Origin of the sequence: Pseudomonas sp. UBA3149, assembly GCF_002364655.1 — a bacterium.
In the GTDB taxonomy this organism is placed as follows: domain Bacteria; phylum Pseudomonadota; class Gammaproteobacteria; order Pseudomonadales; family Pseudomonadaceae; genus Chryseomonas; species Chryseomonas luteola.
In genome coordinates this window covers 1-53,463 of sequence record NZ_DEYV01000004.1, presented here as the reverse complement: position 1 = coordinate 53,463, position 53,463 = coordinate 1, and the positions used below count along the sequence as shown (strand labels likewise).

Genomic DNA, 53,463 nt, shown 5'->3' with positions numbered 1-53,463 from the left:
GCTGGACTGCGAGAACGGCCGCCTGCATCTGGATATCAGCGATGAAGAGCTGCAGGCCCGCTTGGCGGACTGGCAGGACCCGAACGCCAACCTGCTCGGTGGTGGTTACCGCAAGCTGTACGTGGACCACGTGCTGCAGGCCGATGAGGGCTGTGATTTTGACTTCCTCGTCGGCTGCCGTGGCTCCGAGGTGCCGAGGCACTCGCACTGATCTTCTTTAAGGTAGCCCGGCCATTTCAGGCTGGGTTATCTTCTGAATGCCTTGATTTCTCTGGCCTAGACCCCATCTCTTGAGTCTGGCTAAAGGGTGTCCCGTACATGACTCGATATAGGAATATGAGGCAAGTCATAGGCTTTTGGATGCAATTTACCCCTTGCTTCGCTAGCATTAGCCGACTTCTTTTTCTTCGCCGTGTCAGGTATCGATGAGTTATCAGGTTCTCGCTCGCAAATGGCGTCCGCGCTCTTTCCGTGAAATGGTCGGACAGACCCATGTGCTTAAAGCCCTGATCAATGCCCTGGATAACCAGCGCCTTCATCACGCTTATCTCTTTACCGGCACGCGTGGGGTGGGTAAAACCACCATTGCGCGTATTCTGGCGAAGTGCCTGAATTGCGAGACCGGCATCAGCTCGACCCCCTGCGGGGAGTGTTCGGTCTGCCGGGAAATCGATGAAGGTCGTTTCGTCGATCTGATCGAAGTGGATGCTGCCAGCCGCACTAAGGTAGAGGATACCCGGGAGCTACTGGATAACGTGCAGTACGCCCCTACGCGTGGTCGTTACAAGGTTTACCTCATCGACGAAGTCCACATGCTCTCGACCCATAGTTTCAACGCACTGTTGAAAACATTGGAAGAGCCGCCGCCTCACGTTAAATTCCTGCTGGCAACGACCGATCCGCAAAAGCTCCCCGTTACCATTCTGTCGCGCTGCCTGCAGTTTTCGCTGAAGAACATGCCGCCTGAGCGTGTGGTTGAGCACCTGACCCACGTGTTGACCGCTGAGCAGATTCCTTTCGAACAGGATGCTCTATGGTTGCTGGGGCGTGCTGCCGATGGCTCGATGCGCGATGCGATGAGCCTGACCGATCAGGCGATTGCCTTTGGCGAAGGGCATGTTCTGGCTGCCGATGTACGCGCCATGCTGGGTACGTTGGATCAAGGGCAGGTATATGGTGTATTGCAAGCCCTGCTGGAAGGCGATGCTCGCGCACTGCTCGAGGCCGTACGTCATCTTGCCGAGCAAGGTCCTGATTGGGCAGGTGTGCTGGGCGAGATGCTGAATGTTTTGCACCGTGTAGCGATTGCCCAGGCGTTGCCTGAGGCTGTGGATAACGGTCAGGGTGATCGTGAGCAGGTTTTGGCCTTGGCTCAGGCGCTACCCGCCGAAGATGTGCAATATTATTACCAGATGGGGTTGATTGGGCGTCGAGATCTGCCGTTGGCGCCTGATCCTCGTGGCGGCTTTGAAATGGTGTTGCTGAGGATGCTGGCCTTCCGACCGGCTGAGGGCGGCGGCAGTACACCCAAGGCTGCGTTAAAGACGTTGGGAGCCAGTCAGGCCACGACTGACTCCAAGCCAGAACCGGTGGCCGCTCCGTCTGCATCATCCACGCCGGCTCAGTTGCCTGTTGCGCCAGTCGCTCGCCCAGCGCCCGTGGCGAAACCCAGTCCCGCTCCGGTTAAGTCCGAGCCTCGGCCGGAACCGGTAACGGCTTCTGCATCGCCTGTTGCGAAAGAGCCAGAGGCCTCTCAGACAAGCGAGCCTGTCGATCTACCCTGGGATGAACCTACAACGGCCATCAAAACGCCGGTAGAGCCAACCCATGTGGTTCCGATGGCAACCGAAACGTCGGAGGCCACTGTCATTGAGCGGATCGTTGATGAGCAGGACAATGAAGGCTTGGCAGACGACGAGCCACCGCCTGCCGATGATTATTACAATGCCGAGTCCGATTACGGCTATCTGGACGAGCTGACCGAAGGCGTACTGGCCGAGGCGCCGTCGACGGCCCCAGAGCCCGTACCGGCAGCCAAACCTGCAACCGGACTTGCCGCCGAGTGGATCGAATTGCTACCTAAGCTAGGCTTAGGAGGCATGACTGCAAGCATTGCGGCAAACTGTACGCTGGTGTCGGTTGAAAATGATGCATGGCACCTTCATCTGGATCCAAATCAGAGCGCATTATTCAACACGAACCAGCATCGCCGTTTGAATGATGCCTTGAATCAATACCAGGGGCGTACGATCAAGCTGGATATAACACTCCAGACGCCCGAGCAGGAGACGCCAGCACAGGCTGCCGCTCGCAAACGTGCGGAGCGTCAGCGGGAAGCTGAGGCGTCCATACAGAATGATCCGCTGATCCAGCAAATGATGGAACAGTTCGCGGCTGTAGTCCGTGCGGACACTATCGAGCCGGTTAATTCCAAGGACTGACCGGGTTCTCAAACCAGACGAGGTAAACAGACATGTTAAAAGGTGGCATGGCCGGCCTGATGAAGCAGGCTCAGCAAATGCAGGAAAAAATGCAGAAGATGCAGGAAGAGCTGGCAAATGCCGAAGTGACCGGTCAGTCCGGCGCCGGGCTGGTCAGCGTCGTCATGACAGGTCGCCACGATGTCAAGCGTGTATCGCTGGATGACAGCCTGATGCAGGAAGACAAGGAAATTCTGGAAGACCTCATCGCGGCTGCGGTGAATGATGCCGTTCGCAAGATCGAGCAGAACAGCCAGGAAAAGATGTCTGGTATGACTGCGGGCATGCAGCTGCCGCCTGGATTCAAGATGCCTTTCTAAGCATTTAAAGGCTTATGGTCACGCCGCTGGCCGTTCTGGCTGGCGGCGATCCAGGCACGTTAACAGACGATAGCCTGTCTATACTTTTATCTATCTCCACTCGAGATTTCTTCATGAGTTTTAGTCCTCTCATTCGACAGTTGATCGACGCGCTACGCATTTTGCCTGGGGTGGGCCAGAAATCAGCCCAGCGTATGGCCATGCAGATGCTTGAGCGTGACCGGAGCGGGGGCCTGCGCTTGTCGAGTGCCTTGCAGGCAGCCATGGAGGGAGTAGGGCATTGCAAGCATTGTCGTACCCTGACGGAAAACGAACTGTGCCCTCAGTGCGCTGATCCGGATCGGGATGACCAGCTGCTTTGCGTGGTTGAGTCGCCGATGGACGTCTTTGCCGTTGACCAGACGGGCTTTCGTGGGCGTTATTTCGTGCTGAAAGGGCACCTGTCTCCTCTGGATGGTCTCGGCCCGGAGGCGATCGGCATTCCAGAGCTGATGGAGCGTATCGAGCAAGGTGCCTTCCAGGAAGTCATTATTGCAACCAACCCGACAGTGGAAGGCGAGGCAACGTCCCATTACATTGCGCAGCTATTGAAACCGCGCGGTTTAACTATTTCCCGGATTGCCCATGGTGTCCCCCTGGGTGGTGAACTTGATCTGGTAGACAACGGCACCCTTACGCATGCCTTTGCAGGCCGTAAGCCGATCACGCTTTGATCGGCGGTACGCAAATTGGCGTAAAAAAGCATAGACCTATTCTTGAGAAGCATTATCATTAGCGATATCTCAATGCCATCTCGATAGGTTCTGACATGTGCGCGGCTGAAGTGTCATCACCCAACGCCTTGCATGACTGGTATAGCGAACATCATGGCTGGCTGCACGGTTGGCTGAGCAAACGGTTGGGATGCTCGTTCAATGCAGCCGATCTGGCCCAGGATACATTCCTTCGCCTGTTAGCCAAAGGACGCGATCTTCCGTCCGTTCGAGAGCCGCGCGCTTACTTATCGACCATCGCCCATTCATTACTCGTCAATCACTGGCGGCGTCAGGATATCGAACGGACCTATCTCGAGGCGCTGGCTGATCGTTCCGAGTATTACGCGCCATCTCCAGAAGCGCGTGAAATCATTATTGAAAGTCTCGTTCAAATCGACGCCATGCTGGACCGTCTACCTGAAAAGGTGCGCTCAGCCTTCCTGATGTCTCAACTGGAAGGGCAGACGTATGCAGCCATTGGTGAGGTGCTAGGGGTGTCCGAGCGAATGGTCAAAAAGTACATGGCCCAAGCCATGCTGCACTGCCTGACCCTTGAGGTGGAATAGACCATGCAGGCCGCCCAGCAGATGTCCGAGACAGAGTGCGACTTTGCGGTGCTTGAGCAGGCGGCCGAATGGTTTGCCGTGCTCAGTGCTGATGATGTCAGCGATCAGGTGCGTGTGCAGTGGCAGCTCTGGCTGGCAGAAAATCCGCAACATGCCCAGGCGTGGCAGCGTGTCGAGCTAATCAGTCGTCATTTTCAGCGCATACCCTCCGAGCAACGCCATGGCGCTACACAAGCGCTACAGAAAAAAGGGCAAACGCGGCGTCAGACATTAAAACTGATGACCGTACTTTGCAGTACCGGTGTTCTGGCCTGGACTACCTCTTCACAGTTGTCCTGGAGACAATGGTATGCCAGCTACCGAACACGTGTGGGAGAGATCAAGGATTTTCAGCTTGCTGATGGCTCGCATCTCTGGCTGAACACCGATACGGCAATGGATGTCTCGAACGAACCGGACCGCTTGCATCTGGCACTCTACAAGGGTGAGGCCATGCTGTCTCGAGGCAAGGATGCTCACTATCCGCTGACGCTTGATACAACATTCGGTGCGTTACTGGCCAAAGAAGCCCAGTTCAGTGTTTTTGATCGAGGAGGCTTTGGCGAGTTGGCAGTTTTCAACGGCAGTGTGCAGGTTGCTCCTGTGGCGTCGGCGTCCGTCACAGTAAAGGCAGGACAACAGGTGCGCTTTAGCACTGACGAGGTTTCTACTGCTCGGGTGAGTGAGCAACGCCGTCAGGCTTGGATCAAAGGGATGATTCTGGCCGATGATATGCGGTTGAGCGATTTTGTTGATGAGTTATCGCGTTATCGCTCCGGGTATCTGGCCTGTGATCCGGATGTAGCGAATCTGTGTCTGGTCGGTGCATACCCGCTGAAAGATACGGAGCGGGTGCTGACAGCCTTGGAGCAAAGCCTGCCCATTCGCATCAATCGCCCGCTGCCTTGGTGGACGTCTATTTCAGCGCGTCTCTCCTGAATCTTAATAAAAAATATTATCATTAGCGGTTCCCTTTTCTTGATTTCGACTGGCTTTAGTCTCAAACAGGCTGAAAGCCATCACTGTTGAACACAAAAAAGGGATGAGTAATGGATTCGCGTCGTTCGTATCAGGCTTTTTTCAAGCGGAGCCCTCTGCGTCAGGCTGTGCATGCTGCTGCACTTGCTATACCGATGAGCCTCGCCCTTGTGCCGCTTGCAGGTAATGCCGCTGAAACGGCTGCCACGGCCCAGGCAGTACGCAGTTACGATATACCAGCTGGCCCGCTGTCGACGGCATTGAGTCGTTTTGCTGGCGAAGCGAATGTCATGCTATCTGCCGATGGCGCATTGACGGAGGGTAAGCAGAGCTCAGGCCTCAAGGGGCAGTACAGTGTTGAAGAAGGTTTTGCAGCGCTGCTAAAAGGAAGCGGCTTGCAGATCGTCAACACCGGTAGCGGCAGCTATTCGCTGGCGGCTGGAGCGGCAAGCGTTGGCAGTGATGTTTCCGAGCTTTCTGCGACTACCGTTACCGATTTTGCACTAGGTAATGCGCTTGGAACCATGGAAGGCTATAACGCCACCCATAGCCAGATTGCGACCAAGACAAGTAAGTCGATCCTGGAGACCTCTCAGTCGGTATCCGTGGTAACGCGCGACCAGATTGATGATCAGGGCTCGCAAACAGTTTCCCAGGCGTTGCGTTATACCCCAGGTGTCATGACCAACCCATATGGTGCAACTCACCGGTATGACTATGTTGCCATGCGTGGTTTCAATGACGGCTCGGTAGATAACATCTATCTTGATGGTCTCAAGACCATGGGAGATAGCGGTACCTATAGCAGCATGCAGGTAGATCCGTATTTCCTTGAGCGCATTGATATCCTGAAAGGCCCGTCTTCGGTGCTCTACGGACGGAGTAATCCTGGCGGCCTAGTAGCGCTTACCAGCAAGAAGCCACTATATGAGCCCTATCATGAAATCCAGGCCACGGTGGGTACCCAGGGCCAGCGGGGTATGGGGTTCGATTTTAGTGGGCCGGTCAACGAAGACCAGACGATTGCCTATCGGCTGGTAGGTCTGGCGGACAAGTCCGATACGCAGTTTGATCACAACGAGGAGAAGCGCTACGCGATTGCGCCCACTGTAGCCATCGACTTTGATGAAAATACAACGCTAACCCTGCAGGCGTATATGCAGCATGACCCCGAAGGCGGTTACCACGGCGGTCTCCCGGCAGACGGCACACTCTATCGCCACAATGGACAATACATCTCAAAGCATTTCTTTGAGGGCGACTCCGATTTCGACAAGTTCGAACGTACCCAGCAGATGGTGGGTTATCAGTTTGAGCATCGTTTCAATGATGTCTGGTCGGCACGGCAGAATTTTAGGTATCTAGATTCTAAGGTCGATATGCGACAAGCCTATTCTAGTACTACAGGCGTTCAAGGAGATTTAGGTTGGCTTCCGGGAACCGATCAGCTTAAGCGTGCAACTACAGAAGGACACGAGCGCCTACATGCCTTAATCATTGACAATATGCTACAGGCCGAATTTGATACTGGCGCTGCACGTCATACAGTCTTAACTGGGCTGGACTATCAGCGTCGAAAGGCAAAAGTAGACTATTCAGGCGGCTCCGCATCCTCAATTAATGCATTTGATCCGGTTTATGGTAATCCAGATGTAGTCGAACAGTGGCAAACTAGCCAGCTTCGACGCATGGAGCAGACCGGTTTATATATTCAGGATTTGATTGATCTGAATAAATGGCGTTTTTCTCTGGGCCTGCGTAAGGATTGGGTAGAAACATCGGTTCAAGATGAGTTGAATAACGGGGGAAAGAACAAGGCTAACGACAGTAAAGTTACGCCTCGTGTTGGTGCGCTATATCTATTTGATAATGGCGTTGCCCCTTATATAAGCTACTCTGAGTCTTTTAATCCGAACTCCTTCAGTGATCAGGCTGGTAATCCTCTTAAGCCTACCGAGGGCAAGCAGTGGGAGGCTGGCATAAAATATCAGCCGCCAGGTACGGATAATATCTTTACAGCATCCCTGTTCCATATCACACAAGAAAATTTGGCCACAAAGCAGGCGCAAGAGAATTTTTACCGACCCGTAGGAAAAATTCGTTCGCAAGGCTTGGAGCTAGAAGCTCATGTCCAGATTACCGATAACTTTCGGGTGCTAGGCAGCTATACATTTGCAGACGTCGAATATATAAAGTCCACGCCGACAACTTTGACAGATGCAAACTATAATCAACTTCCCATCGATAACAAAGGAAATACCCCTACGGGCGCCCCTCGCCATATGGCTTCGCTCTGGGGTGACTACACCTTTAGCGAAGGTATCGTTTCTGGACTCAGTTTTGGCGGTGGCGCACGTTTTGTAGGGAAAAGTTGGGCGGATGCTGAGAATACACAACGCGTACCTTCCTACGCCCTTTTTGATGCTTCGCTAAATTATGATCTTAGCAACATAGGGCTCAAGGGCGTCGATGTTCGTGTCAATGCCAACAATTTAACTGACAAGAAGTATGTCTCTGCATGCGGGAGCCTGTCGTATTGCTATTACGGCGAAGAGCGTAACGTCACCGCCACGGTCAGTTACAAGTTCTAACGATCAAAAGCGATAAAGCTTTTCAAGCAAAACGGGCGGCTTCAGGGCCGCCCGTTTTGTTTCAACCTTCCAGCTGGCCGCCCGCCAGGGCGCAGAGCTGAATCGAGTCGAGGATATGCACTTCCTTGCCTTCGGCTTCGATGATGCCGCTCTGCTGGAAGCGCGTGAACACACGAGAAACTGTCTCCACTGCAAGGCCCAGATAGTTACCGATCTCATTACGGGACATGGACAGGCGGAACTGCTGGGCGGAGAAGCCACGGGCGCGGAAACGTGCAGACAGATTCACAAGAAACGTCGCGATACGCTCGTCTGCGCTTTTTTTGGACAAGAGCAGCATCATCTGCTGATCATCCCGAATTTCGCGGCTCATCACACGCATCAGCTGGCGACGCAGCTGGGGAAGCTGATCGGCCAGCTCATCAAGATGCTCGAAGGGGATCTCGCATACCGATGTGGTTTCCAGCGCCTGTGCAGAAACCGGATGCAGCTCCGTATCCATACCGGACAAGCCAACCAGCTCGCTGGGTAGGTGAAAGCCGGTAATCTGCTCTTCACCGTTATCGGTCACGCTAAAGGTTTTAAGCGCGCCTGAGCGGACGGCAAAGACGGAGCCAAAACTGTCACCCTGTCGGAACAGATAGTCGCCTTTCTTGAGTGGACGGCCGCGCTTGACGATCCGATCAAGCTCATCCAGATCCTCAAGGTTCAACGACAATGGCAAGCATAAGGGTGCCAGGCTGCAATCTTTACAGTGGGCTTGCGGCGAGGTGACACGCATTTTCAAAGTCTCGGACATGGCTTTCGATTTATTCCATTAGTAAGCCAAGGGTATTACTGCACGCATGATGATGAAAGCTGTTAGTGAATTTATTAGATGACCCGTGAAAACCGTTGTGTGTTCTGTTGGGGCAAATAACGATCAAACAACATACAAACTGATCGCACGAGTAACCTCCCGGCCGGCAAGATATCAATGCCTTTTTCATCCAGGCGAATAAGCTCATCAGTCGCCATACGCTCAAGGTCAGGCATGACATCGGCAAAATAATCCCTGAAATCAATTCCCAGTGCTCGGCCTGTTTCAGCAAAGTCGAGCTGGAAGTGACAAATTAGCTGCTGGATTACCGCGCGACGAATCAAGTCGTCCCGTTCACAGTGCAAACCCCGGCGTACAGCAAGTTGACCGTTATCCAGACTAGTCTGGTATTCGGAAATATCCACTGTGTTTTGAGAGTAAAGCTCATTTATCTGGCTAATGGCCGATACCCCCAGCCCAATCAGGTCACAATGGCCATGGGTCGTATAGCCCTGAAAGTTACGCTGCAGCGAACCATCTTCCTGAGCAATGGCCAATTCGTCGTCGGGCAGGGCGAAGTGATCCATCCCGATGTAACGATAACCGGCAGCCATTAGCTGCTCAGTTGTCCTTTGGAGCATCTCCAGCTTTTGTGCGGGGCTTGGCAGCTCAGCGGCCTCAATCCGCCGCTGTGGTGGAAAACGGGTGGGGAGGTGTGCGTAATTGAATACAGACAAGCGATGCGGTTGCAGATCAATTACTGCCTCGACGGTTTTGGCAAAGCTTTCCGGCGTTTGCCGGGGAAGACCATAAATCAGGTCGATATTGATTGAGCGATAACTGAGCGTACGAGCCGCATCGATGATGGCCCGCGTTTCGTTGAGGCTTTGCAGGCGATTCACAGCCAACTGCACATTCGTATCGATGTCTTGGACACCGAGGCTAACCCGATTGAAACCCAGCTCACGCAACAGGCCCATCGTGGCCCAGTCCGCTTCGCGTGGATCGATCTCGATCGAATAATCCCCAGAGTCATCATCCAGCAGGCTGAAGCGCTGACGCAGCTCGGACATCAGCTGCCGTAGCTGTTCAGGGTTGAGAAAGGTCGGCGTGCCGCCGCCAAAATGCAATTGCTCTACCTTCTGGTCTGCGCCTACATGACGACTGATCAGCTGAATTTCCCTTGTCAGGCTGGCCAGATAAGGCACGCTGCGGCTGCGGTCCTTGGTAATGACTTTATTACAGGCGCAGTAGTAGCAAATATGTGCGCAGAAGGGCACATGGACATACAGCGACAGCGGCCGCTTGGCAGTGCGGCTATCCCTTAGTGCATGCATCAGATCGAACGCGCCTATCTGATCATGAAACTGCACTGCAGTTGGATAAGAGGTATAGCGAGGCCCTGCCATGTCGTAGCGCTGGATTAAATCTGGTTTCCAATCGATGGCGTCGAGCATGACCATACTCCCGTAAAACTATGAAGCAGAGTCTAGAAGCAAGTAGGTAGTGGCATCTTGACCTGCATCAATAGCGACAACGTGAAGGCTAGAGAGGCGATAAAAGGTACGATGGATTCTGTTGAGCTAATTTTGCATGTAATACCAGCCCATAAAGAGTGTTATCAGATTCGTTAGGAGGATTCGTGCAAGACAACCACGTCAATCAGAAGGAAGTTTCGCTTCTTTGGAGCAGGTGTGATCAAAAAATTGCCACGCTTGTTCTGGCGCATGGAGCAGGGGCTCCCATGGACAGTCCGTTCATGGATCAAATGACCGAGGCGCTGGTAGCCCAGCGTATCGAAGTAGTACGATTTGAATTTCCTTATATGGCTGAGCGACGAATCTCAGGAAAGAAAAGGCCTCCTTCTCCTAAGGCGCAGTTGCTTGCTACCTGGAGGCAGGTCATTGATCTGGTCAGGCAAACAACCCCAGGACCGCTTGCCATTGGCGGCAAATCAATGGGAGGCCGAATGGCCAGCCTGGTCGCTGATGAGGAGCGGGTCAGCGCATTGGTGTGCCTGGGGTATCCATTCTATGCGGCAGGCCGCCCGGAAAAGCCGCGGGTCGACCATCTCGTTGATTTGCAAACGCCTACGTTGATCATCCAGGGCGAGCGTGATGCTCTGGGAGATCGGGAGACGGTTGAGCATTACACACTGTCTGACCAGGTCCGAATCGAGTGGGTACCGACAGCCAACCATGACCTTAAGCCACTCAAACGCTCAGGCTTGAGTCATTCACAAAGCATTGAGAAGAGTGCGTTATCGATAGTGCGCTTTTTGGCCGCCCATCGGGCATAAAAAAGCCCGCACTGCGGCAGGCTTTTTTATGGGAGCGCTTACATTAGGCTGCGCAATACATAGTGCAGAATGCCACCCGCCTTGAAGTATTCCACTTCGTTGAGGGTATCGATTCGGCTGAGAAGCTCTACCATTTCCATGCTGCCATCTTCACGAGTGATTTCCATGGTCAGTGGCATGCGTGGCCGCAGTTCGACGCCATCCAGTCCGAAAATGCTGATTTTCTCCTTACCGGTTAGACCTAGCGACTTGCGATCCACTCCGTTCTGGAACTGAAGCGGAAGGACGCCCATGCCTACTAGGTTGGAGCGGTGGATACGCTCGAAGCTTTCGGTAATCACTGCCTTGACACCGAGCAGGTTGGTTCCCTTGGCTGCCCAGTCACGGGATGAGCCTGTGCCATATTCCTTGCCTGCAATAATGACCAGTGGAGTGCTATCTATCTGATACCGCATGGCAGCGTCATAGATGGCCATTTTCTCGCCGGTTGGAACATGCAGCGTATTGCCACCTTCCTCACCACCCAGCATTTCGTTACGGATACGAATGTTGGCAAAAGTGCCGCGCATCATGACTTCATGGTTGCCACGGCGGGAGCCGTACGAGTTGAAGTCCTCATAGGCAACACCATGTTCGGTAAGGTAGCGGCCCGCCGGGCTATCCTTTTTGATGTTACCGGCCGGTGAGATATGGTCTGTTGTGACTGAATCGCCCAGTAAGGCGAGAATTCGCGCATCATGAATGTCTGATACACGAGGCGGGTTGCCGCCAATGTTCTCGAAGAAGGGGGGATTCTGGATATAGGTCGAATCGTTTCTCCAGGTATAAGTTTTGGAAGCTGGAACCTGAATAGCCTTCCAGTTCTCATCGCCCTCGAAGACCGCTGCGTATTCCTTGCGGAACATCGCCGAGTTGACTTTCTCGATGGCGTCAGCCACTTCCTGTTGGGTGGGCCAGATATCCTTCAGATATACCGGCTGGCCGTTCTTGTCTGTACCCAAAGGATCTTTAGACAGATCAACCTTGACGCTGCCTGCTAAGGCATAAGCGACTACCAGTGGTGGTGAAGCCAGCCAGTTCGTTTTGACAAAGGGATGTACGCGGCCTTCGAAGTTGCGGTTGCCCGAGAGCACTGATGCCACGGTCAGATCGCCTTCCTGAATCGCTTTTTCAATCGGTTCGAGCAGCGGCCCGGAATTGCCGATGCATGTGGTGCAACCGTATCCCACAAGGTTAAAGCCCAACTTGTCTAGCGAGGTCATAAGGCCAGCAGCCTTATAGTATTCGGTTACGACCTTGGAGCCAGGCGCCAATGAACTCTTGACCCAGGGTTTGCGCTCCAGCCCTTTTTCAACGGCTTTTTTCGCCAGTAGACCGGCAGCCATCATGACGCTGGGGTTGGAGGTGTTGGTACAGGAGGTAATGGCGGCAATTACAACTGCGCCGTTTTGTAAGCGGTATTTCTGGCCATCAAGCTCATACTCAATGCCGTCCGCCTTGGGTTCGCCTTTAACCGAGTCGTCCAGCCCACCGGGTGTAACGGGATGTCCATTACCCTTAGGCGCAGTAGGCTTGAGTTGCAGATTCATGAATTGATCGAATGCTTCGCTGACCTTGGATAGCGAAACACGATCCTGCGGACGCTTGGGGCCTGCCAAGCTGGATTCGACATCGCCCAAGTCCAGATGCAGGGTGTCGGTGAAGCTTGGTTCGTCACCGGCCTCACGCCACATCCCCTGAGCTTTGGCGTAGGCCTCAACCAGCTTGACTGTTTCTTCGGGGCGGCCCGAGAAGCGCAGGAAGTCCACAGTGACCTGGTCAACCGGGAAGAAGCCGCAAGTGGCGCCGTATTCCGGAGCCATGTTGCCGATGGTAGCGCGGTCCGCCAGTGGCAAATCAGCCAATCCGTCTCCATAGAACTCAACGAACTTACCCACTACGCCTTTCTTGCGCAGCATCTGGGTTACGGTCAACACCAGGTCAGTAGCGGTAATGCCTTCGCGCAGCTTGCCTGTCAGCTTGAAGCCGATGACCTCAGGTATGAGCATGGATACCGGCTGGCCCAGCATGGCGGCCTCAGCTTCGATGCCGCCTACGCCCCAGCCTAGTACACCCAGGCCGTTGATCATGGTCGTATGCGAGTCGGTACCTACCAGAGTATCCGGGAAAGCGTAAGTCTCACCGTTTTCTTCGCGAGTCCAAACTGTACGGCCCAGGTATTCAAGATTTACCTGGTGACAGATGCCGGTGCCCGGTGGCACTACGCTGAAGTTGTCGAAAGCTTGTTGACCCCAGCGCAAGAATTCGTAACGTTCACCGTTGCGCTGCATTTCAATGGCTACGTTTTCCTCATAGGCATGTTCGGAGGCGTAACGGTCGACCATCACCGAGTGGTCAATCACCAGATCGACAGGGGAGAGGGGATTGATTTTTTCAGGATCGCCTCCTGCCTTGGCCATGGCATCACGCATGGCTGCCAAGTCCACAACTGCGGGTACCCCGGTAAAGTCCTGCATCAGAACGCGCGCCGGACGGTATTGAATCTCGCGATCGGAGGTGCGTTCCTTGAGCCAGTCAACCAGTGCCTGCAGGTCTTCACGGTAAACGGTTTTATTGTCTTCCCAGCGCAGCAGATTCTCGAGCAGGACCTTTAGCGATACAGGCAAGCGCGAAATATCACCCAGGCTCTTGGCGGCTTCGGGAAGGCTATAGTAGTGATACGTACGGCCATCGACCTCTAGGGTACGACGACATTTCAGACTATCCAGTGCAGGCATGACGATGAATCTCCTCTCGGCTTGGGACGGCACGACGGTTCGGCCTTGTGCAAGACGACGTGACCTTCGCTAATCCCGGCTCAGGCCCACTCCGAGGAAATACCGAAAAGCCTGCCAACACTGCCTCTCGGTACGAAGATTTTGAGCCGAGCATCAATGGGGCCTGATCGGTATCAACAGCGGCGGACATCCGGCGCCAGCCTGTCGACCAAGCGTCGTCTTGCGCTTGTTCTCCAATACTGGACCGATTGACGGCTTTTACGTTCCCTGTTCCGCTCAATCCGCCTGGCTCGGGTATAGTGCGCGGCTTATTGCAAGGCGCATTACAGGGCTGGAGTTTTGATGAATACGTTGTTGTTACATTGCCGACCTGGTTTTGAAGGCGAGGTGTGTGCCGAGCTTAGCGATCTGGCTGCACAGCTGGAAATTTCAGGCTACGCGCGGGGCAAGCCAGCCAGCGCCTTTGCCGAGTTCATTTGCAGTGAGGCAGAGGGTGCGGATCGCCTCATGAAGCGCCTGCGCTTTGCCGACCTGATCTTTCCACGCCAATGGGCGCGAGGCACAGGCTTTGTCACGTTACCTGAGCAGGACCGTGTAGGGGCCATCCTGCAGGAGCTACAGAGCTATCCGGTCTGCGGGAGCCTGTGGTTCGAGGTGTTGGATACCAACGACGGCAAAGCGCTGTCGACATTCTGCAAGAAATTCGAAAAGCCCCTGAGGGCCGCACTGACCAAGGCGGGCCGTCTGAAGGAAGACCCTGCCTTGCCACGGTTGCAATTGACCTTTCGAACAGGAACGGATGTGTTCATTGGCGTGGCCGAGCCGCGTAACGCTGCGTTCTGGCCGATGGGTATACCCCGACTCAAGTTTCCCCGTGAAGCGCCCAGCCGCTCTACGCTTAAACTGGAAGAGGCCTGGCATCAGTTTATTCCTCGTGCGCAGTGGGATGAGCGCCTTGCCTCGGGTATGCACGCTGTAGACCTGGGGGCAGCACCTGGAGGCTGGACATGGCAACTGGTCAACCGGGATATGCTCGTGACCGCCGTGGATAACGGGCCGATGGCAGAGTCCCTGATGGAGTCAGGCCTTATTGAGCACCTGCAGGTCGATGGCTATGCCTTTCGTCCACGTAAGGAAGTCGACTGGATGGTATGCGATATCGTTGAGAAGCCGGCTCGTACGGCCGCGCTCATGGAAAGTTGGATCGGCGAGCGCTGGTGCAGGGAAGCAGTCGTAAATCTGAAGCTGCCAATGAAGCAGCGCTATGCTGAAGTCAGGCGCATTCTGGATCGATTGAGAAGCTATTTCGATAGCAAAGGAATGTCGGTTGCGATCGCCTGCAAACAGCTCTACCACGATCGCGAAGAGGTCACCTGTCACCTCCGTCGCTTGAAATAACCAAAGCAGAACATTTACGGTTCGAAACGTACTGATGCAGCTAGTGCCTATATCAAAGGCGCAGTTGCTACCGAATGGAGAAAAGCATGACTCTTTCCGTTGACGCGACACTTGACGCCAGCGGGCTGAATTGCCCTGAACCTGTCATGATGCTGCACAACAAGGTGCGAGACCTGGCAGGTGGTAGCCTGCTCAAGGTCATTGCAACTGATCCCTCTACGCAGCGGGACATCCCCAAATTCTGCATGTTTCTAGGACATGAGCTGGTGCAGAAGGAGGAAGAGGGCGGCAAGTACCTTTATTGGATACGCAAGAAAGTCGAATAACCTAGTGGGCTGCATTTCTTATCCGGCGGCGTGCGCTACGTGCAAGGCGTATGGCAAGCAATACCGCTGCACAGGTAAGCCCCACTACCAGGCCTTGCCAAAGGCCCGCCGGTCCGCGGGCCTGCCCAATCCAATCGGTCAGGCCTAGTACATAACCTACTGGCAGACCGATACCCCAATAGGCGAGCAGTGTGATCACCATTGTGGCCCGTGTATCCTGATACCCCCTGAGTCCCCCGGCCGCTGTCACCTGTACCGCATCTGAAAATTGGAAGAGAGCGGCAAATACAATCAGCGACGCCGCCAGGCTCACCACAGCCGGGTCCTGTGTATAAAGCGTTGCGATCGGTGCGCGGAAAAGCAGCATGGTACTGGCAGAGATACAGGCCCAGGATAGGCCAACAGCCACTCCCGTGCCTGCCGAGAACCGCGCTTCCCGAGGCTCGCCGCGTCCCAGGGACTGTCCAACCCTTACGGTGATGGCCATGCCGATCGACAAGGGGATCATGAAGGTGAGTGAGGCAAAGTTGAGGGCGATCTGATGGCCTGCTACCACCGTTGCGCCTAGCTCACCGATCAACAGGGCAATGACCGAGAAAATGCTGGACTCTGCAAATACCGCGATTCCAATAGGCGCACCCACAGAGAGCAGGCGACGAATTACTGGCCATTGGGGAGCGTCGAAGCGGCTGAAGATACCGCATGCCTGGTAGATCTTGGCGCGTCGCACCCATGCGAACATGCCCAGGAACATCAGCCACATCGCCACGCCACTGGCAAATCCGCAACCTGGACCGCCCATCGCTGGCAAGCCAAGGCGACCATGGATGAACAGATCATTTAGCGGAACGTTGAGGGTCAGACCAACCAGACCAATGATCATGCTGGGCCGGGTGCGTCCAAGCCCGTCGCTGAAGCAGCGCAGCACGTAATACAGTGCAACCGCGGGGATACCCATGGCGATGCCATGCAGATAGGTCATGGTTGGCTGAATCAGCTCCGGACTGACATGCATGGCAATCAGTAAAGGCTTCGCTGAGCATAAAAGAGCGCTGGCTATCAATCCGATGACCACGGCCAACCAGAGCGCCTGTCGAACAAGCGGACCAATCTTCTCCGGTTGCCTGGCGCCATGATGCTGCGCCACGTTTGGCGTAGTGGCCAGCAGCGTTCCGGTCATCAGAAGAAAGACCGGCACCCAGACGGAATTGCCTAGCGCAACGGCTGCCAGGTCCAACGGACCGACACGCCCAGCCATGACGGCATCGACGAACCCCATGGCAGAGTGCGACAACTGCGCAATGATAATAGGCGCTGCCAGTGCGAGCAGGGCCGTTAGCTCATGACGGATCCGCTGCCGCCGGGTAGGTCTTGTGTCCACGAGATTATCAGGTGAGGGAAAGTTGGTCAGTGTACGACGCTTTTCGGATGCCGAGAAATCCATCACACGTCTTGGGCCTGATAAAATGTATGTCTCGCTGATTGGAGTTCAAGATGCGCATCCTTGCAGATGAAAATATCCCCCTTCTGGATGAATTTTTTGGTGCCTTTGGATCGATCAGGCGAATGCCAGGCCGCGCCATGGATAGGGCTGCCGTGGGCGAGGCTGATGTTCTCATCGTACGGTCCATAACACCTGTAACTCGGGCATTGCTGGAAGGCTCACCGGTCCGTTTCGTGGGGACGTGCACCATCGGTACGGACCATCTGGACATTGATTATCTGGAATCGGCTGGCATTGCCTGGAGCAGTGCGCCGGGGTGCAATGCACGCGGCGTTGTCGATTACGTTCTGGGTGCGCTTCTTGCCTTGAGCGACGCCCGCGGAGTCTCGCTGAGTGAGCGCACCTATGGGGTTGTAGGCGCCGGACAGGTTGGTGGCCGTCTGGTGGAGGTGCTGAAAGGGTTGAACTTGAATGTTCTGGTGTGTGATCCACCACGTGCATTATCCGCACCAGATGATTTTGTCTCGCTTGAAATCGTGATGAATAAATGTGATGTCATTTCTCTGCACGCACCGCTGGTACGTTCCGGGCCTGACGCGACGTATCACCTTTTTGATGCTGAGCGCCTGGCTGAATTGAAAGCTGGAACATGGCTCATCAATGCGTGCCGCGGGGAAGTTATCGACAATCAGGCGCTTCGTAAATGTCTGGTTGAAGGTGCCGATCTGGAAGTTGTTCTGGATGTCTGGGAGAGTGAGCCTGAGGTCGATGTCGAGCTGGCCAAGCGATGCCGCTTGGCGACACCTCATATTGCTGGCCATAGTCTTGAGGGCAAGTGGCGCGGTACTGCAATGATTTACGCTGCCTTTTGCGCCTGGCAGGAACAGCGGCCAGAAAAAGCCTTGGAGGACTTTCTACCTGAACAGTGGCTATCGAAGATCGAGCTTTCGGCCAGCGCTACGCCTGAACAGGCACTGAGACTTTTGTGTCGGGCCGTTTATGATCCGCGCAATGATGACGCCGCCTTTCGATTATCACTCAAAGGTGGTACTCAAGCGCGGCGTAACGGGTTTGATCTACTTAGAAAGCATTATCCCCAGCGTCGGGAAATTACCGGACTTCACGTTTATACCGATGCAAGCCCGGCAACTTCCCGAATCGTAGAGGCATTAGGCGCTACACGTCTGTGATTACTCAGGGCATGTAGGCGTCTTGAGAGAGTCGTCTGGCTCACGACATGCCTTTTGAATCATGGCCTCGGTAATCGGGATCTCGCGACCCTTTTCATCGATGAGGGCGCCACCCAGGCGTTGAGCATGATCGGAGGTTGTGTGCTGAGAAGTGTTCTGAACGGTCATTTCAGTCTCCTTTGCCATATGAGTCCAACCTAGCCAAGACAGGTTAAGAAGATATGACAACCTAGAGCGTCCAAAAGTGCCGCAAGGGTGCATAGCGTTCGCTATGCACCTGGCCTGTCAGTAGTATTCGCAAAGATAAGCCGTTTCCACGCTGACTTTGAGCTGGAATTTGCTGTTGGCCGGAACGGTGAATTTCTGGCCTGCCTCAAAAGTTTCCCAAGCATCACTGCCAGGTAGTTTGACCGTCAGGGCACCTGCTACCACGTTCATGATTTCCAATTGGCTCGTTCCGAATTCGTATTCACCTGGCGCCATGACGCCAATGGTGGCTGGCTTACTGCTCAGATTGAAGGCGATGGATTTAACGGTGCCGTCAAAATATTCGTTAACCTTGAACATGGCTTTCCTTAGGATTGTTTTAAACGTCAAGCCAGTATGCCGAAACCTTTACGCTGCCGCCACTAAGCCATTAGTGCACGGTTATAGGCAGTAGCCTTGCCGTGTTACGCGCGTCCTCCAAGGCCCTGTGCGGCTGACCATGAAAGCAGTACCCGGCAAGGCTCAGGGCCGAGCCCAGGCTGACAGGGCGGGGTAGTTGCCTGGACTTCGCAAAGCGCTGCTTGAGATTCATGTGGGGAGTGCGTGCTAGGAGTGTGCTGATTCTGTGCTCACGCCAATCACGCTGTAGCTGACGGCGATCATAGTCACCCCAGCTGCACCAGCCCGCCAAATGCGCTTCATGGCTACTCAGCCATTGCTCAAAGTGTTGCCAGACCGTATACAAGGGCGCTGCGCTATCTACATCGTCTTGGGTAATGTGCGTAAGCGATTTGCAGAACGCGGTCAGCAGAGGTCGATGCAGGGGCCTTACATAGCTCTGAAAGTGATCAAGCTCTTGTCCGGTGCTATCGATCAACACGGCGCCGATCTCGATGATCTCCATCTCCTCGACAGGCCATCCGCCTTCATCAGTGGTCGCTTCCAGATCGATGACCAGCCAACGCTTCATCGTGCCTCCAAAGAGCTTCTTGTAAGTAAGAGGACAAGGCATCCTGGTAACGGACCGGCGCCCACAGGCAGAGACCTGTATCAAGATAGGCAAGTTTCAGGCTTAAACACAGAGCTACGCACATTTTGAGGCTCTTCTGACGAAGGGTGTGACTGAATCCATGCCAGTGCCGACTATTAAGTTGGACGCCAGGTATCAGCCGCTTGGACAAACGTTTGAGTGGCGCTTGGCGTTGGGGCTAATCCCCCTTATGCTTTTTGTATCTACTACTCAGGTCTATACGTTATGGAATGCCGTGCCGGCTGTGGTGCATGTTGCATTGCGCCTTCTATTTCCACGCCATTGCCTGCGATGCCACAGGGCAAGCCTGCAGGTGTGCGATGTGCACATCTAAGCGAAACCGATTTATGTGAGTTGTTTGGAAAGCCGGAACGACCGCCGGTGTGCAGCGCATTTTCGGCAGAGCCTTTTGTCTGTGGTGAAAGCCGTGACGAGGCACTTATGCTGATAGCGTATCTGGAAGATGTGACTGCCGCCTGATTCAGCCCCGCTCATACACGCTTTATGCTCATAACAAGAAAGGGAAGTTTCAATGCGTACTTTTTTTAAAACAACTGTTTTAACGGCTCTGTTCGCGACGTTGTGTTCTGGCGCCTACGCCGAGGAATGGAAACTGGCAAAGGATGAAGATGGGATAAAGGTCTACACCCGTAGCGTGGAGGGGTCTAAATACAAGGCCTACCGTGGTGTTGTTACGATTAAGGCTACTCCTGAGCGTATCGAGCAACTTCAGGAGGATACCGCCAGCTCCTGCAAGTGGCTCTATCGTTGTCAGCAGCTCAAGGTGCTCAAGCAGCAGGGGCAGGACACCTGGACCTATATGCGCATTGAAATGCCCTGGCCGGTCACGGCGCGTGATGTGGTGCTGCATGTCACAACGGAGCAAGCCGGCAATGGAGGTTTCGTTCGTCATTTAAAAGGGGAGCCCACTTACACACCTCCTGCAGACGGCTATGTGCGAGTCAGCAGTTTCGACGGTAAATGGCAGGTGCTGCCAAAGGCGACAGGATCTGTGGAGGTTACTTACGAGGCCCAAAGCGAACCGGGCGGAAGCATACCGTCCTGGTTAGCTAACAGTTTTGTCGTTGATGCGCCGTTCAACACCTTGCAAGGTCTTCGTAACGCGGCGGAGAGCCGTTAACCCAAATAAAAACGCCCCGGTTTAGCCGGGGCGTTTTTTATCTACCGATCAGATCAAGCGATCTCAACCGCATCGATCTTAGCCTTGGCTGCGCTTTCGCGGAACTCGGCAATTTGATCGAAGCTTAGGTAACGGTAGACATCCGACGCCATGCTGTCGATGTCCTTGGCGTACTGCATGTACTCTTCTGTCGACGGGAGCTTACCCAGGATGGAGGCAACGGCCGCCAGCTCCGCAGAGGCCAGGTACACATTGGCACCATCGCCCAGACGGTTCGGGAAGTTACGAGTCGATGTCGAGACTACAGTCGAGTTGGAGGCCACACGTGCTTGGTTACCCATGCACAGTGAGCAGCCTGGCATCTCCATGCGAGCGCCAGCCTTGCCATAGATGCCGTAATAGCCTTCCTCGGTCAGCTGATGCTGGTCCATCTTGGTTGGCGGGGACAGCCACAGGCGGGTCGGAATGGCGCCCTTGACCTTGTCGAGCAGCTTGCCAGCCGCGCGGAAGTGGCCGATGTTGGTCATGCAGGAGCCGATGAAGACTTCATCGATCTTGTCGCCAGCCACTTGAGACAACAGGCGAGCATCGTCCGGGTCGTTTGGCGCGCACAGAATCGGCTCGGTCACTTCAGCCAGATCGATTTCGATGACTTCGGTGTACTCGGCATCGGCATCAGCTTCCATCAGCTCTGGATTGGCCAGCCAGGCTTCCATCGCCTGAGCACGGCGCTCTAGGGTACGGGCATCGCCGTAGCCTTCGCTGATCATCCAGCGCAGCAGCGTGATGTTGGACCGCAGATACTCGGCAATGGATTCCTTCGAGAGCTTGATGGTGCAGCCAGCAGCGGAACGCTCGGCCGAGGCATCGGACAGCTCGAAGGCTTGCTCGACGGTCAGATCCGGCAGGCCTTCGATCTCGAGGATGCGGCCAGAGAAGATGTTCTTCTTGCCTTTCTTCTCGACGGTCAGCAGACCTTTCTGGATCGCATAGTAGGGGATGGCATGCACGAGATCACGTAGCGTGATTCCCGGCTGCATCTTGCCTTTGAAGCGAACCAGTACCGATTCGGGCATATCCAGCGGCATAACGCCTGTTGCAGCGGCGAACGCTACCAGGCCGGAACCTGCCGGGAAGGAGATGCCAATCGGGAAGCGGGTGTGCGAGTCGCCGCCAGTGCCAACGGTATCCGGCAGCAGCATGCGGTTCAGCCAGCTGTGGATGATGCCATCGCCCGGACGCAGAGAAACGCCGCCACGGGTACGGATGAAATCTGGCAGGGTGTGGTGAGTCTTGACGTCGATCGGCTTGGGATAGGCGGCTGTATGGCAGAAGGACTGCATCACGAGGTCAGCGGAAAAGCCCAGGCATGCCAGGTCTTTCAGCTCGTCGCGAGTCATCGGGCCCGTAGTGTCCTGGGAGCCGACGGTAGTCATCTTCGGCTCGCAGTAGGTGCCCGGACGAACGCCGACCACGCCACAGGCCTTGCCAACCATCTTCTGAGCCAGGGTATAACCCTTGCCGGTATCAACAGGCTGCTCAGGCTTCTTGAACAGGTCGGAGTGTTCCAGGCCCAGTTCGGCGCGAGCTTTTTCAGTCAAGCCACGGCCCACGATCAGCGGAATACGACCACCTGCACGAACTTCATCCAGCAGAACCGGTGTTTTCAGCTCAAACGTGGCAACCACGTCGTCGCTACCGTGACGGGTCACTTTGCCTGCATAGGGGTAGACGTCGATCACGTCGCCCATTTCCAGCGCGGAAACGTCGAACTCGATTGGCAGAGCGCCCGCATCTTCCATGGTGTTATAGAAGATCGGAGCAATCTTGCTACCAAAGCAGAAGCCGCCAGCGCGCTTGTTTGGAACGTAGGGGATGTCGTCACCGAAGAACCACAGTACCGAGTTGGTAGCGGATTTGCGGGAAGAACCCGTGCCTACCACGTCACCCACATAGGCAACCGGGAAGCCTTTGGCGCGAACTTCTTCGATCTGCTTCAGCGGGCCGATGCTGCCTTGCTGCTCCGGTACGATACCGTCACGGGCCATCTTCAGCATGGCCAGGGCATGCAGCGGGATGTCAGGACGCGACCAAGCGTCAGGCGCAGGGGAGAGATCGTCAGTGTTGGTTTCGCCGGGTACCTTGAAAACGGTCAGGGTGATCTTTTCCGGAACAGCCGGGCGAGCCTTGAACCATTCACCGTCTGCCCAGGATTGCAGAACGGACTGAGCGTTGGCATTTCCTGCCTTGGCTTTTTCGGCGACATCATGGAAGGCATCGAACATCAGAAGCGTATGCTTGAGTTGTCCGGCGGCTATGGTGCCAAGCTCGGCGTCATCCAGCAGTTCGACCAGCGTGGCGATGTTATAGCCACCCTGCATGGTTCCCAGAAGCTCGACCGCGCGCTGCTTGGAGATCAGCGGGGAGCTGGTTTCGCCTTTGGCGACAGCAGAAAGGAAGCCAGCCTTGACATAGGCGGCTTCGTCAACGCCCGGCGGTACGCGATTGGTGATCAGGTCAACGAGAAATTCTTCTTCGCCGGCCGGCGGGGTTTTCAGAAGTTCGACCAAACCTGCAGTCTGTTCGGCGTTAAGCGGCTGGGCAACGATACCCTGCGCGGCACGCTCTTCTACGTGTTTACGATAGGCTTCAAGCACAATATGACCCTCATCAGTGGTCCAGTAATGACGTCCGGGATCTGGCGACCCCATGAGCCCGAATGACGAAATAGCAATCGCTAGCAAGAGGCAGGAGCCAATGTGACGTCATTCAGGCTCCGGTGCGAAGCTGTTTTCAAAGTTTTACGCCAGCGGTATTACACGTGGGCCAGAATGCAGACGTGTGATGAGTACGCTGCACCCTGACCGGGAACCTGCCGGATAATTGTGTTCGTGACGCTTTGAAAACAGCTTCGTATCGGACATGGCGCCCCTTAGGGCGTACGGATTCTACTCCAAGGTTTCGCTAAAGTTAAGCTGAACATGCGACTAAACGACGCTGACCTTGGTTAGACGAAAGGCTAAAATAGGCTTTTGCTTGATCGGAACGACTATGTCCAACCAGCGCATAAAGACGCCCTGCGTCGGACTTTGCTCAACGGTATTCGGCGACCAAGTTTGCCGGGGCTGCAAGCGATTTCATCACGAGATCGTGAACTGGAATGCGTATAACGATGAGGAAAAGCGAGCTGTCTGGGCCCGTCTCGAGGTGCTCCTGACCCAGGTGGTTTCTGCAAAACTCGAGGTGTTTGATCCGCTACGCCTGAAGGAACAGCTACAGCAACGGAAGATTCGCTTCATTCCTGAGCAGTCCGAATATTGCTGGGCCTATCAGCTGATTTCACGCGGCGCGCGCCATATTCAGCAGGTCGATGCTTATGGCATACATATTTTTCCTGAATTCAGGGAACGCCCGCTGATGGAACTGCGTGATGCCATCGACCAAGAGTTTTTCATCCTCTCCGAAGCTCACTATGAACGTTACATTGCGCCACGTTTCCTGCTTGAAGGAATGGACGTTCGAGTCTGACACCGCGCACCGTATAATCACCTCATATTCCAGTGCAATCGCTTCAGGCGGATGTGCTTCCCTTGATTCTGGAACAGATGGTTAGCCGCCTGTTGATTAAAGGATTTGCGTTATGTTGTTGCCCGAAATGGACGAATTCCTGGCCTGTAAAACGCCGGAAGCTTGGGTGGAAGCTGCTTTGCAGGATCTTCCTACCCTCTTGATCGATCATGCCAATAATGAAAAGAAAGCAGCGGGCGCTGCGTTTCATTACCTATTTACTTACAGCAATAAGCTGGATCTGGTAAACAAGATGTCACGGATTGCCCGTGAAGAGTTGCGGCATTTCGAGCAGGTGCTCCAAATCATGAAGACGCGTGGCATTGCGCATGAAAACGTAACGTCGGCCCGCTATGCCGGTGCCATGCGTAAGCTGTGCCGTAATCATGAGCCGTACCGACTAACGGACTCGCTTGTCGTAGGAGCCTTTATCGAGAGCCGTTCATGCGAGCGCTTCTCTGCAATTGCTCCGCATCTGGATGAAGAATTGAGCAAGTTTTACAGCGGACTGCTCAAGTCGGAAGCGCGTCATTATCAGGATTACCTGAAGCTGGCCTATCTATATGGTGACGAGCAGGATGTGACCGCCAAGATTCAGGAGATCAGAGCGCTAGAAGCCGAGCTTATTGCCTCGGCGGATACGGAGATGCGCTTTCATAGCGGTGTGCCGCGCGCAGCGTAATAGCCATTACGCTTCGAGCCGTATCACGCCAGCTCGAAGCGTTCCTGCTCTAGCTGGTCACGGGAAATCTTCAGGACCCAGCCGTAACGGTCCCAGTCACCCAACACAATTCGCGTTGCAGCGCTGCCATCAAGCATGAATTCATGTGTGGCAGGACGATGTGTGTGCCCGTGAATCAGGGTCTGAGTGCGGGTGCGCCGCATGACGCCCTCAACCTCTTCAGGTGTGACGTCTACAATATCCATGGCTTTTTGCCGGGTCTGCATCTTGCTCTCGTTGCGTAATTTCCTGGCCAGTTCGCGACGCTTCTTTAAAGGAAGATGGCGCAGGATCCACAATGAAACTGGATTGCGAAGCCAGCGGCGTAATCGCATGTAGGCTTCGTCCCGTGTGCACAGACTGTCGCCATGCATCAGTAGAAGGCGCTTGCCTTCGGCTTCGATAACGGTCGGGTCGGCCAGTAGGGTACATCCTGCCAGTCGGCAAAAATCCTTTCCGATCAAGAAATCGCGATTGCCATGCATCAGAAAAATACGTGTGCCGCCTTGAGATAAGCTCTTTAGGGCTCGTGCGATGCCTTTTTGAAACTCATCCATGGCGTCATCGCCGATCCATACTTCGAAAAAGTCGCCTAGAATATACAAGGCATCGGCGTGAACAGCTTCTGTCTCAAGAAAACGCAAAAACGCCCGGGAAATATCCGGGCGTTCAGGTTCGAGATGCAGATCAGAGATCAGCAGTATCACTCAACGATCTCGGCACGCTCGATAATGACATCCTCAGCCGGTACATCCTGATGGCCGGCGCGAGATGTAGTAGCAACACCCTTGATGGCATTGACGACATCCATGCCTTCAACAACCTGACCGAATACAGCATAACCCCAGCCTTGTGTAGTCGGGGCGGTGTGGTCCAGGAAGGTATTATCCGACACGTTGATAAAGAACTGAGCGGACGCTGAATGCGGATCCATGGTGCGTGCCATGGCAACAGTGCCATTGCGGTTGGAAACGCCGTTATTCGCTTCGTTCTTGATCGGTGCGCGAGTGGACTTTTGCTTCATGCCGGGCTCAAAACCGCCGCCCTGGACCATGAAGCCATTGATCACGCGATGAAAGATAGTGCCGTCATAGTGACCGTTCTTTACATACTCTTTGAAGTTGGCTGCTGTTTCAGGAGCCTTGTCTTCAAACAGTTCAAGAGTGATGACGCCGTGGTTTGTATGCAATTTGATCATGGAATTTATGTCCGTGGTCAGATAGGAAGTTTGTCAGGGTCTTGACGGGTTCGGCTATGATACGGACTTTGATTTAGTCGGCCTACCCTTAAGCCGAACAACACATTATTAAGGACCCCATGAGCAAGCCAGAAACTCCCGCTACTCCAGCGAATTTTCTTCGTCAGATCGTCCAGGCTGATCTGGATGCCGGCAAGCACACAAAGATTGTGACACGCTTTCCGCCAGAGCCTAACGGTTATCTCCACATTGGCCACGCCAAGTCGATTTGCCTGAACTTCGGGCTGGCTCAAGAGTTTGGCGGTGAGTGCAATCTGCGCTTTGACGATACGAACCCAGCCAAGGAAGATCAGGAGTACATCGATGCCATCAAAAGTGATGTCGAGTGGCTGGGCTTCAAGTGGGCAGGTGAAGAGCGCTATGCCTCTAATTATTTCGATCAGCTCTATGACTGGGCGATACACCTGATCAAGACGGGTAAGGCCTATGTTGATGATCTCACGCCCGAGCAGGCGCGTGAGTATCGTGGCACATTGACCGAGCCGGGCAAGAACAGTCCTTTCCGTGACCGCTCCGTTGAAGAAAACCTGGATCTCTTTGCACGCATGAAGGCGGGCGAGTTTAAGGATGGTGAAAAGGCGCTACGTGCCAAAATCGACATGGCCTCGCCAAACATGAATTTGCGCGATCCGATTTTGTATCGTATCCGCCACGCCCATCATCACCAGACGGGTGACAAGTGGTGCATCTACCCGAGCTATGACTTCACACATGGCCAGTCGGATGCAATCGAGGGAATCACTCACTCTATTTGCACACTCGAATTCGAGGATCATCGTCCGCTGTACGAGTGGTTCCTGGCAAATCTGCCTGTGCCGGCGCAACCGCGTCAGTACGAGTTCGCCCGCCTGAATTTGAACTACACCGTAACCAGTAAGCGTAAGCTGAAGCAGTTGGTTGATGAGCGGCATGTAAACGGCTGGGATGATCCGCGCATGTCTACGCTGTCTGGTTATCGCCGTCGCGGTTATACACCGGCCTCCATTCGTAATTTCTGCGAAATGGTAGGCGTTGCTCGCTCCAATGGTGTAGTCGATATCGCCATGCTTGAGTTCAGCATCCGGGAAGATCTGGACCGAAATGCGCCTCGGGCCATGTGCGTACTGCGGCCGCTCAAGGTTGTCATCACCAACTATCCTGAGGGCAAAGTGGAGCAGTTGGAGTTGCCACGTCACCCGAAGGAAGATATGGGGATGCGTACGCTACCGTTTACACGTGAGCTCTACATCGACCGCGATGACTTCATGATCGATCCGCCCAAGGGATACAAGCGCCTTGAGCCAAATGGCGAAGTTCGTCTACGGGGAAGTTATGTTGTTCGCGCCGATGAGGTTATCAAGGATGAGGCGGGCAATATCGTCGAACTGCGTTGCTCGTATGATCCTGAAACCCTCGGGAAGAACCCTGAAGGCCGCAAGGTAAAGGGTGTCATTCACTGGGTGCCTGCCGAGGGCAGTGTTGAGTGTGAGGTTCGCCTGTACGATCGTCTGTTCCGTTCGCCGCAGCCTGAGAAGGCGGAAGAGGGGCAGACCTTCCTAGATAATATCAATCCGGAATCGCTGCAGGTGCTGACTGGGTGCCGTGCTGAGCCATCGCTTGCGCAGGCCCAGCCAGAGGACCGTTTTCAGTTCGAGCGTGAAGGTTACTTCTGTGTCGATCTGAAAGACTCAAAGCCGGGTGCTCCGGTCTTCAATCGTACCGTCACCTTACGCGACTCCTGGGGGCAATAATGCCACTTGCGATCTATAACACGCTCACCAAGACCAAGGAAGCGTTCAAGCCGCTAGAGGACAATAATGTCCGTATGTACGTGTGCGGTATGACAGTCTATGACTTCTGTCATATTGGTCATGCACGTGTGATGGTGGCATTTGACGTCGTGGCTCGATGGCTGCGCAAGTCAGGTTACAACCTGACCTACGTACGCAACATTACAGACATTGACGACAAGATCATTCGCCGTGCGCAGGAAAATGGCGAAACGTTCAAAGACCTGACTGGACGTATGATCGAAGCGATGCATCAGGATGAAACCCGCCTGGGTGTTCAGCGTCCAGACGTTGAGCCCTGTGCGACTGATCATATTCCTGGCATGTTCACTATGATCCAAACCTTGATAGACAAAGGTTATGCCTATGCGCCTGGAAACGGAGATGTGTATTACCGTGTAGGGCGTTTTGCGGGATACGGCAAACTGTCACGCAAAAAGATTGAAGATCTCCGCATTGGGGCTCGTATTGAGGTGGATGAGTCCAAGGAAGATCCTCTGGACTTTGTCTTGTGGAAGGCTGCCAAGCCGGGTGAGCCCAGCTGGGAGTCACCATGGGGGGCGGGTCGTCCCGGTTGGCATATTGAATGCTCGGTCATGTCTACGTGCTGCCTGGGTGATACGTTTGATATTCACGGCGGTGGCCCTGACCTGGTTTTCCCCCACCACGAGAACGAAATCGCTCAGAGTGAGGCTGCTACGGGAAAAACATATGCGGCATCCTGGATGCATGCGGGGGCTGTGCGGGTAGATGGCGAAAAGATGTCCAAATCCCTGGGCAACTTCTTCACTATTCGCGAAGTGCTGGAGAAATACCACCCGGAAGTCGTTCGTTATCTGCTGGTTTCCAGTCATTACCGCAGCCCGATCAATTACTCTGAAGAAAGCCTCCGTGAAGCACGCGGCGCGCTGGATCGCTTCTATCACGCCTTGAAAGGTCTACCGCAGGCATCGCCTGCTGGCGGTGAGCCCTATGTGGACCGTTTCGCGGTCGCAATGGATGACGACTTCAACACGCCAGAGGCCTGTGCGGTCCTGTTTGAAATGGTCCGTGAGGTCAATCGTCTGCGAGACCAGGATATTCAAGCTGCCGCTGGCCTTGCCTCTCGACTCAAGCAGCTGGCTGAAGTGCTGGGTGTTCTACAGCTGGAGCCGGATGAGTATCTACGCGCAGGTGCGGAGGGCAAGGTTGATGAAGCGGCCGTAGAGCGCCTGATTCAGGCACGTCTGGATGCGCGAGCAGCAAAGAACTGGGCTGAGTCGGATCGTATTCGCGATGAGCTGACAGCAATGGGTGTTGTGCTTGAGGATGGTAAAGGTGGAACGACGTGGCGTTTGGCCAACTGAGTTCACCTGATATAAAAAAGGCCGCATTAGCGGCCTTTTTTATGGGAAGATATTTTATTCGGCATGCAGCTGTTCAGCTGCATAGAGCGTGTTCTCCAGCAGGCAGGCACGCGTCATGGGGCCAACACCGCCAGGAACAGGCGTGATCCAGCTGGCGCGTTCCAGAGCTGTTTCATATTCGACATCGCCAACCAGTTTTCCATCTGCCTGGCGGTTGATACCTACGTCAATGACAATGGCGCCTTCCTTGACCCACTCGCCCTTCACCAAGCCTGGTTTGCCTGCCGCCACCACCACCAGGTCGGCCTGGCTGACATGGGCGGCCAGATCACGGGTGAAACGATGAGTAACTGTTACTGTACAGCCGCCCAAGAGTAGCTCCAGCGCCATGGGGCGACCGACAATGTTGGAGGCGCCTACCACCACTGCATTCATGCCGTACAGGTCTGCCCCTGTACTTTCCAGCAGACGCATGATGCCCTTGGGCGTACAGGGGCGGAGCAGGGGGATGCGTTGAGCGAGTCGACCTATATTGAACGGATGGAAACCATCAACATCCTTGTCGGGACTGATGCGCTCAAGCAGATTGGAAGCATCAAGGTGAGCGGGTAGGGGAAGCTGAAGCAGGATGCCGTCAACTGCAGCATCTGCGTTCAGTGAGTCAATCAGCGCTTCCAACTCCTGCTGTGTGGTGGTGCTGGGAAGGTCGTACGCCCTGGATACAAAGCCTACTTCCTCGCAGTCCTTTCTTTTGTGAGTAACGTATACCGTGGAAGCTGGGTCGTCACCTACCAGAATGACTGCCAGGCCAGGGGCGCGTAACCCGTGTTGACGCCGCTGGGCAACGCGTTGGGCAATTTCTTGGCGGAGAGAAGCGGCGATCGCTTTACCGTCGATCAGTTGAGCAGTCATATGCAGATAGGTCATGCTAATGGAAGAAGGATGCTTATTTTCGCATGTACGCACTAAAGGAAGAAGCCTTGGTGAAAGGGTAGTTAACCTATCTTCTTAATTTTTTTAAAAAAATTGTTGACGAGTGGTCGAGTCATTCGTAATATACGCCCCGCTTGCCGAGCACAGCCTGAAACGAAATGAGAAGGCGATGCGAACCGGCTCAGCTTCTTAGGAGGCTGTTTCGTAAGCAACGGTTGCTGCGCAATAAAGCGCCCGTAGCTCAGCTGGATAGAGCATCCGCCTTCTAAGCGGATGGTCGCAGGTTCGAGTCCTGCCGGGCGCGCCATTGGCGGTTCGGCGCAAGCAATGCAATATGGTGGGCGTAGCTCAGTTGGTAGAGCACAGGATTGTGGCTCCTGGTGTCGTGGGTTCGATTCCCATCGTCCACCCCATATTGAGAACATCAGGCATTATTAATGCCTGATGTTCGTTTTAAGTGTTACGCGGATGTGGTGGAATTGGTAGACACACTGGATTTAGGTTCCAGCGCCGCAAGGTGTGAGAGTTCGAGTCTCTCCGTCCGCACCATAGTGAAAAAGCCGACAGCGATGTCGGTTTTTTTTTGCCTTGAAAATGGCTGGCATGTTTCGGGTATGAGCGAGAGGGGTTGCAGGCTTTTTTCATGCTTGGTGACCAATACCTGCTTTATGCAGGATGACTTCCGTATCCTCTACCTCTAGAATGCTTGCCCTGTTTCTGGGGGCCGGAACGGCCGGCCTATGTCTGTGCCATGAGGATTATCCATGCAAGTTTCTGTTGAAAGCACCTCCGCTCTTGAGCGCCGAATGACCGTAGGCGTGCCGGCCGAGCGTATCGAGACCGAAGTCGCCAAGCGTCTGCAGCAAACTGCTCGCCGCGTTAAAGTGCCTGGTTTCCGTCCTGGTAAGGTGCCGATGAGTGTCATTCGTCAGCGCTACGAAGCCAGCGCTCGTCAGGAAGCCTTTGGTGATCTGATTCAAGAAACATTCTACGAAGCCATCGTTCAGGAAAAACTGAACCCGGCAGGTGCGCCTTCTGTTGAGCCCAAGGCTTACGAAAAAGGCAAAGACCTTGAATACGTCGCTACATTCGAAGTATTCCCTGAGTTTGAAGTGAAAGGCCTGGAAGACATTCAGGTTGAGCGTCTGCAGTCCGAAGTCGCTGATAGCGATCTGGATAACATGCTTGAGATTTTGCGTAAGCAGAACACTCGTTATGAGGAAGTCGGCCGCGAAGCGGCCAACGATGATCAGGTCACTATCGATTTCGTAGGCAAGATCGACGGTGAAGCCTTCCAGGGCGGCTCTGCAAACGGTACTCAGCTGGTGCTGGGCTCCGGCCGCATGATTCCGGGCTTCGAGGAAGGCCTGGTGGGTGCAAAGGCGGGCGAAGAGCGTGTGCTTAATCTGACCTTCCCGGAGGATTATCAGAACCTGGATCTGGCTGGCAAGACTGCCGAGTTCACTGTGAAGGTAACCAAGGTTTCTGCCCCGCAACTACCTGAAATGAACGAGGAGTTCTTTGCTCAGTTCGGCGTTCAGGAGTCTACTCTGGAAGGCTTCCGTGCTGAAGTTCGCAAGAACATGGACCGTGAGCTGCGTCAGGCGATCAAGAACAAGGTCAAGAACCAAGTTATGGATGGCCTTATTGCTGCTAACCCGATCGAAGTTCCAGCCGCTCTGATCAACAGCGAAGTTGATCGTCTGCGTGTTCAGGCTGTTCAGCAGTTCGGTGGCAACATCAAGCCCGATCAACTGCCGGCTGAGCTGTTTACCGAGCAGGCTAAGCGCCGTGTTGTTCTGGGTCTGATCATTGCGGAAATGGTCAAGCAGTTCGAGCTCAAGCCTGACGACGAGCGTGTACGTGCACTGATCGAGGAAATGGCCTCTGCCTACCAGGAGCCTGAGCAGGTCGTTGCCTGGTACTACCAGAACGAGCAGCAATTGAACGAAGTGCGTTCGGTTGTACTCGAAGAACAAGTCGTAGATACTGTTCTTGAAAAGGCTAAAGTGACCGATAAGCAGGTTTCCTACGAGGACGCGGTCAAACCGGCCGAGGCCCCGCAAGCAGCCTGATCTTTACCCGCCTCGAATCACATAAGCCAGCCTCGTGCTGGCTTATGCGTCTTAAGGCAAGACCATCCTGATAGGGAGTGATCGCAGGACATGTCCCGCAATTCGTTCATGCAAACAATGCCCGAAGTTCAAGCCGCTGGCGGCCTGGTGCCCATGGTGGTCGAACAATCTGCTCGTGGCGAGCGCGCGTATGATATCTACTCGCGTCTGCTCAAGGAGCGGGTGATTTTCCTGGTAGGCCAGGTCGAAGACTATATGGCCAACCTGGTGGTCGCTCAGCTTCTGTTTCTAGAAGCGGAGAACCCTGACAAGGATATTCACCTCTACATCAATTCACCTGGTGGTTCGGTGACAGCTGGTATGTCTATCTATGACACCATGCAGTTCATTAAGCCCGATGTCTCGACAATCTGCGTAGGCCAGGCGTGCAGTATGGGTGCCTTGCTACTGGCAGGTGGTACTGCCGGCAAACGCTACTGTCTGCCTCACTCTCGTATGATGATCCACCAGCCCTTGGGTGGCTTCCAGGGTCAGGCATCGGACATCGAAATTCACGCGCGTGAAATTTTGACGATCCGTGAGCGTCTAAACAAAGTGTTGGCCCATCATACGGGTCAACCCATGGATGTTATCGCCCGTGATACCGATCGCGATAACTTCATGAGCGGTGATGAGGCTGTGAAATACGGCTTGATCGACAAGGTGTTGGAAAAGCGCAATATTCCCGCTTGAGCCGGCAAGCCTGCCACTAAGTCATGATTACTGAGTGGCAGGCTTGAAAATGCATAGATTTGCCTTCATCTTGTTCCTGTAAGTAACCCGATTGGATTGATCGAATGACAGATACTCGCAACGGTGACGACAACGGCAAGCTGTTGTATTGCTCTTTCTGCGGCAAGAGCCAGCATGAAGTGCGTAAGTTGATTGCCGGTCCCTCAGTCTTTATTTGCGATGAATGTGTCGACCTGTGCAATGACATCATCCGTGAGGAAGTACAGGAAGCCCAGGCCGAAAACAGTGCACATAAACTTCCAGCACCTAAAGAAATCAGTACGATTCTTGATCAGTACGTGATTGGTCAGGAACGTGCCAAGAAAGTATTGGCTGTAGCGGTATACAACCACTACAAGCGTCTCAACCAGCGTGAGAAGAAAGATGACGTTGAGTTGGGCAAGAGTAATATTCTGCTTATCGGGCCGACAGGTTCCGGTAAGACTTTGCTGGCTGAAACGCTGGCACGTCTGTTGAACGTACCGTTTACCATTGCGGACGCCACTACGTTAACCGAAGCAGGTTACGTGGGTGAGGACGTTGAAAATATTATTCAGAAGCTTTTGCAGAAGTGCGATTACGATGTTGAAAAAGCCCAGATGGGCATCGTCTATATCGATGAGATCGACAAGATTTCGCGCAAGTCTGATAACCCCTCTATTACTCGAGATGTATCGGGTGAGGGCGTGCAGCAGGCTCTGCTCAAGCTGATTGAAGGTACGGTAGCCTCAGTACCCCCGCAGGGCGGACGTAAGCATCCTCAGCAGGAGTTCCTGCAGGTGGATACGCGTAACATCCTGTTTATCTGTGGCGGTGCATTTGCCGGATTGGAAAAGGTCATCCAGAGCCGTTCTACCAAGGCGGGCGGAATTGGTTTCAATGCCGAAGTCCGTAGCCAGGAATTGGGCAAGAAAATCGGTGAGTCACTTCGTGATGCCGAGCCTGAAGATCTGGTCAAGTTTGGTCTTATCCCAGAGTTCGTTGGTCGTTTGCCTGTAATCGCAACGCTAGATGAACTTGACGAAGCGGCGCTCATGCAAATTCTGACCGAGCCCAAGAATGCACTGACCAAGCAGTATGGCAAACTCTTCGAAATGGAAGAGGTGGATCTCGAGTTCCGTCCAGACGCTTTGAAGGCAGTGGCCCGCAAGGCATTGGAACGTAAAACAGGCGCACGTGGTCTACGGTCCATACTCGAGGGCGTTCTGCTCGATACGATGTATGAGATTCCTTCTCAGAAGGAGGTCAGCAAAGTCGTCATCGATGAGAGCGTCATTGAGGGTACTTCCCAACCGTTGTTGATTTACGAAAACAACGACCCGGTCAAAGCGGCACCGGATGCATAAATAAAAAGGGGCCCTGCGGGGCCCTTCGCATTAGTTAGCCTTGTTTTCTGATCGATTAGGCCGCATGTTAGAAAAACATGCCATACGGTCGTTTCTATGCGGCCAGTCGAATGCCAAGAGCTGAAACCATGAATAAAACGATTGAATTGCCTCTTTTGCCACTGCGTGATGTAGTGGTGTATCCGCACATGGTAATTCCGCTCTTTGTTGGGCGTGAAAAATCTGTTGAGGCCCTGGAAGCTGCCATGGCCAGCGACAAGCAGATCCTACTGCTTGCGCAAAAGAATCCTACCGACGATGATCCAGACTCCGATGGCCTGTACCGCATGGGTACCGTCGCCACTGTCTTGCAACTGCTCAAACTTCCTGATGGCACTGTTAAAGTGCTGGTAGAGGGTGAGCAGCGCGGCAACATTGAGCGTTTTGTTGAGGCCAAGGGTTATTCTCGCGCTGAGGTTCAGTTGATTGAGGATACCGAAGCGGCAGACCGCGAGTCGGAAGTCTTTGTTCGTAGCCTGATGAGCCAGTTCGAGCAATATGTCCAGCTGGGCAAGAAAGTGCCAGCAGAGGTGCTGTCTTCACTTAATGGTATCGACGATCCAAGTCGCCTGGTCGATACGATGGCAGCCCATATGGCGCTTAAGCTTGAGCAGAAGCAGGAAATCCTTGAGATCGTAGATCTTGCTGAGCGAGTCGAGCACGTTCTGGCGTTGCTGGACGCAGAAATCGATCTGTTGCAGGTCGAGAAGCGGATCCGTGGTCGCGTCAAGAAGCAGATGGAGCGTAGCCAGCGCGAGTATTATCTAAATGAGCAGATGAAGGCCATTCAGAAAGAGCTGGGCGACATCGACGAAGGCCACAGTGAAATCGATGACCTGAAAAAGCGCATCGACAATGCCGGTCTGACCAAGGAAGCGTTGGCCAAGGCCAATGCAGAGCTGAACAAGCTCAAGCAGATGTCTCCCATGTCTGCCGAGGCCACAGTAGTACGTTCCTACATTGACTGGCTTGTGAATGTCCCATGGAAGGCGGAAAGCAAGGTCCGTTTGGATCTGAGCAAGGCCGAGGACATTCTTGATGAAGATCACTACGGTCTTGAGGAAGTCAAAGATCGGATTCTGGAGTATCTCGCTGTCCAGAAACGAGTCAAGAAAGTACGTGGCCCGGTATTGTGCCTAGTTGGTCCGCCTGGGGTAGGTAAGACGTCTCTAGCTGAGTCCATCGCGCGCTCCACTGGCCGCAAGTTCGTTCGTATGGCCCTGGGTGGTGTGCGTGATGAGGCTGAGATTCGTGGCCATCGTCGTACGTATATCGGCTCCATGCCTGGTCGTTTGATTCAAAAGATGACCAAGGTTGGCGTGCGTAACCCATTGTTCCTGCTCGATGAAATCGACAAGATGGGTAACGACATGCGTGGTGATCCGGCCTCCGCTCTGCTCGAGGTGCTGGATCCAGAACAGAACCACAACTTCAATGATCACTATCTGGAAGTTGATTACGATCTGTCGGATGTCATGTTCCTTTGTACGGCCAACTCCATGAATATTCCGGCACCGTTGCTGGATCGTATGGAAGTGATTCGTCTGCCTGGCTATACGGAAGACGAAAAGGTCAATATCGCTACCAAGTACCTGATACCCAAGCAGGTCAAGGCAAACGGTTTGAAGAAGACCGAAGTGACCTTTGACGAGGCTGCTCTAAGAGACATGGTGCGTTACTACACCCGCGAGGCGGGGGTACGTAGCCTTGAACGTCAGGTTGCCAAGGTTTGCCGCAAGATTGTCAAGGAGCACGCCAAGGAAAAAGCGGCTCAACAAGCTGCTGTCACCAGTGAAAGCCTCGAGCACTACTTGGGTGTACGTAAGTTCCGTTATGGTTTGGCTGAACAGCAGGACCAGATCGGACAAGTCACAGGACTAGCCTGGACGCAGGTTGGCGGCGAGCTTCTGACCATTGAAGCGGCTGTTGTGCCGGGGAAAGGGCAGTTGATCAAAACCGGTTCGCTGGGCGATGTAATGGCGGAATCCATTACTGCAGCACTGACGGTTGTGCGTAGCCGTGGCAAGAGCCTTGGTATTCCCAAGGACTTCCATGAGAAGCACGATATCCACATTCACGTACCAGAAGGCGCTACACCCAAAGATGGTCCAAGTGCTGGTATCGGTATGTGCACCGCGCTGGTGTCGGCTGCTACCCGGATCCCGGTGCGTGCTGATGTAGCCATGACAGGTGAGATTACGCTGCGTGGCCAGGTACTGGCCATTGGTGGTTTAAAGGAGAAATTACTGGCGGCACATCGTGGGGGAATCCGCACGGTGGTCATTCCGGAGGAGAATGTACGCGATCTGCGCGACATTCCGGACAATATTAAGGCCGATTTGGTGATTAAGCCTGTCAAATGGATTGACGAGGTCCTTCAGGTTGCGCTGCAATATGCGCCGGAGCCCTTGCCAGATGCGGCTCCTGAAATAGTCACGAATGAAGAAAAGCGCGAGCAGGATTCAAAAGAAAGAATCAGCACGCACTAGCCAGAGCTTCCTTGACACTTTTTTTGAGCCCTTGATATAAAGCGGCTCTTCAAGTGTCAGGCATGCCTCACAGCATCCATTTTTGCCTACACACGTAATATATTCTTATCAGAAATGAACAAGGGGACTTAGAGTGAACAAGTCGGAACTGATCGATGCCGTTGCTGCATCTGCTGATATCCCGAAAGCTGTAGCTGGGCGCGCTTTGGACGCAGTGATCGAATCTATCACTGGTGCCCTGAAGAGCGGTGATCCGGTTGTGCTTGTCGGTTTCGGCACTTTCGCTGTCAAAGAGCGTGCAGCACGCACTGGCCGCAATCCGCAGACTGGCAAGCCGATCGAAATCGAAGCTGCCAAGATCCCTGGTTTCAAGCCCGGCAAAGCGCTCAAGGATGCTGTGAACTGAGTGCTTAAGGGTTTTGGTTTCAATAGACATCTGTCTGTTGAGTTCTAGCACGTGATACCGTTTGGTTCATTCCGCACGAAGACTCGCCAAAGCCCCGTTTAACAGAAGGCGCATCCTCTGATGCGCCTTTTCTCTATTCGCAATTCACCCATGCTGCCTAGCCTTTGGCCAGATGCAGCCGTTTTGGGGGGCGCATGCTGCAGAACATCAGGGAACATTCACAAGGCTGGATAGCCAAGATCATCATTGGCGTCATTATCTTGCTGATGGCATTGACCGGATTCGAGGCGATCATTCGCGCCGGTAGCCACCAAGGTGCCGTAGCACTGGTAAATGGTGAGGAAATACGCCAGACCGATCTCAATCAGGCTGTGGAGATGCAACGTCGCTCTCTGGCGCAGCGTCTGGGCCCTAATTTCGATCCTGCTCTTCTGGATGAAAAACGGTTACGCGACGCGGCTCTAAAGGCCCTGATCGAGCGCGAGCTATTGCTTCAGGATGCCAAGTCGAACAAGTTTGCTTTTTCTGAAGCGGCTTTGGACCAGCTCATACTTCAAACACCTGAGTTCCAGGTTGATGGGCAATTCAATGCCCAGCGTTTTGACCAGACCATTGCCCAGATGGGTTACTCACGTCTTCAGTTTCGCGAGATGCTGAAGCAGGAGATGCTCATGGGGCAACTCAGAGCGGGTATTGCAGGTACCGGTTTTGTAACCGATGCCGAATTGAATGCCTTCGCAGCTTTGGAACGGCAAACTCGAGACTTCGCAACCCATGTGGTTAAAGCGGATGCTTCGAAAGTTGCAGTCACCAATGATGAATTACAAGGCTACTATGACGATCATCGTAGCGAATTCATGACGCCTGATCAGGTGGTCATTGATTATATCGAGCTAAAGAAAAGCGTTTTTGCCGATAAGGCGCAGGTCAAGCAAGAAGACCTTCAGGCCCTTTATCAGTCGGAAACCGCTAACCTTTCCGAACAGCGTAACGCCGCTCATATCCTGATTGAAGTGAACGACAAGGTGAATGACGAGCAGGCCAAGGCCAAGATTGATGAAATCAAGGCTCGTCTGGACAGGGGCGAGGATTTTGCTGCGCTAGCCAAGAAGTTCTCTCAGGATCCTGGTTCGGCCAACAAGGGCGGTGAGCTCGGTTATGCTGGGCGAGGGGTGTATGACCCTGCCTTTGAAGAAGCCTTGTATGGTTTGAACATGGGAGACGTTTCTGCTCCCGTACATTCGACATTTGGATGGCATCTGATCAAGCTGCTTGGCGTTCAGGAAGCCAAAGTACCTTCGTTGGAGAGCATGAAGCCGCGTCTTGAGGCTGAGCTCAAGGCTCGCGAGGCTGATCGCCTTTTTGTAGAGGCTACCCGCAATCTTGAAAGCGCAGCGTTTGAAGCTTCAGATCTTAGTCAGCCTGCTCAAGAGCAAGGCTTGAAAGTGCAAACCAGCAAGCCATTCGGACGTGAGGGCGGCGAAGAAGGGGTTATTGCCAATCGTCAGGTTGTCCAGGCTGCTTTCAGTCCCGAAGTGCTGGAGGATGGTGCCAATAGCAATGCTATCCAGTTGGACGATGAAACGGCTGTCATCCTGCGCGTTAAGGAGCATCGCAAGCCTGCTCAGCAGAGCTTTGATGATGTCAAAGACAGCATCCGCAGCACGCTGACCAAGCAGAAGATAGCTGAGACTGCTCGTCAGCAGGGCGAGACGTTGATTGCTGACCTAAAGGCAGGCAAGGCCAATACGATCAAGGACTGGAAAGTCGTCGAGGCTGCTACACGTAATCAGGAGGGCGTTGACCCGGTAGTACTCCAACAGGTGTTCCGCATGAATAAGCCTGGAGACAGTTCCAAGCCGACTTATGCAGGAGTCAATCTAGCTGATGGGACCTACATGGTTATTCGCTTGACGGGCGTCAGCGTTCCGCAGGGCACTTTTACTGATGAAGAGAAGGCTATGTATCGCCGTTTCCTCTCTTCACGCAGTGGCCAAGAGGACTTTGCGGCTTACCGCCGTGCATTGGAGTCCAAGGCAGAAATCAAGAATCTTTGATTTCTGACAGGTAAGTAAAAGAAACCCCGCTTCGGCGGGGTTTCTTGTTTAAACATTAAATTTGTCGCGAATATCGTAGTACCAGGCGCCCAGGGCGGTAAATGGAACGCGGAAAAGACGACCGCCAGGGAAGGGGTAGTGGGGTAGCCGGGCGAATGCATCAAAGCGCTCAGCGTGCCCTGCCAGTGCCTCACCAAGCACGGTACCGATCAGATGGGTAAACGTAACGCCATGTCCGCTGCAACCTTGCGAATAATAGATGTTGTCGCCCAGGCGGCCTACTTGAGGGAGGCGGGACAGAGTCAATAGGAAATTACCGGTCCAGGCATAATCAATCTTGACGTTGGCCAGTTCTGGAAAGGTTTTAGCCATCTTAGGGCGTATGATTTTTTCCACATCGGCAGGATCACGTGCGCCGTATATAACGCCACCGCCATATATGAGTCGACGATCAGCCGAGAGGCGATAATAATCTAGAAGGTAGTTGCAATCCTCGACACAATAGTCTTGAGGAAGTAATCGTTTTGCCGTTTCCTCAGAGAGGGGTTCGGTTGCAATCACTTGCGTTCCACAAGGCATGGATTTGGCTGCCAGCTCTGGAATGAGATTACCCAGATAAGCATTACCGGCTACCACAACATACGTCGCTCTTACACAACCTTGTGGAGTATGTACAACAGGCTTAGGGCCACGCTCGATGCGTACGGCAGGTGTCTGTTCGTAAATAGTCCCGCCCAATGACTCAACGGCGTCTGCTTCTCCTAGAGCGAGATTAAGGGGGTGGATATGACCGCCGCTACGATCCAGCATACCCCCGGCATATCGATGGGTGCCTACGACTTGCTCAATGGCTCTTTTATCCAGCATTTCTAGTTCATGGTGCCCATGGCGAGCCCAAAGGGCTTGCTGAGCTTCCAGATGTTGCATCTGTCGGGCGTTGAAAGCCGCGAAAACGCCACCGTTCTTCAGGTCGCACTGAATACCATAACGATTGACTCGTTCTCTGATGATACGTCCGCCTTCGAAGGCCATTTGACCGATCAGTTGCGCTTCACGGGCAGGCAAGGTTCGCTCGATAACATCAATATCCCGGCTGTAGCTGTTGACGATCTGGCCGCCGTTGCGGCCGGATGCACCAAAACCTACCCTGGCGGCCTCGAGAATTACAACGCTGTAGCCTCGCTCAAGCAGTGCAATGGCAGTGGAAAGACCGGTATAGCCAGCGCCGACAATACAAACGTCAGCAATGCGTTCACCTTCAAGCAGGGGGCGCTTGGGCGCAGGATGAGCAGAGGCCGCATAGTAGGAGTTCGGATAGGATGTGTTCGGCATATTCATTCCCTGTGTGAAATTTTTTACGCTCTAACGCGATAGTAGCTCAGCTGCCAGTGCCGTTCTAGCAGCCGAAAGTAGGGCAGGGAGAAACGAAAAGGCCCGCCGGTGGCGGGCCGAATGAGGTTACTGGACGGTTTCCTGTTCGCTGAACAAGCCGTCAAACAGCATGGTGGACAGATAGCGTTCACCGGAGTCAGGCAGGATGACAACGATTGTCTTTCCCTGCATGGCGGGTTCACGGGCAAGACGCACGGCCGCCGCCATGGCGGCTCCACACGAGATGCCACAGAGGATGCCTTCCTCACGCATAAGGCGTTGGGCCATGGTCTTTGACTCATCGTCACTGACGCGTTCCACTCGATCCACCATGGAAAGATCCAGATTTTTCGGTACGAAGCCAGCGCCGATCCCCTGGATCTTGTGAGGGCTGGGTTTGACTTCCTGGCCGGCCATGGTCTGGGTGATAACAGGCGAACTCTCGGGCTCTACCGCTACTGACAGGATAGGCTTGCCCTTGGTGTTTTTGATAAAGCGGGAAATACCGGTTAGTGTGCCGCCGGTACCAACACCCGCCACCAGGACATCCACCGCGCCATCGGTGTCGTTCCAGATTTCCGGGCCAGTGGTTTTTTCATGAATGGCCGGGTTGGCCGGATTTTCGAATTGCTGGGGCATGAAGTAGCGAGAAGGATCGCTTTCCGCAATTTCTTTGGCTTTTTCAATCGCGCCCTTCATACCTTTGGCGGGCTCTGTCAGTACCAGCTCGGCACCTAGTGCCTTGAGAACCTTGCGACGCTCCAGGCTCATCGAGGCGGGCATGGTCAGGATGAGCTTGTATCCACGGGCTGCTGCAACATAAGCGAGACCAATGCCGGTATTGCCGGACGTAGGTTCGATCAGGGTCATGCCGGGCTTGAGCTTGCCGTTGGCCTCGGCATCCCAGATAAGGTTGGCGCCGATTCGGCATTTCACTGAATAGCCCGGGTTACGGCCTTCGATCTTGGCCAGAATGGTGACCCCTTTTGGCCCAAGGCGATTGATGTAAACCAGAGGTGTGTTACCAATGGATTGTGCGTTATCAGCGAAAATTCGGCTCATCTAAAGATCCCTGCATGGGTCAACAAATATGAGTTCAGCCTAAGGCTATGGCGTCAAGGCGTCCAGTCCAAGGAAACTGCCACTGGCATGGTCGGTCCATGAAAGACATGCCAGAGGGAACCGAGTCATGAAACTGCGCTATAAAACGCCTGCACTTGTCATCTTGAGCATAGTTGCCCTGTTGGTTGTCGTGCAGCTCGCCATGCCTTATGTCATACGACATTACCTCAATACCAAGTTAGCGGACATGGGCGATTATCGGGGACATATTGCCGATGTCGATCTGGCGTGGTGGCGGGGCGCCTACCGTATCGATGGACTCAAGATCGAAAAGGTGACAGGCAAGGTGCCCGTACCGTTTCTGGACGCGCCCAGCATCGACATTGCCGTGAGCGGAAGAGCGTTATGGGAAGATCACGCCATTGTCGGGCGGATTATTTTCGAGCGCCCCGAACTTAACTTTGTCGACGGCGGCGATGATCCGCAGTCCTCCCAGACAGGTGAGGGTACGGACTGGCGTGCTCAGCTGGAGAAGATCATCTCGATCACCTTAAATGAGGTGCGTGTAGAGGATGGCAAGCTCAGTTTCCGTAATTTCAATTCGTCACCCCCCGTCAATCTGCAGGCGACCCAGGTAAACGCCAGCCTTTACAACCTGACCAATGCCGCCGATGCGCAAGGCAAGCGGGTGGCACGTTTCGAAGGCAAGGCCACTGTGCTGGATAATGCACCGCTGGAAACCTCAGCAGAATTCGACCCCTTCAGCGACTTTAGTGACTTCCTGTTTCGGCTGAGGGTAACGCAGGTAGACCTGCCCAAAATAAATGACTTTGCCAAGGCGTATGGCAAGTTTGACTTCAAGTCCGGTAGTGGTGATCTGGTCATTGATGCCAGGGCTGATAATGGACAGCTCAGCGGCTACATCAAACCCTTGTTCAAGAATGTCGACGTCTTCGATTGGCGTCAGGATGTAGAGAATAAAGACAAAGGATTTTTCCGCGGGCTGTGGGAAGCCGTGGTAGGAGGAAGTCAAACCCTTTTGAAAAATCAGCGCAAGGATCAGTTCGCGACTCGAGTTGAATTGCAGGGCAGCGTCAAGCAGCAGGATATCAGTCCTCTACAGGCGTTCTTTTCCATCCTGCGGAATGCTTTCATTCAGGCATTCAGCGCTCAGTATGAGGATCGGGGTTAGTGTATCGCCTGTGCTTTATGCCTATTATCACGTCCTGTTGATCAATCCCGAGGGTTGCCCATGAAATTTGAAGGTACGGCGGATTACGTAGCAACCGCTGATCTCCAATTGGCTGTAAACGCAGCCATCACCTTGCAGCGTCCGCTGCTGATAAAAGGGGAGCCTGGTACTGGCAAGACGCTGTTGGCTGAGCAGCTGGCGCAGGCTCTTGGTACACAATTGATCACCTGGCATATCAAGTCCACTACGAAAGCGCATCAAGGGCTGTACGAATACGATGCCGTCAGCCGGCTGCGCGATTCCCAGTTGGGTGTCGACAAGGTTCATGACGTTGCCAACTACATCAAGAAAGGCAAGCTTTGGGAGGCATTTGATGCGCAGGAGCGGGTCGTTCTGTTGATTGACGAGATCGACAAGGCGGACATTGAGTTTCCAAACGATCTGCTGCAAGAGCTGGATCGCATGGAGTTCTATGTATATGAAACAGGCGAAACGGTTCGTGCCCGGCATCGTCCCATCATTATCATTACGTCCAATAACGAGAAGGAGCTACCTGATGCCTTTCTGCGGCGCTGCTTCTTCCATTACATTGCGTTTCCTGACCGCGATACGTTAAAGCGTATTGTGGAGGTGCATTTTCCGAATATCAGCCAGACGCTGGTCAATGAGGCGCTGGAGGTGTTCTTTGATATCCGTCAGGTGCCTGGACTCAAGAAAAAGCCTTCCACGTCAGAGCTGGTCGATTGGTTGAAGCTGTTGATGGCCGATGATGTCGGTGAGTCGGTTCTGCGTGAACGAGACCCTCGCAAGGCTATTCCGCCGCTTGCCGGGGCCTTGGTCAAAAACGAGCAGGATGTTCAGCTGCTTGAGCGCCTGGCTTTCATGACGCGGCGAAACGGCTATCGATAATCAAGGAGGTCCTATGCTCAAGGGTAGCTGTCTATGCGGTGCGGTGACTTATGAGGTCGATACTTCGCTTGAAAAAGCCACCCACTGCCACTGCTCGATGTGCCGCAAGGCCCATGGTGCGGCCTTTGCTACGTATACGACTGTGTCTAAGAAAAGCTTTCGTTTCACGACCGGTGAAGCAGATGTTGCAGCCTACCGTTCGTCTCCAGAGGTGGTTCGTACGTTCTGCCGGCGGTGCGGGTCGAATCTACAGTTCTTGCGGGATGGCCGGGATACGCTGGGGTTGGCGCTAGGATCATTGGATTCCGCGCTTGGTGCCTTGCCTGTCGATGAGATTTTTACCGAGGCCCAGCCGTCGTGGTATCAAGCGCCGGTGCGTCATGACTGATCGTTCTCCAGCCGGGAATAGCCGATGCTGCTGAGTCTTTTTCATGAGTTGCGTTCTGCTCGAATTCCCGTTTCCCTGCGGGAGTTGCTGGATCTGCATGAAGCGCTACTGACAGGTGTCGTGTTTGCAGACATGGACGCCTTTTACTTTCTGGCACGTACTATCCTGGTCAAAGACGAACGTCATTTTGATCGCTTCGACAGGGCATTTTCAGCGTATTTTGACGGGCTTCAATCACTCGACGAGGCGCTGAAAGTATTGATCCCGGATGAGTGGTTGCGTAAAGCCTTTGAGCGCTCATTAACGCCCGAGGAGCGTGCGCAGATTCAGTCATTGGGTGGTCTGGACAAGCTCATTGAAACCTTCAAGCAGCGTTTGGCTGAGCAAAAAAGTAAGCATGCTGGTGGCAACAAGTGGATTGGTACGGGCGGCACCAGCCCCTTCGGCTCAGGGGGGTATAACCCTGAAGGCATTCGTGTCGGCGAGGCAGGTGAAAGGCAGGGAAAGGCCGTCAAGGTCTGGGAGCAACGTGAGTACCGTAACCTGGACGATCAGGCGGAGCTCGGGCGCCGGAATATCAATGTTGCTCTTCGGCGTCTACGTAAGTTTGCCCGGGAGGGGGCAGCGGAAGAGTTTGATATCGAAGGCACTATCGATCATACCGCCCGCGATGCTGGACTGCTGAATATCCAGATGCGGCCCGAGCGCCACAATGCGGTCAAGCTTTTGCTGTTGCTGGATATCGGCGGGTCGATGGACATGCATGTGCAGGTCTGTGAGGAACTGTTTTCAGCCTGCCGCACTGAATTCAAGCATTTGGAATATTTCTACTTCCATAACTTCATCTATGAATCAGTCTGGAAGGACAACCAGCGCCGGATGAGCGAGCTGACGTCTACGCTTGATCTATTGCATCGCTATGGCGAGGACTACAAAGTGGTATTTGTTGGCGATGCGTCCATGGCGCCCTACGAGGTACTTCAGCCCGGCGGTAGTGTGGAGCACTGGAATGAAGAAGCAGGCTCAGTCTGGATGGAGCGATTCAAGGCCAAATTTCGAAAGATCATCTGGCTTAATCCCTATCCGCAGCGGGTTTGGGAGTACACATCCTCTATTCAGATCATCCAGGAATTGGTTGAGGGGCATATGTACCCATTGACCCTTGAAGGCTTGGAAGAGGGGATGCGTTACCTCGCACGTGGGTGAGGCTTGCAGGGCAAGCCTTCTATTAGTCTGGAGCAAAAGGAGGGGCCTCGGTAATTTCTATCAGGAAGGGCCTATCGGGTGGCGCATCGAGGAGTAGTTGTTCCAGATGTTGATGATCAGAGGCTTTTGCGGCTGCGCAGCCAAAGCCTTGAGCTAGCGTTATAAAGTCGGGTGTATAAATGTCTACACCCAGCGGTGTAATGGCGCGCTGCTTCATGTATCGCTTGATCTCACCGTATCCCTGGTTATTCCACAAGAGAACGATGATTCCGACACGCGCCTCTACGGCGCTGGCCAGCTCCGGCAGGGTAAATTGGATACCGCCGTCACCGATCAGACAGATAACCGGCCGATCTGGACAGGCCAGCTTGGCTCCAATGGCGGCTGGCAAGGCATAGCCCAAGGTGCCGTAGCCCGTAGAGGCATTGAACCAGCGACGTGGCGAGCACAGCTCGATGATATGGTTACCGGCATAAACCGGCTGTGTTGAATCACCTACGTAACAGGCATCGGGACAGGCGCGGCTAAGCGTATCGAACAGTGTACGGAAGTGGCTGAGTGGTGCCAGTGTGTCGGCTAGCTCACGCCGGGCCTTGGCCACACGCTCGCGACCGCTACCGGTTGCCTGAAAAATGTCAGGAGGCAATCTGTTCAGAAGCTCTTGGATAGCCGTCCTTGCATCCGAGACAATACCCAGCCAGGGCTGGTAGTTACGGGTAAGTTGATCAGGGTCTATATCGATTCGGATCAGGTCACCACTCAGTTCGAATCCACCATCGAAAACCACGTCATAATCCGTCTCGCCCAGTTCTGTCCCGATAGCCAGAATGACATCCGCCTCTTTTGCCAGTTGCCTGACGGCGGGCAATGACTGGTTGCACCCCAATGCCAGTGGATGGTGGTCAGGCAGTACTCCTTTGGCATTAATAGTGGTAGCGGCAGGCGCTGCGAGTCTATCGACAAGAATCCTGGCTTCGCTGGCTGCGGCAATACAGCCGCCTCCCAGTAGTACCAATGGATGTTTGGCGTTTCCGAGTCGCTTGGCGGCCAGGTCGAGCTGCTGCGGGTCAGGTGCCGGGCGGCTGAAGCAGGGTTGGCATACAAGGGACAAGTGATCGGCGGGCGCGGTAATGACGTCGAGGGGAAGTTCAATGTGTACAGGTCGAGGCCTTTGGCTTTCGAATACTGCAAAGGCTTGGGTCAGGGCCGCAGGCAGCTGGTCGACATCCAGCAGCGTATGACTGAAGGCTGTCACCCCGGCGGTCATGGCGCGCTGATCGGTCAGCTCATGCAGATAGCCACCATTCCGCCCCAGGCGAGCCCGCGTAGTTACGCTTGAAATGACCAGCATGGGGATGGAGTCTGCATAGGCTTGAGCCATGGCAGTCAGGATATTGGTTACGCCGGGGCCGGTAATGACAAAGCAGACCCCGGGCTTGCCGCTGGCGCGAGCGTAACCGTCCGCCATGAAGCCTGCACCTTGCTCATGGCGAGGCGTGATATGGCGAATGCTGCTGTCTGGTAAGCCTCGGTAAAGCTCAACGGTATGAACACCGGGAATGCCAAATACCGTATCCACGCCCCAGGCTTCAAGTTGTCGAACCAGAAATTGGCCGCAGGTAACCATGCTAAATCTCCTCAGGCGCGGTTGTTGCCAGGGCATGTTGAGCGGAGCGAGCCAGAAGACTCAGCAATACGAAGCTGCTCAGACTGACCGCCAGACTGAAATAAATGGGCGTGTTGGCTTCCAGGCCATCCTTGAACATGAAGATCAGTGCCGTCAGACAGCCCAACAACATGCTGGTGATCGCGGCAGGTGTGGTTGCTCGCTTCCAATAGATGGCGCCGATCAGGGGAATCAACATGCCGCCAACCAGCAGGTTATAGGCGCACGTCAGCGCGTTGAGTACATCGTCTACTGCCAGGGCAATACCCAATACGATGAGTCCGACGAGCAAGGTAAACAGACGGTTGAGCGAGAGATTGGTCAGCGGCCTTCCCTGACGCAATACCGGGATCAGGTCTTCCGTTAAAACTGTGGAAGCAGCCAGCAGGGCCGCGCTGGCGGTAGACATCATGGCAGCCAGAGCGGCAGCGATCACCAGGCCCCGGATGCCATCCGGCAGGGCTGCCTGAACGATTGCGGCAAAGGCATTGTTGGCATTGTCCAGGTCCGGTAAGAGCACCTTGGCTGTCATGCCAATCAGGGCTCCACCTAGTCCGTACAACACGCAATAAATGCCTGCGGTAGTACCTGCATAGCGGGCGACGCGCTCATTTCGGGCAGTAAATACCCGCTGCCAGATATCCTGTCCGATCAGGACGCCAAAGAAATAGATGACGAAGTACGTCACGATCGTGCTCCAGCCAATGGCGGTAAAGCTGAAGCTGGAGGCAGGCAGCTTGGCAACGAGTTCATCCCAGCCGCCAATCCTATACAGGCAGATCGGCAGGAGGATGAACATCAGGCCTACGGTCTTTATGACGAACTGGACGATATCCGTAAGTGTCAGGGACCACATCCCTCCAATTGCGGAATATACCACTACCACGCCGCCGCCGATCACGACGGCCAGCCAGAAGGGAATGCCAAAAAGCACCTGCATGACTGTACCGATGGCAATGGTCGAGGTCGCTGCCAGCATAAGTGCATAGGCCACCATGATGACGGCGCTGGCTTGGCGTGCGGTTGTGTTGTAACGCCGCTCCAGTACCTGAGTCACGGTAAAGATGCGAAGTTTGAGGAGCGGTTTGGCCAAAAACAGATTCAGGATAATGATGCCAAGCCCCAGGGCCGCACACAGCCAGAACCCGGAGATACCGTGTACATAGCCCAGGCGCACTGTACCTACCGTGCTGGCGCCGCCCAATACAGTAGCCGCCATAGTGCCCATGTAAAATGTGGGACCCAGGTTGCGACCCGCCACTAGAAACTCATCATGGGATTTGGCGCGGCGCATGCCGATCCAGCCTAGTAAAAGCATGGCAGCTACATAGGCGAGGACCACAAGGATATCTAGGGCCATGAAGGCCTCCTTTAGAATCAGTTGAATAAGGAGCTGGGCAACGAGAGGCTTCAGGCATGTGCCTTGAGCCAGCCGTTGATCAGGTGCCGCAGGCGTTCACCGGGAAAACTGGGGAAATGCCCGCCGTGTACCGTGCGGATAGGCATCTGTCGAAGCCGCTCCAGACTTAAGGCATAGGCTTCCAGATTCGAGTGGTAGGCATCCTCGACCAGCGGCCCGTCGTAAATAATGTCGCCGCTGAATAGCGTTGCGGTGGCGGCTTCCCATAGGCTGATGCCGCCAGGCGAATGCCCGGGTGTATGCAGGATCTCCAGGTGGCGATCGCCGAGGTCAAGAATGTCGCCTTCCTCGATCAGGCGAGTCGCTGGAGCAGCTTTGACGCGGTATTCGGCATAGCACAGCGGGCAGTCAGGGTGTGCCTCGAACATGGCGTCCGTGACGTAGCCGGCCGCCAGGGTATTCTCGCGGGTGGGATGGGCGAGAATATCGGCTTCAGCAGGGTGCGCCAGACGCTCATCGAACTCATGATGCCCAGCGATATGATCGAAATGCGTATGGCTTGCCACGGCCATCAAGGGACGCTCGGTCAGCCAGGGAAGTTGCTCCCGCAGGCTGACGACACCCGAGCCGCTATCGATTAAAACATCACGGTTTCGTCCTTGAATGTGCCAGAGGTTGCAGCGGTAAAAGGGCCGAATGTAAGGTTCATGGATCAGACTGATCCCATCGGCGCCACGCTTTACCTCAAACCACTGATCTCGGCTGACAATGTTCATGGGTGTCACTCCAGAAATCAGGATAGGCTGGCGTTGGAGCGGATCAGTGCAGGACCACCGCGTGTTGCAGATGCGTTGAGCCGGGCAGGGCCATAGACTTCGATCGGTTCTGGAAAAAGCCGGAGCAGCAGGCTGTAGAGCAGGGCGGCCATGCCTAGTGTGATGGGCAGGCTGATATCGATTCCGCCTGCCAGCTCGCCTAAAGGGCCTACGAACTGACCGGGCAGGTTGACGAATAGCAACCCAACCACTGCGCTGGGAATCCAGGCACCCAGGCCCCGCCAGTTCCAGCCGTGGTGGAACCAGTAGCGTCCGCCACGTTCGCCGCGAGTAAAGACCTGCAGATCGTCAGGGCAGTAAAAACCGCGCCGATTGATCAGTCCGATGATCATGATGATCATCCAGGGGCTGGTGCAGGTAATGATCAGCACTGCAAATGTCGACACGCTCTGAACCAGATTGGCGGCGAAGCGGCCGATAAAGATGAACACAATGGCCGCAACACCAATTAGGAGCGTGGCACGTACTCGCGTCAGTACACGAGGGAAGACGCTGGACATGTCCAGCCCTGTTCCATAGAGCGAGGTGGTGCCGGTAGACATTCCACCAATGGTGGCAATCAGGCAGACGGGCAAAAAGAACCAGCTGGGGGAGATGGCTAATAAGCCGCCCACATAGTTATTCTCAGCAATATACTGAGGGGCTTTTACGGCCACGATGCTGGCCGTGGCCAGACCGAACAGGAAAGGAATCAGCGTTGCGACCTGGGAAAGCACCACGGCCAGCATGATGTGCAGTTTAGATGTCTGGCGAGGAATATAGCGTGCCCAGTCACCCAGGAAGGCGCCGAAGGAGACCGGGTTACTCATGGCAACCAGCGCCGAGCCTATGAACGCTGCCCAAAAGCCTTCTGTGCCGGGATTGAGCGTGCCGGCATAGCTTGCGTCGAACGGCCCTGCAAAGGCTGCGATTCCCAGCATGAACAACACGCTGGCGCTAACGACCGCGACCTTGTTCACCCAGAGCAGGAAGCGGAAGCCATACAGGCAGACCGTCAAAACCAGTATGGCAAATACGCCGTAGGCCAGTCCGAGCGTCAGGTCTGTTTCAGGAAGACCGATCAGGCGCTTGGCACCTCCGATCAGGGCATCGCCTGAACTCCATACGGAAAGTGAAAAGAATGCGATAGCGGTCAGCAGGGAAAGGAACGAGCCTACAATGCGACCATGTACACCGAAATGAGCCCCAGACGAGACGGCATTGTTCGTGCCGTTTATAGGGCCAAATAAGCCCATGGGCGCAAGGATAACCGCGCCGGTCATGACGCCCAGAAGAATCGCCCAGACGCCTGCCTCGAAAGACAAGCCAAAAAGAATAGGAAAACTGCCCAGCACGGCGGTAGCGAAGGTATTCGCTCCACCAAAAATCATGCGAAACAAATCGAAAGGAGTGGCATTGCGCTCGGCGTCCGGGATTTTTTCGACGCCAAAGGTTTCGATACGGGTGATACCTTTAGGGTTATCCATGGTCGCCTCGACACGGTTATAGGCCACTGCACTGAGCGATGGCTTCTTTTGTTATCCCCGCAGGCACTGCGCTCGCGGGTTGGTGTTCGGCAGTACGGCAAGGCCGGAAGGCTGATTGCCTGAGGCAAGTTCTGGACCTGCCTCGAACGGGAGTCTTTGCGGACTCCTCGGATTTATTTATCGTTACAGTGGCTACCGGCGTACCACCCCAGGCAGCACACACAACATTTCATAAAGCAGGTTGGCGCCCAGTAGAGAGGTGTTGCCTGTAGTGTCGTATGGGGGAGATACCTCCACAAGATCGCCTCCCACTAGATCAAGCCCGTGGCAGCCGCGGATAATTTCCAGTGCCTGAATGGTGGTCAGTCCGCCTATTTCAGGGGTGCCGGTTCCTGGAGCCCAGGCGGGGTCAATACCGTCGATGTCAAACGACAGGTAAACAGGGCCGTCTTGCACTTTTGCCCGGACTTCCGCCATCAGAGGAGAGAGTGATGTGTGCCAGCACTCTTCCGCCTGCACAACGCGAAATCCCTGCTCACGGCTCCAGTTGAAATCGTCTGCCGTATAACCCTGGGCACGTAGTCCGATCTGCGCGACGCGATTGCAGTCCAGCAGGCCTTCTTCGACTGCTCGGCGAAAAGTAGTGCCATGAGCAATCTTCTCGCCAAACATGTGGTCGTTCACATCGGCATGGGCGTCGACATGAACCAGCCCAACCTTGCCATATTTCTTCTTCATGGCTCTGAGAATGGGCAGGGTGATCGTATGGTCACCTCCAAGGGTGAGCGGAATGACATTGTGCTCAAGAATGCCGTCATAGGCCTCTTCAATAATCCGTACGGCATCAAGAAGGTTGAAGGTATTGATGGCTACATCGCCAATGTCGGCCACCGAGAGCGAATCGAATGGTGCGGCGCCGGTTGCCATGTTGTAGGGGCGGATCATGACGGATTCGGCGCGAATTTCGCGTGGACCAAAGCGGGTGCCGGAGCGCAGTGATGTTCCAATATCCAATGGCACGCCAACGAAGGCGGCGTCCAGCCCGGCAGGCGACTCGAGGTGAGGCAAGCGCAGCATGGTCGCGATGCCCCCAAAGCGTGGCATCTCGTTACCACCCAGCGGTTGATGAAGTTTTTTCTCCACAATCGATCTCCTGCCTGCGAAACGATGGCCCGATTGTGTGAAGGAAACAGCGCCTGAAAAATCGGCACGTGCAAAAAATCAGTTCAGAGATTTCTAAACTATCGGATAGGCTGAAAAAAATAAGACAACGGATCCTGTCCATGGCCAATGCGCTGCACGATATTCGTCTACTCAGAATTTTCGCGACTGTTGTCCAGAGCCAGGGCTTTGCGGCGGCACAGCGTGAACTGAATCTGTCAACGTCAGCCATCAGCACCTATATGAGCCAGTTGGAAAGCCAATTGGGCATCACCTTGTGTCATCGTGGGCGCGGCGGGTTTGGGCTGACCAGCAAGGGTGAGATGTTTTATCAGGAGACGTTGAGAATCCTGGGAGAGATCGAAGGCTTTGAGCGATATGCAGCTGCGCTCAAGGGCGAGCTGAGCGGTACGCTCAAGCTGGGGATGCTGGACTCGTTAGCCAATGAGCCTGCCTTGTCATTGGCGGATGTTATCGGTGCTTATACAGGTGAATACCCCTCAGTCCACATTCATCTGACGGTCATGAGTCCTTATGACCTTCAACTGGCCATTCTTGAAAACCGTTTGGACTTAGCCATCGGTGCGTTTTCTGCGCGAATGAATGGGGTAACGTACCAGCCACTTTATCGTGAACAACATTGGTTGTATTGCAGCGACCGCCATCCTTTATTCAAGGAAAGACATATTCCCGAAGAACTTATTACTCAACAAAGAATGGTCCGAAGAGGCTATTGGAGTCAGGCCGAACTGGCTCGGCATGGGTTCAAGGAAAGTGCGGCAACAGTTGAAAGTATGGAGGCTCAGTTAATATTAATTCTTTCAGGAGCTTATATAGGTTATCTACCTGAGCATTATGTTCATGCGTGGGTTAATCAAGGGCGATTACGTGCTTTACAGCCAGCAATGTTTGGCTATCAAGCGCCATTTTCGCTCATATTTCGCCGAGGCCGTAATCGCGAAAGTCTAATACAGACTTTTCAAAGAATTCTTAAAGCTCATATGCGGCGTGCCGATAAGTAATCGACGTTAAAAAATGATGACAACTAACATGAATGCTATTTGCCATCATTTAAGTGAACGTCCGATTATTTGGAAATCAAGAAGGCTTCTCCGCCATGCGCAAAAACCTGCCAGTGACACAACAGGCTCGTACATTCAGGGAAAGTGAGCGTCTTATCTCAACGACGAATCTCAAGGGACAAATTACTTATTGCAATGACGCTTTCGTCACAATAAGTGGTTTTACACGAGAAGAGCTTATTGGCAGTCCACATAATCTGGTTCGTCATCCAGATATGCCTGAGGGTGTATTTGGTCATATGTGGGATACCCTTAAACAAGGCAAGGCCTGGATGGGTATCGTCAAGAACCGCTGCAAGAACGGCGACTATTATTGGGTGAATGCATACGTCACCCCTATCTGGGAAAATGGCCAGATGGTGGGCTATGAGTCCGTACGTGTGTTGCCTACCGCGGATCAGATCCGGCGGGCCGATGTCATGTATGCACGGCTGCGTGAAGGCAAGCGTGCAGTACCGGTAACAGAAGCCATCAAGCATTCTGTCAAAATTGCATGGCCTACGCTTTTCAGCGGTGCGGTTATCTTTGGCGGTCATTTCTATTTCAACGACCTTGCCCAGGCGGGTGTGATCGTTGCCAGCGCACTAGGCATTACCTTCTGGCAGTTCAAGCGCCAGCGCTGGGCTATTGAAAAGATCTTCGAGGCC

At 54.2% G+C, this 53,463-nt stretch carries 46 protein-coding genes, 3 tRNA genes and 1 pseudogene; 32 read left to right on the top strand and 18 right to left on the bottom strand.

Going from position 1 to position 53,463, the window contains the following annotated elements; genetic code table 11:
* From B3729_RS01730 to B3729_RS01700, 7 genes and pseudogenes are all read left to right on the top strand, one after another.
* A pseudogene (locus tag B3729_RS01730) lies at positions 1–211 on the top strand (dihydroxy-acid dehydratase); the annotation flags it as partial.
* 214 nt (positions 212–425) lie between these two features.
* Complete coding sequence (dnaX, locus tag B3729_RS01725; RefSeq protein ID WP_286786893.1) at positions 426–2,441, top strand: DNA polymerase III subunit gamma/tau; 2,016 nt, start codon at positions 426–428, stop codon at positions 2,439–2,441.
* A gap of 32 nt (positions 2,442–2,473) precedes the next feature.
* Entirely contained in the window at positions 2,474–2,800 is a 327-nt protein-coding gene (locus tag B3729_RS01720) for a YbaB/EbfC family nucleoid-associated protein (protein ID WP_010794802.1), read from the top strand.
* Between the two features lie 113 nt (positions 2,801–2,913).
* The gene (gene recR, locus B3729_RS01715) at positions 2,914–3,513 is read left to right on the top strand and encodes a recombination mediator RecR (protein WP_026003868.1); all 600 of its coding nucleotides are present in this window, start codon (positions 2,914–2,916) and stop codon (positions 3,511–3,513) included.
* A gap of 95 nt (positions 3,514–3,608) precedes the next feature.
* Positions 3,609–4,121: a sigma-70 family RNA polymerase sigma factor gene (locus B3729_RS01710; RefSeq protein ID WP_019365234.1), complete on the top strand. Its 513-nt coding sequence runs from the start codon at positions 3,609–3,611 to the stop codon at positions 4,119–4,121.
* Between the two features lie 3 nt (positions 4,122–4,124).
* Positions 4,125–5,099, top strand: a complete 975-nt coding sequence (locus B3729_RS01705) for a FecR domain-containing protein (RefSeq protein ID WP_286786892.1) — start codon at positions 4,125–4,127, stop codon at positions 5,097–5,099.
* Positions 5,100–5,209: 110 nt separating this feature from the next.
* Positions 5,210–7,729, top strand: a complete 2,520-nt coding sequence (locus tag B3729_RS01700; protein ID WP_286786891.1) for a TonB-dependent siderophore receptor — start codon at positions 5,210–5,212, stop codon at positions 7,727–7,729.
* Positions 7,730–7,790: 61 nt separating this feature from the next.
* On the opposite strand, the gene fnr is transcribed toward B3729_RS01700, so the two are convergent.
* Both fnr and hemN read right to left on the bottom strand, forming a co-directional pair.
* Positions 7,791–8,528: a fumarate/nitrate reduction transcriptional regulator Fnr gene (gene fnr, locus B3729_RS01695; RefSeq protein ID WP_026003866.1), complete on the bottom strand. Its 738-nt coding sequence runs from the start codon at positions 8,526–8,528 to the stop codon at positions 7,791–7,793.
* Between the two features lie 74 nt (positions 8,529–8,602).
* A complete protein-coding gene (gene hemN / locus B3729_RS01690) occupies positions 8,603–9,985 on the bottom strand; it encodes an oxygen-independent coproporphyrinogen III oxidase (protein WP_286786890.1) in 1,383 nt (460 codons plus the stop codon).
* Positions 9,986–10,170: 185 nt separating this feature from the next.
* Here hemN and B3729_RS01685 point away from each other — a divergent pair, with 185 nt between their 5' ends.
* Entirely contained in the window at positions 10,171–10,827 is a 657-nt protein-coding gene (locus tag B3729_RS01685; RefSeq protein ID WP_286786889.1) for an alpha/beta fold hydrolase, read from the top strand.
* A 38-nt stretch (positions 10,828–10,865) separates the two neighbouring features.
* Here the strand turns inward: B3729_RS01685 and acnA are convergent, their stop codons facing one another.
* A complete protein-coding gene (gene acnA, locus B3729_RS01680) occupies positions 10,866–13,604 on the bottom strand; it encodes an aconitate hydratase AcnA (RefSeq protein ID WP_286786888.1) in 2,739 nt (912 codons plus the stop codon).
* Positions 13,605–13,946: 342 nt separating this feature from the next.
* Between acnA and rlmM the strand changes: the two genes are divergently transcribed.
* Together rlmM and tusA are read left to right on the top strand one after the other, a co-directional pair.
* A complete protein-coding gene (rlmM, locus tag B3729_RS01675; protein ID WP_286786887.1) occupies positions 13,947–15,002 on the top strand; it encodes a 23S rRNA (cytidine(2498)-2'-O)-methyltransferase RlmM in 1,056 nt (351 codons plus the stop codon).
* 86 nt (positions 15,003–15,088) lie between these two features.
* A complete protein-coding gene (gene tusA, locus B3729_RS01670; protein WP_286786886.1) occupies positions 15,089–15,328 on the top strand; it encodes a sulfurtransferase TusA in 240 nt (79 codons plus the stop codon).
* Between the two features lies 1 nt (position 15,329).
* Here the strand turns inward: tusA and B3729_RS01665 are convergent, their stop codons facing one another.
* Entirely contained in the window at positions 15,330–16,772 is a 1,443-nt protein-coding gene (locus B3729_RS01665; RefSeq protein WP_286786885.1) for an MATE family efflux transporter, read from the bottom strand.
* 50 nt (positions 16,773–16,822) lie between these two features.
* Between B3729_RS01665 and pdxB the strand changes: the two genes are divergently transcribed.
* Positions 16,823–17,962 carry a 4-phosphoerythronate dehydrogenase PdxB gene (gene pdxB / locus B3729_RS01660; RefSeq protein WP_286786884.1) on the top strand — a complete coding sequence of 380 codons (1,140 nt, stop codon included), beginning with the start codon at positions 16,823–16,825 and terminating at the stop codon, positions 17,960–17,962.
* On the opposite strand, the gene B3729_RS01655 is transcribed toward pdxB, so the two are convergent.
* The 3 genes from B3729_RS01655 to B3729_RS01645 form a co-directional block, all read right to left on the bottom strand.
* Positions 17,963–18,130, bottom strand: a complete 168-nt coding sequence (locus tag B3729_RS01655) for a PA1571 family protein (RefSeq protein ID WP_162842011.1) — start codon at positions 18,128–18,130, stop codon at positions 17,963–17,965.
* A gap of 117 nt (positions 18,131–18,247) precedes the next feature.
* Positions 18,248–18,529: a pyrimidine/purine nucleoside phosphorylase gene (locus B3729_RS01650; RefSeq protein WP_286786883.1), complete on the bottom strand. Its 282-nt coding sequence runs from the start codon at positions 18,527–18,529 to the stop codon at positions 18,248–18,250.
* A gap of 70 nt (positions 18,530–18,599) precedes the next feature.
* Positions 18,600–19,139 carry an exonuclease domain-containing protein gene (locus B3729_RS01645; protein WP_010794787.1) on the bottom strand — a complete coding sequence of 180 codons (540 nt, stop codon included), beginning with the start codon at positions 19,137–19,139 and terminating at the stop codon, positions 18,600–18,602.
* A 285-nt stretch (positions 19,140–19,424) separates the two neighbouring features.
* On the opposite strand from B3729_RS01645, the gene B3729_RS01640 reads away from it, so the two are divergent.
* Together B3729_RS01640 and B3729_RS01635 are read left to right on the top strand one after the other, a co-directional pair.
* Positions 19,425–19,679, top strand: coding sequence for a YkgJ family cysteine cluster protein (locus B3729_RS01640; RefSeq protein WP_122042274.1), 255 nt, complete (start codon positions 19,425–19,427; stop codon positions 19,677–19,679).
* 52 nt (positions 19,680–19,731) lie between these two features.
* Complete coding sequence (locus tag B3729_RS01635; protein ID WP_286786882.1) at positions 19,732–20,340, top strand: START domain-containing protein; 609 nt, start codon at positions 19,732–19,734, stop codon at positions 20,338–20,340.
* 53 nt (positions 20,341–20,393) lie between these two features.
* Here B3729_RS01635 and acnB read toward each other — a convergent pair whose 3' ends face one another.
* Complete coding sequence (acnB, locus tag B3729_RS01630; RefSeq protein ID WP_286786881.1) at positions 20,394–22,997, bottom strand: bifunctional aconitate hydratase 2/2-methylisocitrate dehydratase; 2,604 nt, start codon at positions 22,995–22,997, stop codon at positions 20,394–20,396.
* A gap of 394 nt (positions 22,998–23,391) precedes the next feature.
* Here acnB and B3729_RS01625 point away from each other — a divergent pair, with 394 nt between their 5' ends.
* Together B3729_RS01625 and B3729_RS01620 are read left to right on the top strand one after the other, a co-directional pair.
* Positions 23,392–23,868, top strand: a complete 477-nt coding sequence (locus tag B3729_RS01625; protein ID WP_019365221.1) for a DUF1289 domain-containing protein — start codon at positions 23,392–23,394, stop codon at positions 23,866–23,868.
* A gap of 112 nt (positions 23,869–23,980) precedes the next feature.
* Positions 23,981–24,589 (top strand): tRNA-(ms[2]io[6]A)-hydroxylase, encoded by a 609-nt coding sequence (locus B3729_RS01620; RefSeq protein WP_286786880.1) that lies wholly within the window; start codon positions 23,981–23,983, stop codon positions 24,587–24,589.
* Positions 24,590–24,612: 23 nt separating this feature from the next.
* Here B3729_RS01620 and lpxH read toward each other — a convergent pair whose 3' ends face one another.
* A complete protein-coding gene (gene lpxH / locus B3729_RS01615; RefSeq protein ID WP_286786879.1) occupies positions 24,613–25,335 on the bottom strand; it encodes a UDP-2,3-diacylglucosamine diphosphatase in 723 nt (240 codons plus the stop codon).
* Positions 25,332–25,826, bottom strand: coding sequence for a peptidylprolyl isomerase (locus B3729_RS01610; protein WP_286786878.1), 495 nt, complete (start codon positions 25,824–25,826; stop codon positions 25,332–25,334). Before B3729_RS01610 ends, lpxH begins: the two co-directional genes overlap by 4 nt.
* A gap of 119 nt (positions 25,827–25,945) precedes the next feature.
* On the opposite strand from B3729_RS01610, the gene B3729_RS01605 reads away from it, so the two are divergent.
* A complete protein-coding gene (locus B3729_RS01605) occupies positions 25,946–27,616 on the top strand; it encodes a glutamine--tRNA ligase/YqeY domain fusion protein (RefSeq protein ID WP_010794779.1) in 1,671 nt (556 codons plus the stop codon).
* A complete protein-coding gene (gene cysS / locus B3729_RS01600) occupies positions 27,616–29,001 on the top strand; it encodes a cysteine--tRNA ligase (protein ID WP_286786877.1) in 1,386 nt (461 codons plus the stop codon). Before B3729_RS01605 ends, cysS begins: the two co-directional genes overlap by 1 nt.
* Positions 29,002–29,055: 54 nt before the next feature.
* Here the strand turns inward: cysS and folD are convergent, their stop codons facing one another.
* On the bottom strand, positions 29,056–29,913 hold the full coding sequence (gene folD, locus B3729_RS01595; protein WP_286786876.1) for a bifunctional methylenetetrahydrofolate dehydrogenase/methenyltetrahydrofolate cyclohydrolase FolD: 858 nt from the start codon (positions 29,911–29,913) through the stop codon (positions 29,056–29,058).
* A 251-nt stretch (positions 29,914–30,164) separates the two neighbouring features.
* Between folD and B3729_RS01590 the strand changes: the two genes are divergently transcribed.
* From B3729_RS01590 to B3729_RS01550, 9 genes are all read left to right on the top strand, one after another.
* A tRNA-Arg gene (locus B3729_RS01590) sits at positions 30,165–30,241 on the top strand.
* Between the two features lie 30 nt (positions 30,242–30,271).
* Positions 30,272–30,347 (top strand) — tRNA-His (locus tag B3729_RS01585).
* A gap of 51 nt (positions 30,348–30,398) precedes the next feature.
* Positions 30,399–30,483: transfer RNA gene (locus tag B3729_RS01580), tRNA-Leu, on the top strand.
* Positions 30,484–30,698: 215 nt separating this feature from the next.
* Positions 30,699–32,009, top strand: a complete 1,311-nt coding sequence (tig, locus tag B3729_RS01575) for a trigger factor (RefSeq protein WP_286786875.1) — start codon at positions 30,699–30,701, stop codon at positions 32,007–32,009.
* A gap of 90 nt (positions 32,010–32,099) precedes the next feature.
* Positions 32,100–32,741, top strand: a complete 642-nt coding sequence (gene clpP / locus B3729_RS01570; RefSeq protein WP_010794775.1) for an ATP-dependent Clp endopeptidase proteolytic subunit ClpP — start codon at positions 32,100–32,102, stop codon at positions 32,739–32,741.
* A 104-nt stretch (positions 32,742–32,845) separates the two neighbouring features.
* Complete coding sequence (clpX, locus tag B3729_RS01565) at positions 32,846–34,126, top strand: ATP-dependent Clp protease ATP-binding subunit ClpX (RefSeq protein WP_010794774.1); 1,281 nt, start codon at positions 32,846–32,848, stop codon at positions 34,124–34,126.
* Between the two features lie 128 nt (positions 34,127–34,254).
* On the top strand, positions 34,255–36,654 hold the full coding sequence (gene lon / locus B3729_RS01560; RefSeq protein ID WP_286786874.1) for an endopeptidase La: 2,400 nt from the start codon (positions 34,255–34,257) through the stop codon (positions 36,652–36,654).
* Positions 36,655–36,787: 133 nt separating this feature from the next.
* Complete coding sequence (locus tag B3729_RS01555) at positions 36,788–37,060, top strand: HU family DNA-binding protein (RefSeq protein ID WP_010794772.1); 273 nt, start codon at positions 36,788–36,790, stop codon at positions 37,058–37,060.
* A 194-nt stretch (positions 37,061–37,254) separates the two neighbouring features.
* Positions 37,255–39,117, top strand: coding sequence for a SurA N-terminal domain-containing protein (locus tag B3729_RS01550; RefSeq protein ID WP_286786873.1), 1,863 nt, complete (start codon positions 37,255–37,257; stop codon positions 39,115–39,117).
* Positions 39,118–39,165: 48 nt separating this feature from the next.
* On the opposite strand, the gene B3729_RS01545 is transcribed toward B3729_RS01550, so the two are convergent.
* Entirely contained in the window at positions 39,166–40,449 is a 1,284-nt protein-coding gene (locus B3729_RS01545; protein WP_286786872.1) for an NAD(P)/FAD-dependent oxidoreductase, read from the bottom strand.
* Between the two features lie 126 nt (positions 40,450–40,575).
* On the bottom strand, positions 40,576–41,550 hold the full coding sequence (gene cysK, locus B3729_RS01540) for a cysteine synthase A (RefSeq protein WP_125889819.1): 975 nt from the start codon (positions 41,548–41,550) through the stop codon (positions 40,576–40,578).
* A 127-nt stretch (positions 41,551–41,677) separates the two neighbouring features.
* On the opposite strand from cysK, the gene B3729_RS01535 reads away from it, so the two are divergent.
* Genes B3729_RS01535 through B3729_RS01520 form a run of 4 tightly spaced genes read left to right on the top strand, consistent with a single transcriptional unit; the run spans position 41,678 to position 45,245 of the window.
* The gene (locus B3729_RS01535; RefSeq protein ID WP_074824089.1) at positions 41,678–42,742 is read left to right on the top strand and encodes a DUF748 domain-containing protein; all 1,065 of its coding nucleotides are present in this window, start codon (positions 41,678–41,680) and stop codon (positions 42,740–42,742) included.
* A 60-nt stretch (positions 42,743–42,802) separates the two neighbouring features.
* Entirely contained in the window at positions 42,803–43,651 is an 849-nt protein-coding gene (locus B3729_RS01530) for an AAA family ATPase (RefSeq protein ID WP_010794767.1), read from the top strand.
* A gap of 13 nt (positions 43,652–43,664) precedes the next feature.
* Positions 43,665–44,039, top strand: coding sequence for a GFA family protein (locus tag B3729_RS01525; protein WP_074824094.1), 375 nt, complete (start codon positions 43,665–43,667; stop codon positions 44,037–44,039).
* A 24-nt stretch (positions 44,040–44,063) separates the two neighbouring features.
* Positions 44,064–45,245 (top strand): vWA domain-containing protein, encoded by a 1,182-nt coding sequence (locus tag B3729_RS01520; RefSeq protein ID WP_073450157.1) that lies wholly within the window; start codon positions 44,064–44,066, stop codon positions 45,243–45,245.
* 22 nt (positions 45,246–45,267) lie between these two features.
* On the opposite strand, the gene B3729_RS01515 is transcribed toward B3729_RS01520, so the two are convergent.
* The 5 genes from B3729_RS01515 to speB form a co-directional block, all read right to left on the bottom strand.
* Positions 45,268–46,872 (bottom strand): 5-guanidino-2-oxopentanoate decarboxylase, encoded by a 1,605-nt coding sequence (locus tag B3729_RS01515; protein WP_286786871.1) that lies wholly within the window; start codon positions 46,870–46,872, stop codon positions 45,268–45,270.
* 1 nt (position 46,873) lies between these two features.
* Entirely contained in the window at positions 46,874–48,271 is a 1,398-nt protein-coding gene (locus B3729_RS01510; protein ID WP_286786870.1) for a sodium:solute symporter, read from the bottom strand.
* 50 nt (positions 48,272–48,321) lie between these two features.
* Positions 48,322–49,047, bottom strand: coding sequence for an MBL fold metallo-hydrolase (locus B3729_RS01505; protein ID WP_286786869.1), 726 nt, complete (start codon positions 49,045–49,047; stop codon positions 48,322–48,324).
* A gap of 17 nt (positions 49,048–49,064) precedes the next feature.
* Positions 49,065–50,573, bottom strand: a complete 1,509-nt coding sequence (locus B3729_RS01500) for a purine-cytosine permease family protein (protein ID WP_286786868.1) — start codon at positions 50,571–50,573, stop codon at positions 49,065–49,067.
* Positions 50,574–50,765: 192 nt separating this feature from the next.
* Positions 50,766–51,716: an agmatinase gene (gene speB, locus B3729_RS01495; RefSeq protein ID WP_286786867.1), complete on the bottom strand. Its 951-nt coding sequence runs from the start codon at positions 51,714–51,716 to the stop codon at positions 50,766–50,768.
* A gap of 140 nt (positions 51,717–51,856) precedes the next feature.
* Here speB and B3729_RS01490 point away from each other — a divergent pair, with 140 nt between their 5' ends.
* Both B3729_RS01490 and B3729_RS01485 read left to right on the top strand, forming a co-directional pair.
* The gene (locus tag B3729_RS01490; RefSeq protein WP_019365201.1) at positions 51,857–52,756 is read left to right on the top strand and encodes a LysR family transcriptional regulator; all 900 of its coding nucleotides are present in this window, start codon (positions 51,857–51,859) and stop codon (positions 52,754–52,756) included.
* Positions 52,757–52,851: 95 nt separating this feature from the next.
* On the top strand, positions 52,852–53,463 hold a 612-nt coding region (locus B3729_RS01485), incomplete at its 3' end, for a PAS domain-containing protein (protein ID WP_286786866.1).

Bases quoted from the DNA above. Each gene is read 5' to 3' on its own strand.
- dnaX (WP_286786893.1), top strand. From the start codon at position 426: ATGAGTTATCAGGTTCTCGCTCGCAAATGGCGTCCGCGCTCTTTCCGT.
- B3729_RS01720 (WP_010794802.1), top strand. From the start codon at position 2,474: ATGTTAAAAGGTGGCATGGCCGGCCTGATGAAGCAGGCTCAGCAAATG.
- recR (WP_026003868.1), top strand. From the start codon at position 2,914: ATGAGTTTTAGTCCTCTCATTCGACAGTTGATCGACGCGCTACGCATT.
- B3729_RS01710 (WP_019365234.1), top strand. From the start codon at position 3,609: ATGTGCGCGGCTGAAGTGTCATCACCCAACGCCTTGCATGACTGGTAT.
- B3729_RS01705 (WP_286786892.1), top strand. From the start codon at position 4,125: ATGCAGGCCGCCCAGCAGATGTCCGAGACAGAGTGCGACTTTGCGGTG.
- B3729_RS01700 (WP_286786891.1), top strand. From the start codon at position 5,210: ATGGATTCGCGTCGTTCGTATCAGGCTTTTTTCAAGCGGAGCCCTCTG.
- fnr (WP_026003866.1), bottom strand. From the start codon at position 8,528: ATGTCCGAGACTTTGAAAATGCGTGTCACCTCGCCGCAAGCCCACTGT.
- hemN (WP_286786890.1), bottom strand. From the start codon at position 9,985: ATGCTCGACGCCATCGATTGGAAACCAGATTTAATCCAGCGCTACGAC.
- acnA (WP_286786888.1), bottom strand. From the start codon at position 13,604: ATGCCTGCACTGGATAGTCTGAAATGTCGTCGTACCCTAGAGGTCGAT.
- rlmM (WP_286786887.1), top strand. From the start codon at position 13,947: ATGAATACGTTGTTGTTACATTGCCGACCTGGTTTTGAAGGCGAGGTG.
- tusA (WP_286786886.1), top strand. From the start codon at position 15,089: ATGACTCTTTCCGTTGACGCGACACTTGACGCCAGCGGGCTGAATTGC.
- B3729_RS01665 (WP_286786885.1), bottom strand. From the start codon at position 16,772: ATGGATTTCTCGGCATCCGAAAAGCGTCGTACACTGACCAACTTTCCC.
- pdxB (WP_286786884.1), top strand. From the start codon at position 16,823: ATGCGCATCCTTGCAGATGAAAATATCCCCCTTCTGGATGAATTTTTT.
- B3729_RS01655 (WP_162842011.1), bottom strand. From the start codon at position 18,130: ATGACCGTTCAGAACACTTCTCAGCACACAACCTCCGATCATGCTCAA.
- B3729_RS01650 (WP_286786883.1), bottom strand. From the start codon at position 18,529: ATGTTCAAGGTTAACGAATATTTTGACGGCACCGTTAAATCCATCGCC.
- B3729_RS01645 (WP_010794787.1), bottom strand. From the start codon at position 19,139: ATGAAGCGTTGGCTGGTCATCGATCTGGAAGCGACCACTGATGAAGGC.
- B3729_RS01640 (WP_122042274.1), top strand. From the start codon at position 19,425: ATGGAATGCCGTGCCGGCTGTGGTGCATGTTGCATTGCGCCTTCTATT.
- B3729_RS01635 (WP_286786882.1), top strand. From the start codon at position 19,732: ATGCGTACTTTTTTTAAAACAACTGTTTTAACGGCTCTGTTCGCGACG.
- B3729_RS01625 (WP_019365221.1), top strand. From the start codon at position 23,392: ATGTCCAACCAGCGCATAAAGACGCCCTGCGTCGGACTTTGCTCAACG.
- B3729_RS01620 (WP_286786880.1), top strand. From the start codon at position 23,981: ATGTTGTTGCCCGAAATGGACGAATTCCTGGCCTGTAAAACGCCGGAA.
- B3729_RS01610 (WP_286786878.1), bottom strand. From the start codon at position 25,826: ATGATCAAATTGCATACAAACCACGGCGTCATCACTCTTGAACTGTTT.
- B3729_RS01605 (WP_010794779.1), top strand. From the start codon at position 25,946: ATGAGCAAGCCAGAAACTCCCGCTACTCCAGCGAATTTTCTTCGTCAG.
- cysS (WP_286786877.1), top strand. From the start codon at position 27,616: ATGCCACTTGCGATCTATAACACGCTCACCAAGACCAAGGAAGCGTTC.
- folD (WP_286786876.1), bottom strand. From the start codon at position 29,913: ATGACTGCTCAACTGATCGACGGTAAAGCGATCGCCGCTTCTCTCCGC.
- tig (WP_286786875.1), top strand. From the start codon at position 30,699: ATGCAAGTTTCTGTTGAAAGCACCTCCGCTCTTGAGCGCCGAATGACC.
- clpP (WP_010794775.1), top strand. From the start codon at position 32,100: ATGTCCCGCAATTCGTTCATGCAAACAATGCCCGAAGTTCAAGCCGCT.
- clpX (WP_010794774.1), top strand. From the start codon at position 32,846: ATGACAGATACTCGCAACGGTGACGACAACGGCAAGCTGTTGTATTGC.
- lon (WP_286786874.1), top strand. From the start codon at position 34,255: ATGAATAAAACGATTGAATTGCCTCTTTTGCCACTGCGTGATGTAGTG.
- B3729_RS01550 (WP_286786873.1), top strand. From the start codon at position 37,255: ATGCTGCAGAACATCAGGGAACATTCACAAGGCTGGATAGCCAAGATC.
- B3729_RS01545 (WP_286786872.1), bottom strand. From the start codon at position 40,449: ATGCCGAACACATCCTATCCGAACTCCTACTATGCGGCCTCTGCTCAT.
- cysK (WP_125889819.1), bottom strand. From the start codon at position 41,550: ATGAGCCGAATTTTCGCTGATAACGCACAATCCATTGGTAACACACCT.
- B3729_RS01535 (WP_074824089.1), top strand. From the start codon at position 41,678: ATGAAACTGCGCTATAAAACGCCTGCACTTGTCATCTTGAGCATAGTT.
- B3729_RS01530 (WP_010794767.1), top strand. From the start codon at position 42,803: ATGAAATTTGAAGGTACGGCGGATTACGTAGCAACCGCTGATCTCCAA.
- B3729_RS01525 (WP_074824094.1), top strand. From the start codon at position 43,665: ATGCTCAAGGGTAGCTGTCTATGCGGTGCGGTGACTTATGAGGTCGAT.
- B3729_RS01520 (WP_073450157.1), top strand. From the start codon at position 44,064: ATGCTGCTGAGTCTTTTTCATGAGTTGCGTTCTGCTCGAATTCCCGTT.
- B3729_RS01515 (WP_286786871.1), bottom strand. From the start codon at position 46,872: ATGGTTACCTGCGGCCAATTTCTGGTTCGACAACTTGAAGCCTGGGGC.
- B3729_RS01510 (WP_286786870.1), bottom strand. From the start codon at position 48,271: ATGGCCCTAGATATCCTTGTGGTCCTCGCCTATGTAGCTGCCATGCTT.
- B3729_RS01505 (WP_286786869.1), bottom strand. From the start codon at position 49,047: ATGAACATTGTCAGCCGAGATCAGTGGTTTGAGGTAAAGCGTGGCGCC.
- B3729_RS01500 (WP_286786868.1), bottom strand. From the start codon at position 50,573: ATGGATAACCCTAAAGGTATCACCCGTATCGAAACCTTTGGCGTCGAA.
- B3729_RS01490 (WP_019365201.1), top strand. From the start codon at position 51,857: ATGGCCAATGCGCTGCACGATATTCGTCTACTCAGAATTTTCGCGACT.